Origin of the sequence: Stenotrophomonas sp. SRS1, assembly GCF_026130205.1 — a bacterium.
Classification (GTDB): domain Bacteria; phylum Pseudomonadota; class Gammaproteobacteria; order Xanthomonadales; family Xanthomonadaceae; genus Stenotrophomonas; species Stenotrophomonas rhizophila_B.
Genome location: NZ_JAINFD010000001.1, coordinates 1,149,540 through 1,206,926, shown reverse-complemented (window position 1 = coordinate 1,206,926; position 57,387 = coordinate 1,149,540). Strand labels below are relative to the sequence as shown.

The window sequence follows — 57,387 nt, the reverse complement described above, 5'->3', positions numbered from 1 at the left end:
ATCGAGGCAACAAGGTGGCCCGCGCCCTGCGCCGGTCTAGCGTGTGACATGAGCACTACCACCGCCCACCGCTGAACGCCCCCGACGGCCCCTGACGCAGGCGCCCTCGTGGCGCTTTTTTATTGCCTCGTCCCCGGATTCTCCAGGCCCCCTTGCGGGCCACCAGACCAAAGCACTCTCATGATCGCGATCACGCTCCCCGACGGCAGCCGCCGTGAATTCGAAAACCCCGTCAGTGTCATGGACGTCGCCCAGTCCATCGGTGCCGGCCTGGCCAAGGCCACCATCGCCGGTTCGGTGGATGGCGTGCTGGTCGATGCCAGTGACGTTATCGACCACGATGCCAGCCTGCGCATCATCACCGCCAAGGACGAGGAGGGCGTGGAGATCATCCGCCACTCCGCCGCCCATCTGGTCGGTCATGCGGTCAAGCAGCTGTACCCGGACGTCAAGATGGTGATCGGCCCGGTCATCGCCGAAGGCTTCTATTACGACATCTACTCCGAGCGTCCGTTCACGCCTGACGACATGGCCGCCATCGAAAAGCGCATGGGCGAGCTGATCGCGCAGGACTACGACGTCATCAAGAAGGTCACCCCGCGTGCGGAGGTCATCGAGATCTTCAAGGCGCGTGGCGAAGACTACAAGCTGCGCCTGATCGACGACATGTCGCCGGATATCCAGGCCATGGGCATGTACTACCACCAGGAATACGTGGACATGTGCCGCGGCCCGCACGTGCCCAACACGCGCTTCCTGAAGGCCTTCAAGCTGACCCGCATTTCCGGCGCCTACTGGCGCGGCGATGCCAAGAACGAGCAGCTGCAGCGCATCTACGGCACCGCCTGGGCCGACAAGAAGCAGCTTGAGGCCTACATCAAGCGCATCGAAGAAGCCGAAATGCGCGATCACCGCCGCATCGGCAAGCAACAGGAGCTGTTCCACCTGCAGGAAGAGGCCCCGGGTCTGGTGTTCTGGCACCCCAAGGGCTGGGCGCTGTGGCAGGTGGTCGAGCAGCACATGCGCCGTGTGTACCGCGACAGCGGCTACGGCGAAGTGCGCTGCCCGCAGATCCTGGATGTGTCGCTGTGGCAGAAGTCGGGCCACTGGGACAACTACCAGGAAAACATGTTCTTCACCGAATCGGAGAAGCGCACCTACGCGGTCAAGCCGATGAACTGCCCGGGCCACATCCAGGTGTTCAACCAGGGCCTGCACAGCTACCGCGATCTGCCGATCCGCTACGGTGAGTTCGGTTCGTGCCACCGCAACGAGCCCTCCGGCGCGCTGCACGGCATCCTGCGCGTGCGTGGCTTCACCCAGGACGACGGCCACGTGTTCTGCACCGAGTCGCAGATCGAAGCCGAAGTGACGGCCTTCCACCAGCAGGCGCTGGCGGTGTACACGACCTTCGGTTTCGACGAGATCCAGATCAAGATCGCGCTGCGCCCGGAAAAGCGCCTCGGCGATGACGCCACCTGGGACAAGGCCGAAGCCGCGCTGCGTTCGGCGCTGGGCAACTGTGGCGTGGAGTGGCAGGAGCTGCCGGGCGAGGGCGCCTTCTACGGCCCGAAGATCGAGTACCACCTCAAGGACGCCATCGGCCGTACCTGGCAGCTGGGCACGATGCAGGTCGATTTCATGATGCCCGGCCGCCTCGGCGCCGAGTACGTGGACGAAAACAGCCAGAAAAAGCACCCGGTCATGCTGCACCGGGCGATCGTCGGCTCGATGGAGCGGTTCATCGGCATCCTGATCGAACACCACGCCGGGTCCTTCCCGTCCTGGCTGGCTCCGACCCAGGTGGTGGTGGCCAATATCACCGATGCGCAGGCTGAATACGTCAGCGAAGTACGGAAAACCCTTGCAGATCAAGGCTTCCGCGTGAACGCCGATTTGCGCAACGAGAAGATCGGATATAAGATTCGCGAGCATACGCTGCAGCGGGTCCCGTACCTGCTGGTGGTTGGCGACCGTGAGAAGGAAAATGGCGCCGTGGCCGTGCGTACGCGCTCTGGCGAAGATCTGGGCAGCATGTCCGTCCAGGCCTTCATCGAGCGGTTGCAGGCAGAACAGTCCGTGTAAGAAAGTCCCGGCCCTGCGGATGTTCCGCGATGGGCCGGTTTGATTCCTCTGGGAGATTGCAATATCAGTACCCCTGACAACAAACAGAACCGCAAGAATCAGGAAATCCGGGTGCCGCGCGTCCGCGTGATCGGCAGCGACGGAGAAATGATTGGTGTGTTGACGCGTGACGAAGCGCTGTCGATGGCCGAAGACGAAGGTCTGGACCTGGTCGAGATTCAGCCGCAGGCTGATCCGCCGGTGTGCAAGATCATGGACTTCGGCAAGTTCAAGTTCGAAGCGCAGAAGAAGGCCAACGAGGCCAAGAAGAAGACCAAGCAGGTCGAGATCAAGGAAGTGAAGTTCCGCCCGGTCACCGATGAAGGTGATTACCAGATCAAGCTGCGCAAGATGCGCGGTTTCCTGGAAGAGGGCGACAAGATCAAGGTCAACATCCGCTTCCGTGGCCGTGAAATGAGCCATCAGGAACTGGGTCGCGAGATGGCCAGCCGGATCGAAGGTGATCTGGGCGAGGACATCGTGATCGAGTCCCGTCCGCGCCTTGAAGGCCGGCAGATGGTGATGATGATCGCGCCGAAGAAGAAGTAACCGGCCATCGGCCCCAGCCCGGACGGGCGGGGCGTAGAGCCGGGCCATGCCCGGCTGCCGGCGCCGCCGGTGTCGAGTGCTTCAGATTCGCGTTACAAGGCACGGGCGCCTTTTCAGGCGCCTGCTGCCGTTTGCCGTGGCCGCAGCCTCTGCGGCCCGTCCGGCGTACGTTCCACGTCTGCCGGCACCGGTAAACACCCGCCCAATCAAGCGTTTGCAACTGCCTGGATTCACGGGCATAATGGGCGGCCCCGTTTTGCGGGGGTGCTGTTTTGAACGGTTTCCCGCCCCATAAAGGCACGCTGTTTCAACGGCAAACAGGACCGGCCTGGTTCCCATAGGGGATCCCGGGCTTACAAGCAGGCAAGGGCACGGACGGAAAGTGTGGCAATGCCACCGCCCTGGTCAGTGACAAAACATCATCAAGGACATAGCAATGCCCAAGATCAAGACCAACCGGGCGGCGGCCAAGCGCTTCCGCAAGACCGCGTCCGGCAAGTTCAAGGCTGGCCACGCCAACCGTAGCCACATCCTCACGAAGAAGTCGACCAAGCGGAAGCGCAATCTGCGTCAGACGAACCATGTTCGTGCAGAAGACGCAGGCCGTTTGAACCGTATGCTTCCCTACCTCTGAGGACTGACCCATGGCACGAGTAAAGCGTGGCGTACAGGCGCGTCGCCGCCACAAGAAAATTCTGACCCTGGCGAAGGGTTACTACAACGCTCGCCGCAAGGTCTTCCGCGTTGCCAAGCAGGCCGTGATCAAGGCACAGCAGTACGCCTACATCGGTCGTAAGCAGAAGAAGCGCAACTTCCGTTCGCTGTGGATCACCCGCATCAACGCGGCTGCCCGCATCAACGGCCTGAGCTACAGCCGTTTCATGAACGGCCTGCTCAAGTCCGGCATCACCCTGGACCGTAAGGTTCTGGCTGACATCGCCGTGCACGACGCAGCTGGTTTTGCTGCACTGGCCGAAAAGGCCAAGGGCGCACTGGCGGCATAAGTCCATTCCCCTGCCGTTGCCGTTCACGCGCAACGGCTGTGGGTAAGGCAAATGCATGGGGAAGGGCGCAAGTCCTTCCCCATTCTTTTTTGTGTTGGCGGTGGCCCTCCCGGTGCCATCGATCGACAGCGGTGGCGACGGGGGTCGGCCCGACGCGCATCGCGATGGCATACCGACGCGAGGCTCCGGCTATCCATGAGTGACATCCAATCCCTGACCACGCAGGCACTGGCCGACGTGGCCGCTGCCCAGAGCCCCGATGCGCTGGAAGCCCTGCGCGTGGCCCTGCTGGGCAAGAACGGCAGCATCACCGCCCAGCTCAAGCAGCTCGGTGGCTTGCCAGCCGATGAGCGCAAAGCCGCCGGCGAAGCCATCAACCGTGCCCGTGACGCGCTGAGCAGCGCGCTGGGTGATCGCAAGGCCGTGCTGGAAGACGCTGCGCTGGACGCGCGCCTGGCCGCCGAAGCGATCGACATCACCCTGCCGGGCCGTCGCGAAGAGCGCGGTGGCCTGCACCCGGTGACCCGTACCCTGGAGCGCATCACCGAGATCTTCGGCCGCCTCGGTTACGAGCTCTCCGAAGGCCCGGAAATCGAAGACGACTGGCACAACTTCGAAGCGCTGAACTTCCCGCCGCACCACCCGGCGCGCGCGATGCACGACACCTTCTATTTCGGCGATGGCCGCCTGCTGCGCACGCATACCTCCGGTGTGCAGGTGCGCTACATGGGCGAGCACGCACCGCCGCTGCGCATGATCGCGGCCGGCAAGGTGTACCGCAGCGACAGCGACCAGACCCATTCGCCGATGTTCCACCAGGTCGAAGGCCTGCTGGTCGACGAACACTCCACGTTCGCCGATCTCAAGGGCACGCTGTCCGAGTTCGTGCGCGCGTTCTTCGAGCGCGATTTCGAGATGCGTTTCCGTCCCAGCTACTTCCCCTTCGTGGAACCCGGCGCGGAAGTGGACATCGCCTGGCAGCAGCCCGACGGCAGCACCCGCTGGCTGGAAGTGCTCGGCTGCGGCATGGTCCACCCGAACGTGCTGCGCAGCGTCGGCATTGATCCGGAGCGCTACACCGGCTTCGCCTTCGGTTTGGGCGTGGAGCGCTTCGCGATGCTGCGTTACGGCGTCAACGACCTGCGCGCATTCTTCGAAAACGACGTGCGGTTCCTGAAGCAGTTCGCGTAAGCGCGTCAGCGTAGCGCCGGGCCATGCCCGGCTGGACAGGATTCAAGACCATCACGGCCCAGGCGCCTGCGCCGGGTCCACCAGGGTGACACCATGAAATTCTCTGAAAACTGGCTGCGCAGCCACGTCCCGACCACCGTCTCGCGCGATGAACTCAGCGCGGTGCTGACCGCGATCGGTCTGGAAGTGGAAGAGGTCGATGCGCTGGGCGATGGCCTGCAGCATGTGGTCGTGGCGAAGATCATTTCCGCCGAACGCCATCCCGAAGCCGACCGCCTGCAGATCTGCCAGGTCGATGCGGGGCAGGGCGAGCACCTGCAGATCGTCTGTGGCGCGCCGAACGCGCGCCCGGGTCTGGTCGCGCCGCTGGCGATGGTCGGCGCGCAGATCGGCGATCTGAAGATCAAGCCGGCCAAGCTGCGTGGCGTGGACTCCAACGGCATGCTGTGTTCGGCCAAGGAACTGGGCCTGGACACCGATGCCTCCGGCCTGTTCGAACTGCCGGACGATGCGCCGGTCGGCCAGACCCTGGTGGAGTACCTCGGCCTGCCCGACGCCAGTATCGAGATCAAGCTGACCCCCAACCGCGCCGACTGCTTCAGCATCCGCGGCATCGCCTTCGACGTGGCCGCCGCATGCGCCAGTGAAGTGGTGCCGTTCGATGCCGCGCCGGTCGCCGCCGTGGGCACGCGCGAGCTGACGGTCCAGCTGGACGCCGGTGCCGAAGCCCCGCGTTACGTCGGCCGCGTGATCGAGGGCGTCAACGCCCGCGCCGCCACCCCGTTGTGGATGGCCGAGCGCCTGCGTCGCAGTGGCGTGCGCCCGGTCTCGCTGCTGGTGGACGTCACCCAGTACGTGATGCTGGAACTCGGCCAGCCGATGCATGCTTTCGATCTGGGCACCCTGCAGGGCAGCATCGGCGTGCGCCGTTCGCGCGCCGGTGAAACCCTGAAACTGCTCGACGGTCGCGATGCCGCGCTGGACGACAGCTTCCTGCTCGTCACCGATGCGGACCGCCCGATTGCGCTGGCCGGCCTGATGGGCGGCTTCGATACGCGCGTCACCGACGACACCACGAACGTATTCCTGGAGGCCGCGCACTTCGCGCCCGCCGCGATCATGGGCCGTGGCCGCAAGCTGGGCCTGCACACCGATGCCGGCCACCGCTTCGAACGCGGCGTCGACCCGGCGCTGCCGCGCGCGGCGATCGAGTACGCCACCCGCTTGATTCTGGACCTGGCCGGCGGCACCCCCGCGCCGGTCACCGAGGCCGTGCGTGAGGCTGACCTTCCCGCGACCGCCACCATCAGCCTGCGCCGCGCCCGTATCGCGCGCGTGCTAGGCATCCAGATCGCCGAAGCCGATGTGGAGCGCATCCTGCGCGCGCTGGGCATGGAGGTGGTCGCGACCGCCGATGGTTGGCAGGTCACCGCGCCCAGCCGCCGCTTCGACATCGCCATCGAAGAAGACTTGATCGAAGAGCTGGCCCGTATCCACGGCTACGAGCAGATTCCGACCACGCTCCCGGGCGGTGCCTCGCGCGTGGCGATGCCGACCGAGACCCGCCTGGACGACCTGAGCGTCCGTCGCCAGCTGGTCGCCCGTGACCTGCAGGAAACCATCAACTACGCCTTCGTCGATGCCGCGCTGCTCGCGCAGTGGCAGCTGGACGAGGGTCTGGTCGTGCTGGCCAATCCGCTGTCGGCCGAACTGGCGGTGATGCGCCCGTCGCTGCTGCCGGGCCTGGTCGCGACCCTCGGCCGCAATGCCGCGCGCCAGCTGGGCCGCGTGCGCCTGTTCGAACTGGGCCGCGTATTCCATCAGCAGGCCGGCGAAGGCCAGCCCGCGCCGCTGGAAACCCAGCGCGTGGCCGCCGCGATCTGTGGCGATGCCGACACCCAGCAGTGGGGTCTGCCGACCCGCAAGGTCGATTTCCACGACCTCAAGGGCGACCTGGAATCGCTGGCCGCGGCCAGTGGCGCCGCGCTGGTGTTCACGCCGTCGCAGCGTCCGTATGGCCACCCCGCACGGTCGGCCGAGGTCTCCCGTGACGGCGTCAGCCTGGGCTGGATCGGGCAGATCCACCCGCGCCTGGCCAAGGCCATGGATATCGACGTGGACGTGTTCGCCTTCGAGCTGGACCTGGCGCCGTTGGCCGCCCGCGCGCTGCCGCGCGCGACCGAGCTGTCGCGCTTCCCCTCGATGCGCCGCGATCTGGCCTTCCTGGTGCCCGAGGCCGCGGCCTGGGCCGACCTGGAAGCCACCCTGCGCCGCGCCGTCGGGCCGCTCCTGCGCGAGGTCACCCTGTTCGACCGTTACGTCGGCCAGGGGGTCGAGCCGGGGTTCAAGAGTCTCGCTATGGGCTTGATTTTGCAGGACAAGTCGCGCACTCTGACGGACCGCGACGTGGATGCGGTGGTGGCCGAGGCGGTCTCTGCCATGGAGCGTGAACATCACGCCCGGATCCGCGGTTGAGCGGGAAGCATGGGGGATAGCAGGCAATGGCATTGACCAAGGCGGAGATGGCCGAGAAGCTGTTCGACGAAGTCGGTCTGAACAAGCGCGAAGCCAAGGAATTTGTCGACGCGTTCTTCGATGTGCTGCGTGAAGCATTGGAACAGGGACGTCAGGTGAAGCTGTCCGGCTTCGGGAATTTCGACCTGCGGCGCAAGAACCAGCGCCCGGGTCGCAACCCCAAGACCGGTGAGGAAATTCCGATTTCCGCCCGTACGGTGGTCACCTTCCGTCCGGGCCAGAAGCTCAAGGAAAGGGTAGAGGCATATGCTGGATCCGGGCAGTAACCGAGAACTTCCGCCGATACCGGCCAAGCGCTACTTCACCATCGGTGAGGTCAGCGAACTGTGCGACGTCAAGCCGCACGTGCTGCGTTACTGGGAAACCGAGTTCCCCAGTCTCGAGCCGGCCAAGCGCCGCGGCAACCGCCGCTACTACCAGCGCCACGATGTGCTGATGGTGCGCCAGATCCGCGGCCTGCTCTATGAGCAGGGCTACACCATCGGCGGCGCTCGCCTGCGCCTGGAAGGTGCCGATGCGCGCGAGGAATCGGCGCTGAGCAACCAGATCATCAAGCAGACGCGGATGGAACTGGAAGAAGTGCTGCAATTGCTGCGCCGCTGAACCATTTTTCACGCAAACCCGTTATACTCGTCGGCCCGCTGAGAGGCGGGGACATTGCCAGCATCATCGGGGCGTAGCGCAGCCTGGTAGCGCATCTGCCTGGGGGGCAGAGGGTCGTCGGTTCAAATCCGGCCGTCCCGACCAATGTTGGTGATTCGATCAAAGGCTTGTGCAGCGATGCGCAGGCCTTTTTTCTTTTGGGCTGCCGTCGGTTGCCCGTAATACCGCCGCTGGATCAACGTGGCGATCGCTTTTGCTTTGTCCGGTTGCGCGGGTGCCGCCAGCGCGTAGTACGGCGGTCGCACATCTCTTCCGACAGGTCATTCAACGTTGGATGCAGGCAGCGGTCAGAAGGTCTAAGGCCATTCCCTCATTGACCGCGCGCGGCCCACCCGTCGGGTGGTTGTCCGACGGTGCGACGATCGTGATCACCTTCTTGTAGCGGCGCGGAGCCGGCACACTCTGATCCCACGTTGTTCTCCACCAGGATGCTTCGCATGACCGAACAGCTCCATCCCTAAGCGTCCCCGGGCAGCGCCCCGGTCCCGGCACCGCGCGTGCGCATCCCGCATCTGCAGCAGATGAAAGAGCGCGGCGAGAAGTGGGCCATGCTCACCGCCTACGACATGTACACCGCGGCGATCTTCGAAGATGCTGGCATTCCGGTGCTGCTGATCGGCGATTCGGCCTCCAACAACGTCTTCGGCAACGACTCGCTGCTGCCGGTCACAGTCGATGAATTGATGCCGCTGGTACGCGCGGTGAGCCGCTGCACGCGGCGGCCGCTGGTGATCGCCGATCTGCCGTTCGGTTCCTATCAGGCCTCGCCGGAGCAGTGCTTCCACACGGCGGTGCGTTTCATGAAGGAAGGCGGGGCCCACGCGGTCAAGCTGGAGGGCGGCATCGAGATGGTGCCGCAGGTGCGAAAGCTGGTCAGCTGCGGCATCCCGGTGATGGCGCACATCGGCTTCACCCCGCAATCGGAGCACCAGCTCGGTGGCTTCCGCGTGCAGGGGCGGGGCGAGGATGGCGCACGGCTGATCGAGGAAGCGCGCGCGCTGGAGGCCGCTGGTGCCTTCGCGGTGCTGATGGAGATGGTGCCGGGCGCGGTTGCCGCACAGATCACCGCCGCGCTGAAGATTCCGACGGTGGGCATCGGGGCCGGCAGCGACTGCGATGCACAGGTGCTGGTCTGGCAGGACATGGCGGGGCTGCGCACCGGCAAGCTGCCGCGCTTCGTGAAGCAGTACGCGGACATGCACGGCTTGCTGCAGAAGGCCGCGCGTGAGTTCGCGGAAGAGGTGGGGGCAGGCACGTTCCCCGGCCCGGAACACACGTTCTGATCGACGCACGTACCGCCTGAGGCGCGTGTCCACGGTATCGCCGCGCGGCGGTACCGTGTCGCCTGCGTCATCGCATCGTCATGCGGGCCACGTACCTTCGCCGCACCTGGGGGTGAGGTGGGATCGTGGCCGGACACGCAAAACGGCGTTTGGCGCGCATGTTTCAAGAACAGGGGCCGGTGTTGAGGGGATTCTTCACCCGCCGCGGTGCGCGTCAGGATGCCGAAGACATGGTGCAGGAGACCTATCTGCGCCTGCTGCGCGCACATGAGGATCAAGGCGAGGCGATCGCCAATCCGGAGGCATACCTGTTCACCGTCGCGCAGAATCTCGCACGTGAACAGGCCGCGCGCCGGCGCTGGTCGATGCTGCCCATCGATGATCTTGAGAACCTCACCACGCTGTTGACCGGCGAGGAAACCGTGGAGGACGCGGCCGAGCGTGAACAACGCCGCACGCACCTGCAGACGCTGCTGGGCACCTTGCCCGAGCACACCCGCGCTGTGCTGGTGATGCAGTATCGCGATGGGCTCAGCTATAAGGAGATCGCCGAGCGGCTCGGCGTGTCCTCGCACATGGTCAAGAAGCATGTGGTGCGCGGGCTGTCCGTGTGTCGCCGTGCGCTGGCCGGTCATGCGGAGGCGTGGTGAGCGAGATGCCCGCCCCACGCCCGTCCCTCGCCAACGAGGCCGCGCACTGGCATGCGCTGCAGCGCCAGGGCGGGGTGACTCCCGAGCAGCAACGCCAGTTCATGAAGTGGCTGGTGACCTCACCGGCGCATCTGCGCGAGTACATCACGGTCAGCCGGGTTGCTAGCGAGCTCAGCGATGCGCTGCGCGGCATGGCAGTGGATCTGGATGCGCTGATCGCTGCGGGGCCACCGGCAGCCGACGACAACGTGGTGGCGCTGCCGGTGCGGCGGCGACCTCCGCCGCCCGTGGCATCGCGCGCATCACGCCGCCACCTGCCGGGTATCGCCGCCGCTGCCGCGTTGCTGCTGGGTATAGGGGTTGTCGGCCACCTGGCCTGGCCACAGACACGTCACTACGTGGCGGCGCACGGCGCGCCGCGCAGCTTCGCGCTGCCCGATCACACCGTGGTGCATCTGAACGCGGAAAGTGAACTGTCGATCCGCTTCACCTTGTTGAGCCGCCGCGTGGAGCTGTCGCGCGGGCAGGCGAGCTTTGTGGTGGCCGAGGAACGCCGTCCCTTTGCCGTGCATGCGGCCGGTCTGGAGGTGCGCGATATCGGCACGACGTTCGACGTGTCGCTGCGGCGCGAGCAGGCGCGGATCGAGGTGGCCGAGGGCAGCGTGCAGATCCGCGGCGACTCGGGCCAGGGCCGGCTGCTCGCCGATCTTCGCGCAGGCCAGAGTGCCCACATCGACTACCGCGATCAGACCGTCAGCCTCCGCCAGCAGCACACCGACACGATGACCGCGTGGTGGCGACGACGCGTCGTGTTCCAGGACGAACCGCTGCGCGAGGTGGCCGAGCAGTTCAACCGGCTCAACCGCGTGCGCCTTAAGGTGGATGACGATGTCGCCGGGGCACTGCGACTGACCGGCAACCTGCGTGGCGACGATCTTGCATCGCTTCGCACCTTCCTCGATGAGCAGCCATCGCTGCGCACACGCGTGGTCGACAAGCAGATCCACGTGAGCAGCCGATCGGCGGCGGAAACCAGCGCGGAACAGCCGTAAACAAGCCATCCACGCGTCATCGCGCGGCGCACATCGAGCGGCTGTCAAAAAAAATTCATCGAAATACCGGTGCCCGATCCTCGCCCTGCGCCCTCGTAGTCCAGGCAAGCGCGAACGATTCCGTCTCGCGACGCTCATACCACCCCACTGGACTTCTACGATGCGCCGCATTCTTTTCCTTTCGATCGCTCTTGCCCTGCAGAGCGCCGCCGTCACTGCCACCGCGCAGGAGACCCGCGTGGCCAGCGAGGCGATTCCCGCCCAGCCGCTGGACCGTGCACTCAACGATCTGTCACGCCAGACCGGCCTGCAGTTCGTCTACAACGCGCAGCAGGCCGGCAACCCGCGCACCCGCGCGATGCCGGCCGGGCTCGCCCCGCAGCAGGCACTGGAGCAGCTGCTGGACGGCACCGGCCTGCGCTATCGCTATCTCAACGACACCACGGTCACCATCGAAGCGCGCAGCGATGCCGCACCCTCGGGCACGTCCGCCGTGCCGGTCGCCACATCCGCCGTGGCATTTGAAGCGGCCCCCGCGGGCGCCGGCGATGCCGGCCTGCAGCAGCTGGAGCGTATCGACGTGGTGGGCAGCTACAGCCGCAGCCTGGAGCAGGCGGTGGACATCAAGCGCGCCACCGTCGGTTTCTCCGACTCGATCGTGGCCACCGACGTGGCCGACTTTCCCGAGCAGAACCTGGCCGAAGCCCTGCAGCGCATGCCGGGCGTGACCATCGAACGTGACAAAGGTCTGGGCAGCCGCGTCAATGTGCGTGGTCTGCCGTCGGAGTACACGCATGTCTCGATCAACAACCTGGCCACGGCATCGGGCAGCGGTGGTCGCGATATCGAGTTCGACATCTTCGCCTCGGAGATCATCCAGCAGGTGACGGTGCTGAAGTCGCCGACCGCCGCGGATGAGGAGGGCGGCATCGCCGGCTCGGTGCAGATCTCCACCGCGCGCCCGTTCGACTACACCGGCCGCAAGCTGGTGGCGTCGGTGGAAGGGGCACACAACTCGATCTCCGAAGAGGTGGACCCGAAATTCTCTTTCCTGGCCAGTGACACCTGGGGCGACTGGGGCGGCCTGGTGTCCTTCGCCACGGCCAAGCGCAGCAACCGCACGGACGCGACCTCGGGCATCAACTTCCGCCCCATGTCGCGCTTCCTCGGTGCCTCGGGCACGCGCGGCACGCAGGCTGCGGCCGTGCTGGCGCGCGATGCGGGCGTGGTGGTCAAGAACCGCAACAACACCGATGAAAGCAACCTGATCGTGTTCCAGGACAAAGTGGGCGACCGCGTTTTCGTCAACGACCAGGACAAGTGGGGTGCCACCGCCTCGCTGCAGTACAAGCCGAGCAGCCGCTTCAGCCTGACTTTCGATGCGATGCGCGGCGGCTACGACACCACCGAAGACGAGTACGACGCGGCGGCATATTCGGCGTCCAGCCGCAGCACGCTGGAGACCATCCACGATTACGACGCCAGCACGCTGTCGCAGTACGGCATCGTAGTGCTGCGCGATGTCTCCTACACCGCCACCCAGCACGAAATGCTGAGCAAGGAGCGGATCAACAAGACCGATTTCAGCCAGTACAGCGTGGCGATGGATTGGCAGGGCGACACCTGGGGCGTGGATGCGATGGTCGGTTACTCCGGCGCCGACAAGACGCTGGATGCCAGCAACCTCAAGCATGTGGCCTACGCGCCCTCGCGGACCCGCTGGACCGGCAAGAGTGGCGAGACGATTGCCAGCGCCAACCCGGCCAGCATCGACATGTACAACGCCTCGGACAAGTACCTGTTCGAAGCGTATGAGACGACGCTGGAGAAGGTCAGCGATGACAAGTACGCCGCCCAGGTGGATGTGACCAAGGCGCTGGAACTGGCCTTCCTGCCGGCGCTGCGCAGCGTGCAGTTCGGCGCGCGCTACACCGACAAGTCCAAGCAGCGCGAGTATGGCGAAGCCAAGATCTACGGGCCGGCTGCGGGTGACAACAGCTGGGTGAACAAACGCACCTTGGCCGACAGTCCGCTGCAGTCGATCGGCGATATCGTGCCGGGCGGTGGCTACTCGGTGAAGGACCTGGACTGGAAGATGGTCTCCAACGACTACGCACGCAGTGCGTTCCGCTATCCGGGCTTCGCAACGCCGTTTGATCCGGGCCAGTACTACCGGGTCGACGAGAACGTGACCAGTCTGTACGCAATGACCGACATCGGCTTCGATGTGGGCCGCGTGCCGGTCTCGATCAACGCCGGCGTGCGCTATGTGGACACCTCGGTACAGTCCTCCGGCTTCCACCCGATCCAGCGGGCAGACGGCACCACCGGCTATACCGACACCCCCGTCTCGCGCAAAGGCAGCTACAACGATCTGCTGCCGAGCCTGAATGCCACTGCCGAACTGGCCGAGGGCCTGGTGCTGCGAGGGGCCGCCTCAAAGACGTTCATCCGCCCGGCATTGACCGACATCGCCTACAAGCGCACCGCCAGCTGGAGTTCGTTCCGCTTCACCGATGGCAACCCGGACCTGCAGCCCACCTACGCCAAGCAATGGGAGTTGGGGCTGGAGAAGTACCTGGACAACGGTGGCCTGCTGGCGGCCTCGTACTTCCACAAGAAGATCGACGGCGTGGTGATCAATGCGCTGACCGGCGTGGTGCCGGATGTGGCGGTCTACAACGCCAACGGCTCGCTCAACGGCACCTATGATTTCGACGTGTACCAGCCGATCAATGCCGATGGCACCTACGTGGTGAAAGGCGTCGAGTTGATCGCGCAGCTGCCGCTGAGCATGCTGCACCGTTCGCTGGAAGGCTTCGGCATCAATGCCAACTACACGATGCTGGACAGCTCGCTGGCAGGTGAATCCGATCTGGGCGTGAGTACGCCGATGCCGGGGCTCTCCGAGAAGTCATACAACATGACCGTCTACTACGAGAACGACCGCTTCGACGCGCGCGTGTCGTACAACCACAAGGGTGAGTACGTCGAATCGATCGGCTACAACATGTACCCGATCTGGCGCGATGACTACGGCCAGGTGGACGTGTCGATCGGCTACCGCCTGACCGACAGCATCAAGCTCAGCCTGAAGGGCATCAACCTGACCAACCAGGCGACCACCGGCTACACGATGGATCCCGCGTTCCCGACGATGTACGAGCGTTCCGGCCGCCGGATCAGCCTCGGCGTGCGCGCGGACTTCTGAGCCACCCTCGCGGTGCATCCGGAGGCACGTGCGCGTGCCCCGGATGCGGCTGCCCGTTTGTGAGGAACATCAAATGCGACATGTTTTCTTCCTGCCGCTTGTGGCCATGCTGGCGTGGCCGGCGGTCTCGCACGCTGCCGATGACGATGCCGGTCGTAGCTGGCAGGCTGGCGACCACCATGTCCACAGCGAGTGGAGCGTGGATTGGGATCGCAGCACCATGCCGCCCACGCCGATCCGTGGCGGCGACTCGTCCTACACCCGCACCCATAATGCCCAGCAGGCGCTCGCCAACGGACTGACCTGGATGGTGCATACCGATCATGGCGGGCCGGGGCATTCGGCGGTCACCCGGGACCATGCGTGGCCGGCGCTGCTGGATGCCCGGCGCGAGGTGCCCGGACTGATCCAGTTCAACGGCATGGAATTCGATGTGCCGGCCGGCGAGCACGCCTCGCTGATCATCGCCCCAGGCCCGGATGAGCGCGACCAGCTGATCACGATCGAACGCGATTACGGCCGCAGCGAGCCGCTGCAGGGAAGCCGCGATGACGGGCAGACCATGCTCGATGCACTGGCCCACATGCGGTCGCTGCCGGCACCGCCGTTGATGTTCATCAATCACCCCGCGCGCACTGCCACCGCCATGGGCCGGTGGGGCGACGTCGAGCCCGATGAGCTGCGTGCCTGGCATGTGACCGCACCGCAGGTGCTGGTTGGCATGGAAGGCGCGCCGGGCCATCAGGCCACCCGTGTCCATCGCGGCCTGTATCGCAATGCAGACGCACCCACGATGGGCGGCTTTGACCAGATGACCGCAACGGTCGGCGGCATCTGGGACACGCTGCTCTCGGAAGGCCATCGCTTCTGGATCACGGCCAGCTCCGATTCGCACGCCAACCAGCGCGATGGCGGCAGTGACTTCGATCCCGGCCAGTACAGCAAGACCCATGTCTGGGCGCGGCGGGATGCCGATGACATTCTTGATGGCCTTCGCCACGGGCGCATGTTCGCGGTGACCGGCGATCTGATCGATGCACTTGAGCTGCGTGTGACGGCGAACGACGATGATGCATCCAGTGCAACGATGGGCGGCACGCTGTCGCTGTCTACGGGTACACGCATGCGCGTGGAACTGCGGGTGCGTGTGCCGGCTTCAGCCAATCACGCTGGCCAGCACCCGGTGCTGGATCACGTCGAGCTGATAGTGGGCATCCCCGGCAGCGGCAATGGCCCCGTCATGCAGACGCGTGTATTCCGCGCCAGTGACTGGCAGGTGGACGGCGCATGGCGAACGGTATCCTGGTTCTTGCCGGTGCCTGCACAGGGCGGATTCGTCCGTGCACGCGGCAGCAGCACCCCTGAAGTGTCGCCGCTGCCCGATGTGCCAGGCGAAGATCCCTGGCAGGACCTGTGGTTCTACTCCAATCCCGTCTTTGTCGAGGCCGTGCGATGAGTTGGCGTTGATCCTGTGGTGAGTCGTGCGCGGCTGCAGATCATCGAGGTAGAGTGATCGCTTATCTCATGGACGCGGAAGGAGATGCAGATGGCGGTACGAGCGTTGTTGGAAGCCGATCTCGAACAGGCCAGCCGTGTGTGCATGGCCGCCTTCATGGGGGCGGTGGCGGAATCACTGCCCCCCCTTGGCATCGAGACGTTTTCCCGCATCGCCTCGGTGGAGGGGTTGCGTGCGCGCATGGCACAGGACAATGTGATGCTGGGGTACGTGCAGGACGATCGCATCGTCGGTGTCGCCGAGCTCAAGCAAGGGCGACATGTCGCCATGCTGTTCGTCAATCCGGCCGCCCAGCAGCAGGGCATCGGCAAGGCACTCATGGCGGCCATGATCGAGCAGGCGCGTGTGGAGGTCCTGACCGTCAGCGCGTCGCTCTCGTCGGTGCCTGCGTATGAGCGGTACGGCTTTGCCTGCACAGGCGATGCCGCGGAGTCCTCCGGGCTGCGCTACCAGCCGATGGAAATGCGCGTGGCGTCGCGCGCCTGACTTCACGCCGTTCAGTCGGCGCGTTCACGAAGGTGAGACAGCCGGCTGGCTACCGTGGAGGCCTGTCATTCAACCCGATTCGGGGAAAGGATCATCATGATCAAGTGGGCCATCATTTTTGCAGTCATCGGCCTGATCGCCGGCGCCCTCGGTTTCGCGGGCATCGGTGGCGCCGCGATCGGTATCGCCAAGTTCCTGTTCTGGGCGGGCATCATCATCGCTGTGGTGCTGTTCGTGCTGGGCATGACCATCGCCAAGAAGGTGACCTGACCCGCGGCATAAAGACGCTGCGGTTCCAGACAAAGGCCTGCGCGGTTTCGCGCAGGCCTTTTCGTTGGCGACGCCGCAGGTGCCTCGCAAGGCTTACTCGAAATACACCGATACCCCCAGCCCAGCCTGGATGTCCGGGCTGTCATCGTTCAATCCCACGTCGAACGACGCGTCCAGCTGCACGCGGGGCTTTACCATCCAGGTGACGCCGGCACCCGCAATCCGGGTCGAGGGCTCGCCGTGGGTATCGGTGAAACCGACCTCCAGATAGGTGCTCACGGTTTCGGTGGCAGCGAAGCTCACGCTTGGCGTCCACGTGACGCTGTCCTCGCTGCCACCGCGGGTCACATTGGCGTACAGCGCGCCGGTCCAGCGATCATCGACATCGTACTCATAGCTCGCACCCAGTGCGTACTGTGTCGCGCCCACGCTGAAGTCGCGCGAGCCGGTGGCGAAGGTGGTGCTGGCCAGCAGCGCGACGGCGTGCTTTTCCGATGACAAGGGCAGGGCGACCTTCAGCCCGACGCCCACATCGCCGGCACCGCTGCTGCGCTCGGCTGGCGTATCACGCGGTGCCACCCGCAGGTGGTTCCAGGGCGAGGTGAAGGCCTGCAGTTCGAGATGTTCAGCCAATCCGATCCGGAGCGTGATGTCGGCGTTGTACTGCGTGCTCAGCACGCCGGCGTCGTCGCGGTCGCGGCTGAAGCTGGGCAGTCCCGCCTCCAGCGCGATGCCGCCGCGGGGCAGTGTCGAGGCGGCGAAACCGATGCCGGGGCGGTCGAACGCTATGTCCGGCGGCGCGTCCTGTTGGGCGTGCACAGCTCCACAGAACAGCAGGGACAGCAGCAGGGCCGAACACCGCATGGGCATGCTCCGGGCCGGTCGATACCGGCATCAAAGAGCAGTCAGCCTGCCCGTTGGCCGGAATGTAGCACGCCGTTTCAAGCGGTCACGTGCAGGTCTCGACGCCGCTCAGTGTGCTGGCAAGGTCATCGCGATCAGCGCATCGCGCATGCGCGCGCCCGCTGCGTCCTGCATGGCATCACAGCCCAGCCGGCAGGCCTCCAGGACAACACCATCGGCCGCGTGGCGTGCGGCCGTCAACCGCGCATCGCGACGCTCGTCGGCATGGTCATCCAGCACGGTATCCAGCCATGCACGTCGCGCGGCGATCCATTCCGCGTCGACCTGGTAGGGACGGCAGTCGGAACCGATGGTCCGCGCGACCTCGAACATCTCGGCGATGTAGGCCCGGGAGAACCGGCCGTGGGCCTGGCCGTCGCGGTCCATGCGATGCTGGATCGCGCGGTGGAGATTGGCCACGATCGCGTGCGCGGCGAGGTCATCGTTGGCTGCTTGCAGCAGACAGGTATCGGTTGCGTTGTTCATGCGCGCCTCCAGGACACCGGTGGGGGAAACAAGGGAACGTCAGATGCGGGGCAGGGCCGGATCACCCTGCCGCAGCAGGGTGCCCAACAGCACGACGACGCGTTCGCCCTGGCCATCGCAGGCCAGTTCGAACGTGGTCTGCCCGTCGAGCGCGGGCAGTGGGGAATGCAGGATCCAGTCAAGAACGGCAGCGCGGTCCGGCTCGATCTGCAGGGCCAGATCCGCGACACGACGTACGATTCCCTGACCCATGATCAGAATCCGTAACTGAGAGAGAGGGCGGCGGTATCCATGTGGTCGCCACGGGTCATCGGGCTGTCGCGCACGGCATCGGCCAGCGAGGTGCGGCGGATCGACGCGGTCGCGGTCCAGCGCGGTCCCAGCGGCATCACCGCGGCGATGTCCATGTAGGGCGACACACCACTGCCGGCCGAATAGTGTGCCAAGCCGCTGCGTGCCGCTTCGCGTTCACTGACGCCGAAGTAGTAGTCGTTGAGATCGGCGCTGGTGTAGGTCACGCCCACCGCTGGCATGAAGGTCACACGGCCGGCCGGTAGCGGGTACGCGTATCGGGCGTCGGCCGAGAAGCCGCCCCCGTGCCCGGTGACTTCGGCCTGCGCGTTGGCCTGCAGCACGCCCCACTCGGCCTGGTGCCGCCAGGAGACGCCGAGCATGCCGGACAGACTGCGGTTGTCGAGCTGGCGCAGCTGCGGATCGTGGCTGTCGCGGCGCTTGAAGCGCATCACGTACGGCGAGGCGGTCAAGGCGAGTTCGGACTGCGCCGTCTGGTGCAGGCGATAGCCCACGCTGCCACCGCGGAAGAAGAACGAACGGCCCTCCCAGCTGACGATCGGGGCGGCAAGGCGATCGGTATCGTAGCCGGCGTAGGGCGCCTTGAGAGCGACGACGGCGATGCCGATGCTGCCTTTTTTGCCCCCCTCGGGGGCATCGGCGGCCTGGGCGCTGGCGGCGGCCATCGTACTGGCCAGGGCCAGGCCAAACAGAGCGGAAAGCGGACGCGGAGAACGGAAACGGACGTGCATGGACCTGCCGAGGGGGAACAACCGGAGTGTCATGGTGGGCGCACTACATTGTCGGAACGTTACGTCTGGCGGCGCGGTACCATCGCCTCTTTCGTACCCGCAGGCACCACTTCATGCGCCTTCTTCTGCTGGAAGATGATCCGGAAATGGCCAGCGCGATCCAGGTCAGCCTGGCGCGCCACGGCATGGTGGTCGACGTGGTCGGCACGATGGCGCAGGCCGATGAAGCGCTGAAGGCCGGTGTCCATCAGATCCTGCTGCTGGACCGGCAGCTGCCGGATGGCGATGGCGCCAGCTTCGTCAAGGTGGCGCGCGAACACGTGCCCAACCTGCCAGTGATCATGCTGACCGCGCGCGCTTCGGTGGCCGACCGGGTCACCGGGCTGGACGTGGGTGCGGACGACTATCTGACCAAGCCCTTCGCCGTCGAAGAACTGCTCGCCCGGATCCGCGCGATCTCGCGGCGGCCGTCGCAGATCGCGTTGCCGCTGCTGTCACTGGGCCGCCTGCAATTCGATTTCGTCGCGCGCGAGGCACGGGTATCCGAGGTACTGCTCGCGCTGCCACGACGCCAACTGCTGGTGCTTGAGGCACTGGCCCTGCGGCAGGGGCGCACGGTCGGGCGCGCCTCGCTGCTGGAGGCCGTGTACGGCTTCGACGATGCCATCCAGTCCAACGCGCTGGATGCGCATGTCTCCAAGCTGCGTAAAGCGCTGCTGGAAGCCGATGCAGGCGTGGAAATCCACGTCATGCGCGGGATCGGCTATCTGCTCAAGGATGCGCCGTGAGATTGCTCAAACCCGGCTCGCTCGCGTTCAACCTGGCCTGGAAGGTCGGCCTGATCCAGGTGGCCACGATCGCGCTCGCCTTGAGTGCAATGGTCCTGACCTACGGCAACGGTCGCTCGGCCTACATCGACTGGAGGACCGGTGATCAGATCGCGGCGGCCATCACATCGGGCGGTGACGGGTTGGAGGTGGATCGGAACAAGATCGCCGCCGCCGTGCCCCGTGCACCGAGCACCTTCTGGTTCGCCGCCGCTGATGAGCGCGGTCGTCGCCTGGTGCACGGTGAGATCCCGGCGCAGTATCGCCCGTTGGTGGCACAGCTGGAACATATCGAGCAGTCCGACATCCGGACCCGCCTCCACGCCGATGCGCTTGCCGCGCGCGTGGTGGTCGTCGATCGGCCGCAAGGACGGCTGCACGTGGCGATGGGGGGCATTCCCGAGCGCAGCGTGGCGCGGCAGCTGATGCTGATCTTCCGCTATCTGGGCGGCTGGATCGCGCTGCCGGTGCTGGTGATCACCTTGGTGGTGTCGCCGTGGGTCATCCACCGGGCACTGCGCGGCGTCAACCGTGTGGCCGCGCAGGCTGCGGCGATCCAGGTCAACGAGCGTGGCAGCGGCCTGGACACGCATGCCGTGCCGCTGGAGATCTATCCGCTGGTGGATGCCTTCAATGCCGCGGTGCGGCGTATCGGCGAAAGCTACGACGCGCAGGATCGCTTCCTCGCCGGTGCGGCGCACGAGCTGCGGATGCCGATTGCGATCCTGGCCACGCGACTGGCCGATCTGCCGCCCGGCGATGCACGTTCACGCCTGCAGCTGGACCTGAGTCGCCTGAGCAACATCGCCGAACAGTTGCTGGATCTGCAGCGGTTGGATCGACATGGCAGCCAGTCGCAGCGGATCGATCTGTCCGCGCTGACCCGCGACGTGGCTGCCGATGTAGCCCCGCTGGTGGTGGACGCCGGTTACGGCTTTTCGGTGGACGCACCTGATCAGCCGATCTGGGTGCGCGGTGATCCGCATGCGCTGCACAGGGTCATCGCCAGCCTGCTGCAGAACGCCATCGCCCACGGCGGCGGCCGCGGCATGATCGCGGTGGCGCTGTGCGATGACGGGGGCCTGTCGGTCAGCGATGAAGGCCCTGGCGTGCCGGAGGCGGAGCGATTGTCCGTATTCGAGCCGTTCCACCGGTTGCGGCCCAGTGGCAGTGGCAGCGGGCTGGGCCTCCATCTGGCGCGCGAAATCGTGTTGCGCCATGCGGGCACCATCGCGGTGGACAGTGCCCCCGGCGGCGGCGCGCGGTTCCTGGTGGTGTTGCCGGTGGACCCGCGTCCGTTACCCGGCACGGCCCTGGCATGACCAGGAGTGGCTGATCAGCCCGGCGGCGGGTCCGCCGGTGCCGCGCAGTACGTATCGATCGCCTTGGCGGTGTTCTCCACGCCCTTGGCGCTGGCCAGCTCCCAAGGCCGTTCGCAGCGCTGGGTGCGGCCGCACCATCGGTAACCGGCAGAGCCGATGCAGCCGTGCTCGTCGCGGTCGGCACCCGGCATGCGGGAGGTGGTGGGGGCGGCGGGCGGCGCATGGGGCGCGCAGGCCGTAAGCGTGATCACCGCAAGCGCGGCGCTCAGGGAAAACAGCACAGGTCGGGTGGACATGCAGGCTCCGGACCGCGGATGCGATGAGCGACAGTCTCGCGCTGGCTCGGTCGATGGTGCGTGCACGCTGGTGCCTGCCAGCAAGCGCCGCAAGGGCCGTTCAACCGGAGAGTTTTCACCCCTCCATCACCGTGCGTGGGCTGTGATGAAGCTCTGCACGGCCTGCGTTGTTCTAGGGCGTGGCCACCATCAGCAGGGAACGATGATACGTTGGAAAGGGGGGCTCTTGCTCGGCGTGTGTGGGGTCTCACCGGCCGTGGCGGCGGAGTCAGCCTGGCAGGGCAGGGGTGTGTTGTGGACGTGCTGGATCCGGTACTCGGCATACGGCTGGGCTGGACGCTGGCCGAGCGCCACGCAATGACGGTGTGGATGATGGGCAGCGACAGCGACGATGTCACCGTCGATGCGATGGCGAGCTATGGGTACCGCGTTACCTTGCATGCGTGGCTGCGAGTGGGCTACCGCTACATGACATTGCGCCAGGTCGGACGCCGTTTCGACGTGGATATCGCCGTCTCCAGTCCGGGCATCGGGCTGGAAGCACGGTTCTGATCGACACCGCCAGGAGGCACTGCATGAAGACCGTGTTGTCGTTGCGTCACGTTGCGCTCGCCGTTGCATTGACCTGTGTCTCCGCCCAGGCCGATGCCTGCACGCGTGTGGTGTACCTGGGCGACAACCAGGATGTCATCACCGCGCGGTCGATGGACTGGAAGACCGATGTGGCCACCAACCTCTGGGTACTGCCCAAAGGCATTGCACGCGACGGTCTGGCCGGGCCGCGTTCGATCCGCTGGACGTCGCGATACGGCAGTGTGGTCGCGACCGGCTACGACATCTCCACTACCGATGGTCTCAACGAGGCGGGACTGTCGGCCAACCTGCTGTGGCTCGCCGAATCGGAGTATCCGCATCAGCGCGGCGCCAGGCCGGGACTTTCGATGTCGTTGTGGGCGCAGTATGTGCTCGACAATTTCGCTACCGTCGCCGAGGCGGTGGCCGCGCTGGAACGTGAGCCGTTTACGATCGTGACCGACAAGGTTCCTGGTGAGTCGCGGCTGGCCACCTTGCACCTGTCGATGTCCGATGCGACCGGCGACAGCGCGATCGTGGAGTACATCAACGGCAAGCAGGTGATCCACCACGATCGCGCCTACCAAGTAATGACCAACTCGCCGGTGTTCGATCAACAGCTGGCGCTCAACACCTACTGGCAGGACATCGGCGGCACGGTGATGCTGCCGGGGACGAACCGTTCGGCCGATCGCTTCGCGCGCGCGAAGTTCTACATCAACGCGATTCCCAAAAGCGAAGATCCGGTGGTGGCACTGGCCAGTGTGTTCAGCGTGATCCGCAATGTGTCCGTGCCGTATGGCATCACCACGCCGGGCGAACCGAACATCTCCTCCACGCGCTGGCGGACCGTGGCGGATCACAAGCGGAAACTGTACTTCTTCGAATCGGCGATGACGCCCAACACCTTCTGGGTGGACCTCAACAAGGCCGACTTCACGCGCGGCGCGCCGGTGCTCAAGCTCGACCTGGGGCCGGATCAGCGCAATGTGTTCGCCGGCGATGCGCTGCCCCGGTTCCAGCCGGCCGAGCCGTTCCGTTTCCTGGGGATCGAAGGGTAAGCCGCCCGCAAAATCAGACTAATCCGATATCAAAGGGCTGTGGCCTGCTCTATCGTTCCTGCCGAGGGATGGATCCCTCCCGTCGTGAGCTTCGCCTCGACGCGCCTGCGCCTGCAGTCGCGCCGTTCGTCATCTCGCCCAGGCATGCCGCAAAGGAACGATCCGCATGGTGATCAAACTGCAACACATCGAACGCCGCTGGCACGTCGTGCACCCGGCCAAATCCGCACCGATTGCCTTCCGCAGCGGCGCGACCGCCTTCGATTTCGCCGATGCCCTGGCGCGCGAGCACTTCGCCGAAACCGGTGACAGCAGCGCGGTGCGGGTCCAGGTGCTGGAAACCTATGTGGATGCGGTCCGCTACGGCTGAGCGTGCTCTGATCCGGTTGTCCGCCTCGATGTCACCACGCATCTTTGACTCAGTCAGCTTCGCGTCGGGTACCTAAATAGGGGATGAAATCAGCGACTTATGGCCTATGTCGCCCGGAAGGGGGATCACCGATCCTGTGCGCCTCCCCCAACACGTAACGAGGACCCCATGTCGAACAACAGCCCCTCCCAGGCAGCCAGACGATTGCGCTGGGCCGTGGTGCCCGCGCTGATGGCGCTGGCCGGCGCGGCCCAGGCGCAGAACTACGACCGCTATTACGACGACGGTTACAACGGTGGCCCGGTCCGCTGCGAATCGATCAAGAACCGCACGCAGCAGTGCGCGCTGCCGGGTCGCGCCCGTCTGGTGCGGCAGATCTCCGGCTCGCCGTGCGTTGAAGGTCAGACGTGGGGCCAGGCACGCGGCGGCGTGTGGGTGACGCAGGGCTGCCGTGCCGAGTTCGTTGCCGAAGGTGGCCGCGGTGGCGGTCGCTGGAATGGCGGCGGCAATGGCTGGGGGCACAACGGCGGCGGCAACAGCGGCCGTGGGCAGATCCTGACCTGCGATTCCAATGACCATCGCCGTCAGCGCTGCGTCGCCAATGTCCGCCGCGAGGCGCGGCTGATCCGCCAGACCTCGCGCAACGCCTGTATCGAAGGTCGCACCTGGGGCTGGGACCGCACGGGCGTCTGGGTGGACGGCGGCTGCCGCGCCCAGTTCCAGATCTACTGAGTACCGGCGCACGGCGCCTGGGCGCTTCCTGAGCGCTCAAACGAACGAGGCCGCGTCAATGGGACGCGGCCTCGGTGCTTTTCCTGAGCGCTGAACTAGTGGGGCGGGCCGTGATTCAGCCTGCCGCGCTGAGCGTCTGGCCGCTCTTGACCAGCATCGGCCAACGCTTGAGCACGGCCTGGCGGATGCCATCGGCATCGATGCCGGCTTCGGCCAGCAGGTCTTCGCGGCTGGCATGGTGCTGGAAGCTGTCCGGCAGGCCCAGGTGCAGGAACGGCTTGAGCACGTTCTCGGCATTGAGCAGCTCGGCCACGCCGGAGCCGGCACCGCCGGCGACCACGTTGTCTTCGATGGTCACAAAGCCTTCGTGGCGCTGCGCGAGTTCCAGCAGCAGGGCACGGTCCAGCGGCTTGATGAAACGCATGTTGACCACGGTCAGGCCCAACTCGCGGCCGACCTGTTCGGCGGCCGTCAGGGTGCTGCCGAAGGCGAGCAGGGCGATGCGGTTGCCCTGCAGACGCAGCTCGGCCTTGCCGATCTCCAGCGTCGACAGATCCGTGCCGGCGGCAATGCCGGTGCCGCTGCCACGCGGATAACGCACCGCAGCCGGGCCGGCGTAGCGCAGGCCGGTGGTCAGCATCTGGCGGCACTCGGCCTCATCGGAGGGCGCCATCACCACCATGTGCGGGACACAGCGCAGGAAGCTCAGGTCCAGATTGCCGGCATGGGTCGCGCCATCCGGGCCGACCACGCCGGCGCGGTCGATCGCGAACAGCACATCCAGCTCCTGCACGGCCACGTCGTGGACCAGCTGGTCGTAGGCGCGCTGCAGGAAGGTCGAGTAGATCGCCACCACCGGCTTGGCGCCCTGGGTGGCCATGCCGGCCGCCAGAGTCACCGCGTGCTGTTCGGCGATGGCCACATCGAAGTAGCGCTCCGGGTATTCCTTGCTGAAACGCACCAGGCCCGAGCCTTCGCGCATCGCCGGGGTGATGCCCATCACCTTCGGTTCGGCCGCGGCGGCATCGCACAGCCAGTCACTGAAGACGTCGGTATAGGTCGGCTTCTTGGCCCCGCCCTTGGAAACCAGGCCCTTGTCCGGATCGAACGGGCCGACCGCGTGGTACCCGATCTGATCACCTTCGGCGCGCTCGTAGCCCTTGCCCTTGGTGGTCATCACGTGCAGCAGCTTCAGTCCCTTCAGGCTCTTGAGCGTCTTCATCGTGGCGACCAGCGCCGGCACGTCGTGGCCGTCGATCGGGCCGGTGTAATGGAAGCCCATTTCCTCGAAGAACGTGGACGGCACGAACATGCCCTTCCAGTGCTCTTCCCAGCGCTTGACGAAGCGCGCGGTGGGGTTGTGCTTCTTGTCGCCGAGGATCTTCTTGCCGCCTTCGCGCAGCGCATTGAGCGTGCGGCTGCCGGTGGCGCGACCGAGCATCTTGGTCAGCCCGCCCACGGCCTCGGAGATCGACATGTTGTTGTCGTTGAGGATCACCAGCAGGTTCGGTTCCTGCTCCATGCCGCCGGCGTGGTTCAAGGCTTCATAGGACATGCCGGCGGTCATCGCGCCATCGCCGATCACGGCCACGACCTTGCGGTCATCGCCTTCGGCCTGGCGTGCGATCGCCATGCCCAGCGCCGCCGAGATGGAGGTGGAGGAATGGCCGACGCCGAAGGTGTCGTACTCGCTTTCCTCGCGCTTGGGGAACGGCGCCACGCCGTCCTTCTGCTTGACCGTGTGAATCTCGTCGCGGCGTCCGGTCAGGATCTTGTGCGGGTAGGTCTGATGACCCACATCCCAGACCAGCTGATCGACGGGCGTCTGATACAGGTAGTGCAGGGCGACGGTCAGTTCGATCACGCCCAGGCCGGCGCCGAAATGGCCGCCGCTCTTGCCCACCGACTCAATCAGGTAGGCACGCAGTTCATCCGCGATCGCGGGCAGTTCGGATTCTTCGAACCTGCGCAAGTCATCCGGTGACTGGATGCGCGCAAGGCGGGGATAGCGGGCGGAATCGATCATGTTTATCGCGCTTCTTCTGAGCGCCTATTTTCCCCCCCAAATGAGGGTGGGGCAAGCAAACCGCCTTTTCAGTGAGTAAACGGTGACGGAGGCTGCGACAGAACGTCGCAGCGCGCTCACGCGCAGAGCTTGGAACGCTTGGGCAGCTGCGCTTTCAGGAATGCCATCTGATCGGCCAGGATGTTGCGGTTGGACAGGATCATGTGCTCGATCCAGCTCGGCCGATAGGGCACGGCGAGCAGCGGCATGCCGGCCTGCTGCGGGGTGCGGTTGCTCTTGCGCGAGTTGCAGTGGAAGCAGGCGCTGACCACGTTCTCCCACACGTCCAGGCCCCCCTTGGAGAGCGGCATGACGTGGTCGCGGGTCAGTTGCGGGCGGTTGAACTGTTGCCCGCAGTACAGGCACAGGTGCGAATCGCGCGCGAACAATGCGGGATTGGACAGATTCGGGGTCGGGTCGATCGCGCGGGAGCGGGCGTGGCCGCGGGCAGCGATGATCGGGTGCAGGTCCAGACCACTCTGCAGGCCGGTGGTACGGCAGATGCCGCCGTGGATGTGCAGGCAGGGGTCGCCGAGCGTCCAGGCCACCGCGCCACGCGCGTAGAGGCAGGAGGCATCCTGCCAGTTGATCCAGTCGAGTACGCGCCCGTGGGCGTCCAGGGCCAATAACCGCACCGAGCCGGGCCGATGCAGCGTAACGATCGGCGACACCTCAGCGACCGGGGCGGACGAGGCTCCGGTATCGATCAGACCCAAGCGTGTAGTGTCTGTCTCCATCGGGAAAACAGCTTATACCCGAATCATTACCAAATGGGTATAGGCGGCAAGCGCCTACCCATTTGGTAACAATTCGGACAGGCATTCCACCTAAGCCCCGCGCCTGTCGGCGCGCCCCCTTGAACATCAAGGGGGCTTTTCTCCAGAAGGTGTATCGGGGTGCCGACCAACGGTCGGCACCTACCCGGGGCGACCGACCGGTAACCACCGACCGTTGGTCGGTGGGCCGGTCAACGATCAAGCTTAGCCGAAATGCGCGTCGGTCATGGCCATCAGCGGCTCGGCGCCGGACTGGATCGCGGCGGCGTGGCTGAGCGTGCGCGGCAGCACGCGGGCGAAGTAGAAGCGGGCCGTCTCGCGCTTGGCCTGCTTGAAGGCGTCGCTCTGCGCGGAGGCATCGGCGGCGGCGACGCTGCGGGCCCACCAGTACGCCAGCACCACGTAGCCGGAGTAGAACAGGTAGTCGAAGCTGGCTGCGCCAAGTTCGTCCGGGTTGGTGGCCGCGCGCTGCAGGGTCGCCATGGTCAGCGTGGCCCATTCGTTGGCCTTGGCGCGCAGCGGGGCGATGAACTCGGCCAGCGTCTCGCTACCTTCATTGGCCTTGGCGAAGGCCTCGATCTCGGCCAGCATCAGCTTCAGCCCGGCGCCCTGGCTGGAGGCGGTCTTGCGGCCGATCAGGTCCAGCGCCTGGATGCCGGTGGTGCCTTCATACAGCGTGGTGATGCGCGCATCGCGGGCCAGCTGCTCCATGCCGTGCTCGCGGATGTAGCCGTGGCCACCGAAGCACTGCAGCGCGTTGTAGGTGTTCTCGATGCCCCATTCGGTCTGGCAGGCCTTGGAGATCGGGGTCAGGAAGCTCACCAGCGTGTCCGCGCGTTCGCGCTCGCCGGCATCCTCGGCGTGGTGGGCGACGTCGATCAGGGTGGCCGCGTGCAGCGCCAGCAGGCGGCTGCCTTCGACCAGCGATTTGATGGTCAGCAGCATGCGCCGCACATCCGGGTGGACCAGGATCGGGTCGGCCGGCTTTTCCGGGTTCTTCGGGCCGCTCAGCGAACGCGACTGCAGGCGCTCGCGGGCGTACTTCAGTGCGTTCTGGTAGGCACGTTCGGACAGGCCGATGCCCTGCAGGCCGACGCCCAGGCGCGCGGTGTTCATCATGGTGAACATCGCCTGCAGGCCCTTGTGCGGCTGGCCGACCAGATACCCTTCGGCACCGTCGAAGTTCATCACGCAGGTGACCGAGCCCTTGATGCCCATCTTGTGTTCGATCGAGCCGCAGCGCAGCGCATTGCGCTCACCCACCTTGCCCTCGCGGTCGACCTTGAACTTCGGGGTGACGAACAGCGAAATGCCTTTGGCCCCGGCCGGTGCGTCGGGCAGCTTGGCCAGCACCAGGTGCACGATGTTGTCGGTGAGATCGTGCTCGCCGGCGGTGATGAAGATCTTGGTGCCGGTGATGGCATAGCTGCCGTCCGCGTTCGGCTCGGCCTTGGTCTTGAGCAGGCCAAGATCAGTGCCGCAATGCGGCTCGGTCAGGCACATGGTGCCGGTCCAGCGGCCTTCGATCAGCGGCTTGAGGAAGGCCTCCTGCTGCCAGGCCTCGCCATGCTGCTTGAGCGCTTCGATTGCACCGTGCGAGAGCAGCGGGAAGTTGCCCCAGGCCAGGTTGGCGGCGTTGATCATTTCGTTGAGCGGCACGCCCAGCGTATGCGGCAGGCCCTGGCCACCGAGTTCCGGTGCGGCAGTCAGACCGGTCCAGCCGCCGTCCACGAACTGGGCGTAGGCCTGCTTGAAGCCCGGCGGGGTGGTGACCTCGCCGGTGGCCTGGTCGAGGACGCAGCCGATCTCATCGCCCACGCTGTTCAACGGCGCCAGCACGCTGGCGCTGAAACGGCCGGCTTCTTCCAGCACGGCATCCACCACATCGGCGGTGGCATCGCTCAGGCCAAGGCGCGCGAACAGCGGCTCGACCTTGAGCACGTCATGCAGGGCGAAACGGATATCGGAAAGCGGGGCGGTGTAGCTGCTCATCGGGGACAGTCTCGATCAGTGGCGAAGGGTGGCGGACAGCCCGCCGGTCAGCGCAGGACGCCGGGCAGGCCGGGAGCCTGGTTGAGCGTGCTGCGGCTATCAATCTCGAACGTGCGTTGCTTCTTTTCCTGCGGGGTGGCGCTCACCGTGCCCTTGAGCGCATAGCCCAGGGTGCGGTTGCCGGCCAGTGCGTCGGCCATCACCAGGCGTGCGCCCGAGCTCGGCTTGAGCTCCACGTTGACCACATCGGCCGACACGCCACCGATCGACAGCGCCGGCTGCAGCTGCAGCTGGCCAGCGTCCTGATCGCTGACCTTCAACTGGAGCGAGACGCTGTCGAAGGTCATGGGCATGGAGCTGAAGTTCTGCAGGCGCAGCGCGATCGTCCAGCTGCCATCGGCACGCACCGTCAGCTCCTGCACGCTGGCGGCCGGCTCGGAGACGCGTTTGACCGTCTTGTTGCAGGCGGTCAGGGTCAGCGAAGCGATGACGATCAGGGCTAGGGCTAGGGCGAGGCGGGGACGGAAGCGGTGGGACATGGCGCGATCCTCAGGCGGGTGTTGCATGGGTATGAGCATACTACGGCGTATGGTGTTCGCGCTGCCCGGGGCGGCGTGACGCAAGGGTAGGGCACCGTGATGACGGCGCCACGTGCTTTTAGTCGTGGGGAGGTGCAGGCGGGCGTGGGCCCGTGGGGCGGCCCGGCCGTGTCAGTCCAGCGGTGCCATCACCCGCAGCGGAGCGAGGTCGTAGCCCATCGCCTCGGCGCGGTCTTTGAGCTGCTCGAACAGGGCCGTGTCCATGCTCGGCGAGCGCGACAGGATCCACAGGTACTTGCGATCCGGCTCGCCCACCACCGCCCACTGGTAGCCGGGGTCCAGTGCAATCACCCAGTAGTCGGCCCATACCAGCGGCACCCAGGACAGCCAGTCGGGGACGAAACGTACCTGCAGGCGGCCGGGGTGTCCTTCGACGGCCCGCGCTACGCCATCGGCGGCGACGCGATCGCCATCGGCCTGCCGGCAGGCGTTGTGCACGCTGATCCGGTGGTCAGCCCGCAGACTGTAGGTGGCGGTGATGTCGCCCACGCACTTCTTCTGGAATGACACCGGCAGGTGTGCGATTTCATGCCACTGGCCCGCATAGCGGTCCATGTCCAGCACCTCCACCGAGGTCACCGGCGCGGCGGCCCAGGCCGGGGCACTGGCGGCTAAGGCAAGCAGGGCACTGAACAGATGGCGGCTGCGCATGGTCGACACTCCAGACAAGACGCAGCGAGCTTAGGCACAGGCCGACCGGAAATTGTGAATATTCCGTCATCCAGTGGCACTGTCACGGCGTTGAGGTGTGCGTGGAACGCGCGCGCCGCTGCTGCCGGCCGTCCGACACCCGCGCTATGGGCTGTCGGCAGAGAGTTCGCGCGTCGCTTTTCCGTTCTCATCAAGGAAGCGCACGCTGGCATCTCCTGATGGCGTGACCACCAGTTCCAGCCGCGGCTTTCCTCGCCCGTCGCGCAACGTGAGCATGGCTTCGCGGGCATCGGATTTGCCAAGGAACACGCGTTCGGTGATCGCAGGAACGCCCTCCCGATGAAGTGACTCGTCGCGCTCGGAAAAGAATGGGCGGGACAGACCATCGGCGACGTCGTTGAAGCTCAGGCCTGCGTAGTGTGTCCCTGCATCATCCACGCCCAGCAGTTGCATCTGCTGGTCCTGCTGATAGCGATCGAAGGTCAGGCTCATGCCGCTGGAGGGTTTGCCGTTCTTGTCGAGCGAACCGTTGTAGATCAGCCCGCCGTTTTCCGTTCCTTCATCATTGAAGAACAGCATGCCTGCCATCGGGCGCGGATGAGGCTGCTCCTTGTTGTGAATGACCACGCCAGGAAACAGCGTGCGATTGGATATCGCCAATCGCAGCGTTCCGTCGGGTTCCTTGATGTTGATGCGCTGTGCATCGATGACGTCAAAGCTTGCGCTGCGCTGTGACGTCGCCCCCATCATCAAGGCGGTCATGGTCAGCAGACCGGCCGCTGCGCAGCCCAGCGTGAGTCGTCGTTGGTTTTGCTGCAGATGCGCGATCTGCGCCTGCAGCGCTTCGATGCCGTCCGACATTCACCTCTCCCTGTGTGCGCGGCCTTGGGGACGAACAAGCGCGGCCGCAGACGATCCTGTCCGCCGGGTGAGCATGCCAGCGCGTTGCAATGCAGGGCAAGGAACGGTTGCGCGATGGGCGGCGCCGTCGGCGCGAATGCACTGCCAATGAAGTGAGTCATGGAGCACGAACCAGCTGCGGAAATGCCTTCGTTGAACACGGTGCGATGTGGCGCGACCGAACAACAGGCAAAAAAAATGACCTGCATTTCTGCAGGTCATCTGAAAGTGTGGTGGCCGGGGACGGAATCGAACCGCCGACACGGGGATTTTCAATCCCCTGCTCTACCAACTGAGCTACCCGGCCACTTCATCGCTGCGTTGCCGCTGGCGAGGACGCGAATAATACGGAGGTATGAGGGGTTCGGCAAGCGTTTCGAGAAAAAAGTTTCACATTTGTTTCCGACCCCCTGTCCGCAGACACGCAAGTGCTTGATACAGCGGGTTCGCGGACAGCAGGGCGAGGCATGAACCCCGGTTCAGACGCGGGCCCGGCGCAAAGGGCACTGCTCACGCATCACGGGCGTGGGCCTCATCCGGCATGCACCACAGCAGCGCGATGCCGATCGCCATCATGACCGCCGCCAATACCAGCGCGCCTTGGTAGGAGCCGCTGTCGCGTGCCAGGGTGCCGGCAATCGCGGGCGCGATGATCTGGGCGACGCCATAACTCAGCGTCAGCGTGGCCATCGCTTTGGCCGGGTTGTGCGGGTAGTGACGCCCGACCACGGTCAGGGTCAGGCTGACGATGCCGGCGAAGGTGATGCCGAACAGCACGGCGCTGGTGCCGCCGGCCCACAAGCCGTCGTCCAGGAGCGGCAGCACGAATGACACGGTCTGCAATGCATAGGCAAGCATCAACGCGCGGATCAGGCCCAGCCGCGCCGCGATACGGTCCCAGGCGAACGTGGAGGGGATGGCGGTGATCCCGACCAGCACCCACACCCAACTGCCGCGACCGGCGAAGGCAGGGGTCTGCACGAGAATGGCGACGATGAATGTCGCGCTGACCACGAAGCCGAACCCCGCACAGAAGTAGGACGCGATCAGCAGCCAGCGCCAACGCTGCCCAGGGGGCGAGGGCGCCGTGGTGCCACTCGCCCTGGAAATCGGCACCGGTGCCGGCATCCAGGCCCACGCCGGCATCAAAAAAACGAGCGCAAGCGCACCGAGGGCGAGCCACTGCTGCGAGGACAGCAGATGATCGGCCATCGCCGACGCAGCCAGGCCGGAGACGGCGATGCCCATCCCGAGCCCGGCAAAGTGCAGGCCGAGCCGGGGGCGGTGCTGATGCGCGAGCAGCCAGTTGAGCACCAGCCCCGAGGCGAGCAACAGGCCGGCCGTGCTGGACAGGCCGGCCACGAAGCGCAGCACGCTCCATGCCGTCATGTCTGCGGTGGCACCCATGAGGGCAGTGGAGATCACCGCCAGCACCAGCCCGACGCGGTAAAAGCGGAATTTCAACTGCATCTCACCGACCCGGGCAACCAACAGCGTGCCGGTGAGATAGCCGAGGTAATTGAAGGTCGCCAGCCATCCGCCGTTGGCCGCTGACAGCCCGGCGTCCTCCCGCATGAGCGGCAGCAACGGGGTATAGGCAAAGCGGGCCAGGCCCACGGTCAGCACCAGGGCGCAGATGCCGGCAGTGATGACCTGCCAGGGGGCGCGGGAAGGCGGCGCAGTCGATGAGGACATCATGGTGGCTCGCGCCTGCGTCAGCGCGCGTCGGGACATTGCAGGCGGGTCAGGCGCTCGCCATCGAAGTCGGCCACGATGCTGCCATCGCTTGCCTTGTGCGCCGGCCAGCGTGCCTGCTCCGCAGCGCCCGGCAGCGGATTGCCGAGGTGGAAGTACACCTTGCCGCGTGAATCCCCGGGTTGCAGCCCGGCGCAGCCGGCGACCGGCGCGGCGCGCTCACCGCAGTCGCCCTGCAGCAGGCACAGCCGCGTATGGCACTGGCCGCTGCCGGACGACCAGTGGCCCTGTGCGGCGAGGCACCCTGGTTCGGTGGCAAGGATCGCCCAGCACGCCAGGCCGAACACGGTCGTGGCCGACATCAGCACAGGCAGCAGGTAGCGGCGTGGACGCGAGGGGGAGTTGCTCATGGCTCGATCATGCGCCTGGCATCGCTGCCGGGGCAATCCGTCCACCTCGCGAGGCACGGATGGAACGCTGTGACGCCATGGGGCGCGGCGGTCGCCGCTGCACAAGGCCTGCCGGGCCTGGCAGCGTGCTGCACAGATGGAACGCTGTTTTACCCACCGCCCGTGCACATGTGGAACCCGTAGTGTCGGGATTCCTTTTTGCTTCGCTTGGAGTCACGCCACGATGAATGCCCTGACCAACACCCGCATCGTGCTTGCATCGCGTCCCCACGGTGAGCCGGTCGCCGCCAATTTCCGCCTTGAGCAGGTGCCGGTTCCCACGCCGGGTCCCGGTGAAGTGCTGCTGCGTAATCGCTACCTGTCGCTGGATCCCTACATGCGCGGTCGCATGGAAGAGGGGCCGTCCTATGCCGCGCCGGTTGCGCTGGATGCGGTGATGGAAGGCCGCACGGTGTCCGAGGTGGTGGCCTCCAACCATCCGGACATCGCGGTGGGCACCCAGGTGGTGGCCTCGGGCAACTGGCAGACGCATGCAGTAGTGCCCGGCGACGCGCTGACCCGCACGCTGGAGGACAATGGCCTTCCGCTCAGTACCGCACTGGGTGTGTACGGCATGCCCGGATTCACCGCCTACGTGGGTCTTCAGGAAATCGGCAAGCCGCAGCCGGGCGAGACGCTGGTGGTGGCTGCCGCCAGTGGTCCGGTCGGGGCGACCGTGGGCCAGATCGCCAGGCTGCAGGGCGCGCGCACGGTGGGGATCGCCGGTGGCGAGCAGAAGCGCCGCTACCTGGAAACCCTGGGGTTCGATGTGGCGCTGGATCATCGCGCCGACGATTTCGCCGAACAGTTGCGCGCGGAGGTTCCCAACGGGATCGATGTCTACTTCGAAAACGTGGGCGGGCATGTGTTCGACGCCGTGGCACCGTTGCTCAACGATTTTGCGCGTATCCCGGTGTGCGGCACGATCGCGACCTACAACGCCCGTGGCGCGGTGCTGCCCGGCCCGGATCGTCTGCCCGGCTTCATGAGCCAGGTGCTGCGTCAGCGCCTGACCGTGCGCGGCTTCATCCAGTCCGATCTGCATGCCTTCTTCCCGGCGTTCCTGCGCGACATGGGCCAGTGGCTGAAGGACGGCAAAGTGCAGTATCGCGAAGACATCGTCGACGGTCTTGAGCAGGCGCCGGAGGCCTTCTTCGGGCTGCTCAAGGGCCGCAACTTCGGCAAGCTGGTGGTCAAGCTCGACTGAGCACTGGGCCACGTGTGAGTGCGCCGTGTGCAAGGCCGTCCCGATCGTGATTCGTGCATCACGATCGGCCGGTTAGCCTGCGGATGAAGGCCCCGTACCGGGAACCGCACAAGTGAGTAGACCCATGGCAGACACCAAGCCCAGCGAACACGGCAAGCAGGAAGGCATCGAAGAGAGTCAGCAGGACCGCAAGCAGGATGAAACCGCCAAGCAGCGGCCGGCGCAGACCGATCAGGCGATCCATGACGCGGGGACGCGCCGGCCGGAGCGCAAGGATAATCCTGACTGACGCCGCACCGGGCTGAACCATCCCGGAGACGAGACGAACCTGCCCGGTGTGCCAGGTTCGTCTCCTTCGGCGTCGTTCTCCCGCGCATGGGGGCGAAAAAGCTAGGGCGTATCGCCCTGATAGCCGAAGTCAACACCGCGCAGGACATGCACGCGCACCGCCTCGGACAGTGGATACCCCAGCGTCTGTCCGTGGATGGTGCCACGCACCACCCATGTTGACGGAAGGCGCATGCTGGATTCGAGCGTGGCGTACAGCGGCGTACGTGTCGTCGGACTGATCGGCAGCCAACTGCACACCACGATGGTAACGACGGGAAAGACGAGGGCGGTCGCGGCGAAGATGCCCCGGCGTTTGAACAAGGGGTATCCACGGAACAGGCTTGCCGTCAGCATCGTAAATTTTGCCATGTGGGCCAACGCGCCAAACAGCGACAGGCTCAACGCGATGCGGGGACCAGCAAGGCGCGTCGTGCCTCTCGCCCGGGATCCAATTCCCCTACCTCGGCCAGTTGCCTGTCCACTTGGCATTGCAGTTCCGGGAGATGGATGTGGCGGTTGAAGGCAGCCGCATCGGGAATGTCGGCAGTGAATGACTGCACGCACGTGTAGCCCAGTGCTGCCAGGATTCTCAGCTGAACCCTTGGATCCGTCAAAAATCCGCGAAGAGAGTCGGGCGCTGACACCCCGCGGAATGCGGGTACCTGATTGCCCAATGCCTCGTTGAACTGTCGTGAGGCATCAGCACGCGCACTGCGCGTAGCGGCCTCGATGAACCGCCTGCGGTCGCCCGGTCGCCAATCCGACGGTACTGGTACTCCGTCCCGCTGCACTTGGCTGCGGACCCTGCCGTGGTGACGTCGCGGCACGCCGTCCGGCGAAAAGCCGCGCTGGCGGAGTTTGCGAACGTAGCGCGACCAGGCATCCGCGCCAGATGCGTCGATCCTGCTCAGCGCCTTCCGATAGTCGCCATAGCTGATCTGCAACTCCCGCAGCAGCGCGGCGTAGGCGTTCAGACGCACATTCGGATCGCCCATTGCCCCGGAGACGAGATGATGGGTTACGGTGCGACGTTGCTCAGGCCCGAACTGCTCGCCAATGACGTCACCCAACCCCGACGCCATCATCGGAAACATCGCCTGAAACGCTTTCCCGTCTGGCGCGTCGAGTTCACGGGTCGTCAAGGGCAGGCCGGTCAGCTCGACAGCGCCTGCATGAAGTCCGCTGCGCAGGAGCACCAGATGCTGTGCCTGGCGCAGTTGCTCTGTGCTCGAACGATGCACCAGCACCCGCAGCAGTGCTTCCTGTCCGAGGTACATGCAGAGCATCGCCAGGAGGGAGCGCGCGGCCAGTGACCGCGCCCGACGAAGCCGGCCAGGGTAGCGCTCGATCGCACGCTGGATCCAGCTCGGCCAGAACACGAGCGCAAGCGCAAATCCGGAGATCATGCGGCCCCACAGTTCGATCCGGTCGATTTCGTGCAGGGTGGCGCTTCCGCCCACCACATCGAGCAGGCGGGCATTGAACGACAGTTCGACAACGAGATAGAGCGCGGTGGCTGCACAAACCGGCAACAGCCAGCGCGGTCGGGTCGGGACATGGTGACGTACCGATGCGACGGCCGGTGGCTGGGTGTCTGGAAGCGCCGGGGGCAGGGTCGACACTAGTCCCCCTTCTCAAGGGTGACCCGAGTCGGTGGCAGCTTGACCACATCGATGCTGCCACTCGGAATGGCGACTGCGTCGCTGACGCGGGCCGGTGGTGACGTGGGGCGGGGGGACGGTGCGCTCGGCCGGGGACGGGGCTGCACGGGGAGGCGCAGGGGTGGACCTCCGCGGCGCCGGGCTGGCGGTACGGGATGCGGGAGCCTGAGGGGGAACTTGCAGGCGGCCTCGTTTCAGGCCCTCAGGCGACCACGCCCAGACCATCGGGCGCTGCTCAACGGAACGCAGAACAAGCTGGTCGTTCTCCACGTTGACGGACACCGGCTGACCGCAGCCAGGCTGGATCAGGTTGCGCGCGACGTTGCCGCGGGTGATGGTCAGCAGTTCAAAGTCGACACACTGGCGATTGCGGCGCTCGAACAAAGCGGCCGTGGTGCCGCCCACCGTAAGGGTCCGCACGAGGGAGACCTGGTCATGTCGTCCTATGCGGTACACACTGAGAGTGTCGGGGAAGCGTATCCCCCATGTGCCATCCATGTGCCTGCGCAGCCGTGCTTTTCCATTCGCCGTCTGAAACTCGGCCACGGAGGTGCCAGGATCGATGAAGCCAAACTGATAGCTGCCATTGCGGGTCTGGCTGACCACGCAGCCGGACAACATTGCCGCGGTGACCAGTGCACACAGCATCCAACGCCAGGAATGTCTCGACACTGCCACTGCTCCTTCAAGTCGGCCTGAAACTCCATGGAAGATGCGATGCGGCTGGCCGCATCACTCCAGTGGGCGATATCGGCAGCGGGCTGGCAAACTTGAGTGACGATGCGGCGGTTCTCGGGCCGACTAAACAAAAAGCCCCGAAAACCGTGTTTTCGGGGCTTTTTGTTGAATAGTGGTGGGCCAAGGTCTCCAAAATAATAGCCGCAACCACCTGTAATGCAAGGGGTTGTGTAGATATCGACTTGGCTGTTACCGCCATAGTTACCGCCAACGTCAGGCGGCTAGGCTATGTCCGGCATCGCGCGCGGTGACCGCTGCGCCCATCCATGCCGCCACTTCAGTGGACACCCAGGCAGCGATGTTGCCGCCCGGGAATTGTACTGGCTTTGGGAATTTGCCCGCAGCCGCCCAGGCATAGAGCGTGGACTTGCTCACGCCAACGGTCGCGATGACCTCGGGCAAGCGCATGAAGTGATATGGCAGCGTCGTCTCTGATTGAGTCGTCATGGCTTCCTTGAAATGAGAAAGGCCCGCTGCACAAGTGCGCAGCGAGCCTTGGGTGGGGTGGCGCCTATCGCCGGGCCGCCCCATTGGATGGAGGGGCACGGGGGGCGATGGGGCCTTTAGTTGTTGGAGTGAGGGCCGCGCAATTGCGCAGCAAAATCTGGTTCGTATTCCAGCCGGCGAGACGGTAATCCCCCCGCTTTTAGCGGTCGCCAAAAGTGGAACTACGCTGCCAGTGCAAGCTTCTGCATTGGCGTGATGCCGCCGAGCGCCATGTTTGGGCGCTCGTGGTTGTAAGTCCATAGCCAACGAGTGGCGATGTCATGGACCTGTTCGATGTCATTGAACAGATTGCTGGCAAGCCAAGCGTAACGCACGGTCCGGTTGTAGTGCTCGATGTAGGCGTTCTGCTGAGGATTGCCTGGCTGGATTTAGAGCAGTGCAATGTCTTGCCGCTCGGCCCATGCTTGCAGCGCTCCGCTGATGTACTCGGGCCCGTTGTCGCAGCGTATGGCGCGGGGCTTTCCGCGCCATTGAATGACCTGTTCCAAGCTGCGGATGACGCGCGCCGCAGGCAAGGAGATGTCGACCTCCATCGCCAGTCCCTGACGGTTGAAGTCATCCAGTACGTTGAGCATCCGGAAGCTGCGTCCATCAGCCAACTGGTCGTGCATGAAATCCATCGACCATGTCTGGTTGACCGCCTCAGGCACCGTCAAAGGCTCCGGCGCTTCCGGGACGATGCGCTTGCGCGGCTTGATGCGCAGATTCAGCTCCAAATCGCGATAGATCCGATACACGCGCTTGTGGTTCCAAGCGAAGCCCTTCACGTTGCGCAGGTGCAGCAAGCACAGCCCAAAGCCCCAATCGCGGTAGGCGCTGGTCAGCCTGAGCAACCAGTCGGCGATGATCGCATTTTCTTGGCAGGCCTTGGCCTGATAGCGGTAGCAGGTCTGACTCACCTCGAACGTCCCGCACGCATGAACGATGCTGGTGATGCCTGCCTGGACCGCCCGTCTGGCCATCTCGCGACGCTGAGATGGCCTCACCATTTTTTTGAGAGCGCTTCCTTCAGTAGCTCGGCACTGAGCTGCGCATCGGCGTACATCTTCTTCAGCCGCCGGTTCTCGTCCTGCAGTTCTTTTAGCTGGGACGCCATGGACGCATCCATGGCGCCGAACTTGCTGCGCCACTTGTAGAACGCCGCTGAGCTGATCCCATGCTGCCGGCAAAGGTCAGGGACAGGCGTGCCGGCCTCGGCCTGCTTGAGTACGGCGATGATCTGGCTGTCGGTGAATCGTGATTTCTTCATGGGATCTCCTCGGGTTAGGTTGCGAGAAAATTCCACTTCTGGCTGCGGCTAACCTGCGGGGGGATTACCATTGCCTCGTCCGGGCTGAGTGCGCGTGCCCGAGAGTCAATGCTCTATGAGGAGCTTAATCTCGTGAGTGCGGGGTTTTTAGACAATGCAAGACTTAATTTGGCTATGGATTAATTTGAGCCTCCTCAGGTCTAAATTACATCACTAAGCCCAGTCAAACGTGATGCATGTCTATTAAGCCCTGCGCAATTGACCCCGCTCCCAATTCGTGCCCTGAGGCACGAACTGAGCGAGATTGACTCTACTTGCCGAATCTCAATCTTAGTTTTTTATATAGGCCGTAGTGCACGATCAGGTCGGAACCTGACTTTCTGGTGAGGTCATCATCCTTGTGTTTGAATATCCATCTTCTTCCTTCGTGATATCCAAGTATACCAAAATCGAAGAGTAGGTTGATTATATGTTTTGCACTCTTTGAGTTCGACGTCATCCACGTAAAAATTGCCTCGTCCTGCGACAATTCGTCAACCAGGGAGTCTTCGGAGATTTTCCCTAATCCTAGGCGCGATATCGCCTGAAAGCATTCCTGCCATATCGGGAAGTAGCTGTGGATTTCGTCGCGGATTTCATTTCTGAACCAGTTCGAGTAATCCGCTTCCGCACTCTTGACCGTGCTGAAGCTAAGGCGTTCGTCTGGTTTTGAGTGCCTACTGCAGTACTTCAGGAATTTAATTAAATCTCGGGGGCGGTCGAAAGTCCTGCTGGTCATGTACTGCCACAGTGACTTGACCTCTCGTGGTAGCTCATTGTCCTGATTTATTGTTACTTCATTCCATGCATCAATGATTCCTGGGTATTGCAGTCGGATTCGCTCATCTGCTATTCGCATGAGGGAATGCTCGCTGCTTGTGTCGTCGGATGTCCAACGTAGCCGTACGACGAAATCATCGAGCTTATTTAAGTCATTGTCTTCGAGCGCGTCGAAGATGTCTGTTCTCAGTACGAGAAGTGGTCTAAATTTAAGGTTTGATCTCTTCATGGCTAACGAAGAGTCTTCGATTGCTCGGATTAGTGCCAGTAAAATGAGGCGGAGTGAGGGCGCTCCCGCTCGGTAACCCTCATCTAGTTCGTCCACGAAGAGCCAGTATTCACTTTCGGATTGGACTTGCCTTAACAGCCCCTCAAGTGACGAAACAATCTTGCGAAAATGTACGCTAAGCCTAGTCGTTTGGGTGTTACCATTTTCAACTTCGCCGCCTGCCCATTTGGGTAGTACGGAGACTTTAGATTTTTTACTTTTTAGTTTCTCAACTGTGGAAATGAAGCCGAGTGTACTATCAAGATCATTGAATGATAGAAACTCTTTTAATTCCATCACGGCCTGTGATGGGCCTGCACCATTGTCCTTCGATATAATCTTGGCCAACTCTACATAAATTATGAACATCCACGCGGACACATATCGCCCCTTGTCGGAGTGGCTCTTGTCCGCAAGTTCTTGCATGTCGTTAAGTGGGAAGTCGCGCAAGGTTATATCGGCATTGAATTTCAATGCATCCGAGTCTTGTTCAAGTCGAAGTTTTTCGATAACGGCTGTTTTGCCTGCTCCCTTCCTGCCAATAACGTATCGCTTGCTGCCATCTACTACTTCGCTGAACTCCGGGAAATGCACGAAGTAGTCTCTCAGCTTCGTGTCGCCTTTCGCGAAATCTTGCCCCCAATCTATCGGTTTGAATGATGTCGTCACTTTAGTCCCTTCCTTGTCGTGTAATTTGCGGGCAACGCTTTGATTTTGCCTGGCTCCTACTTGTAGGAGTCGCGGGGGCTTGGGCCGCTCGGCGTTGATTGGGAGGGTGCCGAATTGGATTATCTCACCTCGACGGCTTTCAGTGATTCCAAAAAGTCGCCCAATTTCTGCATCATTATGCGTCGCTCCTCCAGGTATTGGGCTTGATTGTAAATTCCTCGCACTCCCGGCATCTTGTGTGTTAGCGCTGCTTCGATGGCATCGGGGCTCCAGCCTCCCATTTCATTAAGGAGGGTGCTTGCCATGTGCCGGAATCCATGAATGGTGCTTTCGTCCTTTTCAATGCCGCAGCGTCGTGCAGCTACGAGGATGGCATTGCCTGACATATGCCTGAGAGGATTACGCCACCTGGGAAAACGAACTCGCCGCGCCCGGTTAGGGGGCGCAGGTCGCGCAGAATCTCCACTGCCTGAGAGGAAAGAGCGGCGATGTGGGTGCGCTTTGTCTTCGTTACGAAGTAGCGCCATTGGCCCGCATCCAAGTCCAACTCGCCCCACCTCATGCGAACAAGTTCTCCAGGGCGAGCGAAGAGCAGTGGGGCTAGGTGCAGCGCACTCCGAACAATCGGCCTGCTTGTGCTGCTGTCGATCTTCCTAAGCAGAGCGGCTGCCGCAGCCGAAGTCGTCGCAGCAGCGAATGGCATGGAGCGCCAAGGGGTCAGTGCGCCCCTTAAGGCTCCAGTCGGATCGCCATCGGCTCGTCCAGTCCTTACTGCGTAACGGAAGACTGCTCCGCAAGTCTGTAGGGCGCGGTGGGCGGTCTCAATGGCCCCACGCTGCTCGATCCGCTCCAGATGCTTTAGTAGCTCCGGCGAAGTGATGGCCCCAACCGAGCGGCTACCGATCCACGGGAAGATGTCACTTTCCAAGCGGCGGATGATCTTGTCCGCGTACTGGATGCTCCATTCCTTCTGCTGCTTGGCAATCCATTCGCGGGCAACGACCTCGAAGCTGTTGGCGGCTGCGGCCTCGCCGGCGGCCTTGACGGCCTTCCTTTGTTCGCCGGGGTCGATCTTGGCCGCAAGCTGTCGGCGCGGTTCCGCAAGCCTCTCGCGCGCGTCTCCGAGGCTTACCTCAGGATAGGTGCCGAATGAGAGCGTGTTGCGCTTGCCAGTGATGGGGCGGCGGTAGTCATAGCGCCACCAGCGGGCGCCATCCGGTCGTAGCAATAGGTACAGGCCATTGCCATCGCGCAGCTTTTGCGGTGTGGCGGCAGGCTTGGCCTTGCGGATGGCGGTATCGGTGAGAGACATCGGGCAACTCCTTGACGGTAACAGGCTAAGGGAATGCCCTGGCTACCGCCAAACTTACCGCCTCTTACCGCCGGATTCCGCAAGTCTGGGGTGGACTGCGCTGGATACGAAAAAGGCCGGAAAGCCTGTATTCTCAGGACTTCCCAGCCTTAGTCGCACCGTCTCGGACGGAAATATGGTGGAGCCAAGGAGGATCGAACTCCTGACCTCGTCGATGCGAACGACGCGCTCTCCCAGCTGAGCTATGGCCCCACGGATACCGCACTTGCCTCGCGTGTCGCGTCTTGGAGCGCCGTGCGATGGATCTAGTGTAGCCCCGGCCAGTGGCGGCTGCCAAGAGGGGGGGAATGGATGCGGCGCTCCGCCCGCCTGGTCTGCGGACGTCCTCGAACTGAACGGAAGAGTGGGTTTTGTGAGGGTCGGCGCGCCGCAAACCCTTGCAGCACAACGGGTTGGATTTCTTGAGTAGCGAAATGTAACTAGACGCCATCGCGTAAAGAGGACCAAAACGGTGCCGATATGAAAGGGAGCCAATCCCTCATACCCAATCCCTTCGAGTCCCGACGATGACGACCCGTGCCGCCACCGTTTTCTCCTCCTCCATCGGCGCGCGTCTGGCGTTGCTGATGGGCCTGATCACTACCGTGGCCTTTATTGGTCTGGCATTGCTGGTCTATCAGCAATCGGCGACAAGCTACCAGCAGCGCGTCGAGGCCGGGCTGCAGTCGGCCACCGTGCTGATGCGCGACTCGGTCCAACTCTATGACCGCAGCCTCAGCGACAGCACCGAGCGCATGGCCGGCACCTTCCGCGCCATGCTGCCGGCCGGCGATGCCACCCTGGACCCCGCAAAGACGATCCTGATCGGTGAGCGGTCCACGCCGACGCTTCGTCTGGGCAGCGACGTCGTCAATCTGCAGGAGGCCGCCGTCGATCGCTTCGCCGAGGCGACGGGCGGCGTGGCCACCGTGTTCGCGCGCGACGGGCAGGAGTTCATCCGTGTATCGACCTCGCTGCGCAACGCCGAGGGCGCCCGCGCCATGGGCACCGTGCTGGACCACGCCAATCCGGCCTACCAGAAGCTGCTGGCCGGCGAGCGCTACACCGGTCCGGCCCGGCTGTTCGGTGTGGACTACATGACCCACTACATGCCGATCACCGATGCGGCGGGCGAGGTCGTGGGCATCGCCTTCGTCGGTCAGAACTATTCCGATGGCCTGGCGGCGCTGAAGACCCGCCTGCGCGCCTCGCAGCTAGGCAAGGACGGCTACTTCATCGCCGTCGATACCCGGCCTGGCGAGAACTTCGGGACGATCATCGCCGGGCCGGACGGTGAGGGTGGCAAGCTTCAGGCCAAGGTGCCCGAATCCGACCACGCTGCGCTGCAGGCCCTGCTGGACGGCACGGTCACGCAGGGCCAGGTGCAGCTGCGCAGCGGTGATCAGGACACGGCCCATACGTACTTCGTGTCGACCCAGGCCTATGGTCCGTGGCACTGGGTGGTGCTGGGCATGGAGCCGGTCTCGGTGGTGCACGCCGTGCTAGGCAAGCTGATGCTGCACATCGCGTTGGTCTCGGCGCTGGCACTGCTGGCGGTGATCGTGGCGATGGTGCTGGTGGTCCGACGGGTGCTGAGCCGGCCGTTGGCCGAAGCGGGGCAGGTGGCCCGGGACGTTGCGGCCGGTCGTCTTGAAGGCAGCATCCAGGTGCGCGGGCAGGATGAGGTGGGCCGCCTGATGGCGGCGCTGCAGCAGATGCAGGGCAAGCTCCGCGCGATCATTGCCGCACAGAACGACATGAGCCGCCAGCATGCCGAGGGTACGATCAGCTACCGCATCGATGCCGACGCATTTGAAGGGGAGTTCCGCACCATGGTGACCGGCACCAATGCACTGGTGGAGGCGCACATATCCACCAAGCTGCGCATGGTGGAGCTGGTGCAGTGCTACGCCGATGGTGACCTGTCGCCCTCGATGGAGGCGTTGCCGGGGGAGAAGGCCAAGATCACCGACGCCGTGAACGGTGTGCGCGATCGCCTTCAGGCCATCAATGGGGAAATCAAACACCTGGTCGCCGCTGCGGCAGCGGGTGATTTCAGCGTGCGCGGCAATGCGGGCGCCTTCAACCACGATTTCCGGGTGATGGTGGAAGGACTCAATACCCTGATGGTCACCGCCGACCGCAATCTGTCCTCGCTGTCGGGATTGCTGCGCGCGCTGGCCGCCGGCGACCTGCGCGGACGCATCGAGGGCGAGTTCCAGGGTGTGTTCGCCACCATGCGTGACGATGCCAATGCCACCGTCAGCCAGCTGACCACGATTGTCGCCGGCATCCAGCAGGCGGCCGTCTCGGTGGCCACTGCATCGTCGGAAATCGCGGCGGGCAACGAGGACCTTTCGCGGCGTACCGAACAGCAGGCGGCCAGTCTGGAAGAGTCCGCCGCCTCGCTGGAAGAACTGACCGCAGCCGTGAAGCAGAATGCCGATCACGCCCGGCGCGCCGATCAGCTGGCGGCGCAGACGGCGGCCGTGGCCGCGCAGGGCGGCGCGGCGGTCGCGCAGGTGGTGCAGACCATGGGCGATATCCAGGCGTCGTCGCACCGTATCGCCGACATCACCACGGTGATCGACGGCATTGCCTTCCAGACCAACATTCTGGCGCTCAATGCCGCGGTCGAAGCGGCACGTGCGGGTGAAGAAGGCCGTGGCTTCGCCGTGGTCGCCTCCGAAGTGCGCGCCCTGGCACAGCGCTCGGCGCAGGCGGCCCGGGAGATCAAGAGCCTGATCGGGGATTCGGTCACCAAGGTCACCGATGGCAGTGCGCTGGCCGATGAAGCGGGGCAGACACTGCAGCGGATGGTGCAGGCCGTGGGCGAGTTGGGCGGGCTGATCGAGGAGATCGCCAGCGCCAGCCAGGAGCAGGCAGCGGGTATCGATCAGGTCAGCCAGAGCATCGTGCAGATGGATGGCGTGACCCAGCAGAACGCCGCCTTGGTGGAAGAAGCCTCGGCCGCTGCGCGCGCGCTGAACGCGCAGTCGAGCGAGTTGCAGCAGTCGGTGGGGCGTTTCCGTCTGGCCGGGCACACGCCGGCCAGACGCCAGGCCGTTCCCGCCTGAGCCCCACAGGGGCAGGGGTCGCCGCCCCTGCCCATCCTCGCCGATCGGCCGATCGGCCGATCTGCAGGGCTGATCGCGCCGCGCGCCCTTTCGGGCGACGCGCCAGGCGGGCATAATCCGCGCCAGAAAACGCGGCCGCATAGCCAGTGGACCAGGGGGGCCGGACAGCCGTCGCCCACAACGCCCTGACACCAATCTGAAACATCCAGCCAATACCGTGCCGCATCGCTGTCTCCACAGCGATGCCGTTTCCTATGGTGCCCGGCCATCTCGCCGGCTGCCCCGATCTGTACTACCCGAGACCTCTGCATGCCCGCTCTACGCCACGCCCCTGTGTCGACGCGTCTTCTCTCCCGTTCACTCCCCGCCGCCGTGCTGCCGCGCCGCCGCGCGCTGGCGCTGGCCTGCGCCTCCGCTGCGCTGATGCTGTCCGCTGCCGCCTCGGCGCAGGACGCGCAGTCCGCCAGCGCCACCTCGCTGGACACCATCACCGTCACCGCCGACCACCGCGAGCGCAACCTGCAGGAAGTGCCGGTGTCGGTCGGCGTGGTGCAGGGCGAGAAGATCCGTGATTACACCGCGGGCGGCGATGACACCCTGCTGGCCCTGTCGGGCAAGGTGCCGAGCTTCTACGCCGAAACCACCACCGGCCGCATCTTCCCGCGCTTCTACATCCGCGGCCTGGGCAACATCGACTTCTACCTCGGTGCCTCGCAGCCGGTGTCGATCATCCAGGACGACGTGGTGCTTGAGCACGTGGTGCTGAAGTCCAACCCGGTCTACGACGTGGACCAGATCGAGGTGCTGCGTGGCCCGCAGGGCACGCTGTTCGGCCGCAACACCACCGCCGGCATCGTCAAGTTCGACACGATCAAGCCGAGCCAGGATTACAGCGGCCGCGTGCAGGCCAGCTACGGCTCCTACGGCAGCGTGGCGATCGATGGCGGCTTCGGTGGCCCGATCAACGATATCGCCTCGTTCCGCGTGTCGGCGCTGTACCAGCACCGCGATGATTACGTCGACAACACCTACAGCGGCCCGAGTGCCGATGGCACGGTCTCGCCGAAGAAGAACGCCATGGGCGGCTTCGACGACCGCAACGTGCGCGCGCAGCTGCTGCTGCAGCCGAGCGACAACTTCTCGCTGCTGGCCTCGGCCCATGCGCGCGATTACGACGGTACCTCGACCCTGTTCCTGCGCAACGCGGTGACCAAGGGCTCCAACAAGACCGACGTGCCGCGCGACAGGGTCGCCTACGACGAAGCCGACAACAACCCGCAGGCTTACAAGACCTACGGCGGCTCGGTGAAGGCGATCTACGATTTCGGCAACGTCTCGCTGACCTCGATCACCGCCTACGAAACCACCTCCGGCTACAGCCGCGGTGACACCGACGGCGGTGCCGCCGTGAACTACCCGGTCAACGGCGTGCCGAACGGCTACGGCCAGTCGATGGGCCAGATCCGCGATCTGGACCAGTGGACCCAGGAATTCCGCCTGGCCAACGGCGATGACAATCGCCTGAAGTGGCAGGTCGGCGCGTTCTATTTCGACGGCCGCGACACCACCGATTTCTACCAGCGTGCCTGGTTCCTGAACACCGCTGCCCGCAACCCGAACAACTGGGTGCGCCTGCGCAACGTCAATACCTCCTGGGCGGGTTTCGGCCAGGTCAGCTACGACGTGACCGACAAGTTCACCCTGACCGCCGGCCTGCGCCAGACCAAGGATGAGAAGAAGACCCGTCTGCTCAAGACCGCCGATACCGCCGCCGGTGCCGTGACCTACAAGGGCCGCACCTACGTGGAGATGTCCGACACCACCCCGAGCTGGGACCTGAGCGCGATGTATGCGTTCAACCCGCAGTTGAGCGTGTATGCGCGCGTGGCACGCGGCTTCCGCGGCCCGACCATCCAGGGCCGTTCGGCCGTGTTCAATGCCGATTTCACCACGGCGAACTCGGAAACCATCCTGTCCTGGGAAGCCGGCATCAAGAGCAGCCTGTGGGACAACCGCCTGCGCGTGAACGCCGCCGCGTTCACCTACGTGGTCAACGACATCCAGCTCAACGGCAACGATTCGGACGGCAACGGCGTGCTGTTCAACGCCGACAAGGCCAAGGCCTATGGTCTGGAAGCGGACATGGAACTGCGCCCGATCCCGAACCTGGCCCTGAGCGCCGGTGTCAGCCTGCTGCACAGCAAGATCCAGGACGACCGCGTGTACGCGCAGGTCTGCGCGCTGAACGGCGCCGTGGTCTGCACCGTGAATGACCCGACCATCAAGGTCGGTGCCAACACGTTTGCACAGATCAACGGCAACCCGTTGCCCAACGCACCGAAGTACAACATCAACCTGGCTGCCCGTTACGACATGCCGGTCAATGACAGCGATGTGTTCTTCGTCTCCACCGACTGGAACAAGCAGGGCTACACCAGCTTCGTGCTGTATGACTCGGCCGAGTTCAACTCCAAGGGCAGCTTCGAAGGCGGCCTGAAGCTGGGCTACTCCGCCAACTACGGTGCCTGGGAAGTGGCGCTGTTCGCCCGCAACATCACCAATGAGAAGAACCTCAAGGGTGTGATCGAGAACTACATGGCCGCGGTCTACAACGAGCCGCGCACCGTGGGCGTTTCGCTCAACATGAATTGGTAAGTCACGCGATCACCGGTGCCGCATTGCTGCGGCGCCGGTGAGCCGGATCGATGAAAAACGCCCCGCTGATGCGGGGCGTTGTCGTTTCAGGCAGGGGGCAACAGTGCCGAGAGGATCGGCTCCAGCTGCGCTTGGCGCCAGCCTGCGAGCACGGTCGGCCATTGGCGGCTTTCCAGATAGCTTTCCAGATGCTTGCGCGAGGCGAGCACGCCATCGGGCAGGCCGAGTTCGGCACTGCGCGCGCTGACGGCATCCTGCAACCGCTTCAGCGCCTGCTTGTTGGCATCGTTGGCCGGCAGCGCCAGCGGTGCCTCGGCTTCGTCGGCGAGCGGGGTGGTCAGCGCGTGCCACACCTGGGCGGCCAGTTTGCGCGGGGCCTTGGGGAAGCCTTCCATCAGTTTGGACAACGCCTCCACATCGGCCGGCGGGGTGCGTGCGAGCACTGCGGCCAGTTCGTTGTCGAGCACCCAGCTGCGCGGCTTGTCACTCGCGCGGGCCTGCACATCGCGCCAGCGCAGCAGCCGCAGCAGGCGCAGCTGCGCAGCGGTGTCCATGAACTGTGCCGAGCGCATCGCCACGTGCGGCCAACGCTCTTCATCGTGTTCGACACTGGCGAGCAGGCGCTCGGCGTCGTCCTGCAGCCATTGGCGGCGGCCCAGTTCTTCCAGGCGGGCCTCGATGGTGTCGTGGATCTGGAACAGGTATTCCACGTCGTCGGCGGCGTACTCCAGCTGCGCGTCCGAGAGCGGCCGGCGCATCCAGTCCGAGCGGGTCTCGCCCTTGGTGAGGGTGACGCCAGTGACCGCGGTGACCAGTTTCTGGTAGCCCAGGCCACCGCCGATGCCCGCCAGCGATGCACCGATCTGGGTGTCGAACAGCGGACGCGGCAGCACGCCGCAGGCGACCTTGAAAGTGACCAGGTCTTCGCTGGCGCTGTGCATGATCTTGAGGATGGAGGTGTCGGCCAGCCACGGGGCCAGGGCCTCGTTCATGCCGGGGATCAGCGGGTCGATCAGCAGGATTTCATCACCGACGGCCATCTGCACCAGCGCCAGCTGCGGCCAATAGGTGCGTTCGCGGATGAACTCGGTGTCCAGGCCGATGCGGGTGGGGCGCTGGCGGTAGCGCTCGTCCAGTTCCGCCGGGGTTTTGATCCAGTAAGCCACGTGGGATTCCATGTACTGCAAAGGGGTGCTCAGGTCGGGGAGGATAGCCTAACCCCGTGCCACGGCCGGCATACCGCCGTGCGGTGATGAACGCCCGGGCCGTGGACGGTCGCCGCCCGGGACGGTGGCGATTATGATGACCCCCTGTCCGCGCCTGCGGCATGCCACCTGGACCGTCATCGCGTCACGATGACACGCCCCAAGGAACCCCATTTGCGACCCTCAGGCACATTGCCGCTGCTGTTCACCGGTCTGTTGGGCCTGCTGGCCGCGTGTTCTCCCGCCCCGGCCCCCGCGCCGTCGGCAACGCCGGTCGCCAAGCCCGCCGCTGCACCGGCGAAGACCAGCGCACCGGTTGCCCAGGTCACCATCGGGGGCGAGGACGCCGCTGAAACCGTGGAGCGCTGGCAGGCGCCGGCAGTGACCCTTGGCGACGGCGACGTGACCCAGGCGCGACGTGACGCGGCACGTGCCTTCGAGGAAGGCCGCCTGTACCGCACTGCCGAGGATGCGATTCCGATCTGGCTCGCGCTGCTTCAGCACGACCCCGAGGACCGCGTGGCCGAGACCGGCCTGAGACGTGCCCGGCAGCGCCTGCTGGAGGAGGCAGGCGCGTTGTTGGACCGCCCGCTCAAGCAGCGTGAGGCACTGGCCCAGGCCAGTGAGATGGCCTTGGTGCTGCTCACGCTGGCACCGGATGATGCCAAGGTGCGTGAGCTGCAGTCGCGGGTGGAGATCGCCCAGCGTGTGGTGGCCTACAACCGCGCCGGCGAAGACGATCTGCGCGCGGACCGCATCGGCGAGGATGGCGATGGCGCGATCCCCAATTTCCGCGAGGCACTGGCGCTGGATGCGGACAACCCGCGCGCCCGGCAGGGCCTGGCCGCCGCCGAGAGCGCGCTGATCCGCCGTGCCGAGACCGCCGCGCGGGCCACCGATTTCGCCGCAGCCGGGACCTGGCTGGCCGAAGCAGCGAAGGTCCGCGATTCATCGATCACCATCGCCGATGCCTTCGAACGCATCGAGAAAATCCGCTCTGACATCCTGGCGCGGCTGCGCAACGAAGGCCTGCGCGATCTGGCCACGCCGCAGGGGCTCAAGCCGGCCCGGCAGAAGCTGGAAGATGCGCTGCGCATCGCGTTGCCCGGCGATCCTGTCGTCGGCCAGCTGCGTGAGCGGATCGAACTGGTGACACATTACGGCAGCTTCCGGCCGCGGCAGGTGTTCAGCGATGCGTTGCGCGATGGCGGCCGCGGGCCACAGATGATCGTGGTGCCGCACGGCGGTTTCCAGATGGGCGCGGCCGAGAATGAGCTCGGCGCGACCGATGCGGAAAAGCCCTCGCATTACGTGCGTTTCGAACGTGGCTTCGCGATGTCGATCACGGAAGTGACCGTCGCCGATTTCCGCCGTTACGTGCAGGCCACCAAGACCCGCCCACGCGCCACGCGGCGCGGTCACTCGATCGTGTATGACGAGCGCAGCGGCAACTTCGTACGGCGCAGCGGGGTGGACTGGCAGTCCGATTACAACGGTGCCGAGGCGATCGCCAACCTGCCGGTGATGCACGTGAGCGTGCGCGATGCCGAGAATTACGCGACCTGGCTGTCCGAGCAGACCGGGCGCTCCTACCGGCTGCCCAGCGAGGCCGAATTTGAATACGCGCTGCGCGCCGGCAGCAGCGGCCGTTACCCGTGGGGCGATGCGGGCACGCCGCCCGCGCGCGCCGGCAACTTCACCGGGGCCGAGGATGTCTCGCCCTCCGGACGGCGCTGGTACAACGCCTTCGTCGGCTACGGCGATGGATACTGGGGGCCGGCCCCGGTGGCCAGCTTCGATCCCAACCCGTGGGGCCTGCACGACATCGCTGGCAACCTCAGCGAATGGGTCGCCGACTGCTGGCATGCCAGCTACCGGCGTGCGCCGTCCGATGGCGTGGCGTGGTTCAACCCTGGCTGCCGGCAGCGCGTGATCCGCGGTGGCAACTGGGCCAATGCGCCGGCACAGACCCGCGCGGCCTGGCGGCAATCGCAGGATTCGGACACCACCAGCGCACGGATCGGCTTCCGGCTGGTCCGAGGCATCTGAGGGATCTTCCCGTCGTGGGGTGACGGGATTTCACCCGGCCCCCCGGCGCGCGTTCTAGGATTGGCACAGTGTCGGGCAGGGTGCCGCGGCCATCTCAGGAACCACGCGCATGCGCAACGATCCATTCGGCGGTCAGCAGCAGGGCCGCGCCCGGCGGCCAGGCCTGTTCGGCAACATCCGCTGGTGGGTGCTGCTGGCGTTCGCCGGCTATGCCGCGTTCTACTGGTTCTCCAACCGCGCCGTGGATCCCTACACCGGCGAAAGCGTGCTGATCGACAGCTCGCTCGACGCGACCCAGGAAAAGGCGCTGGGCCTGCAGGCCTACCAGGAGATCCTGGCGCAGGAGCGACCGCTGGATCCCAGTGCGCCACAGTCACGCGAAATCCAGGCGATCGCCCAGCGCCTGATCGCCAAGGTGGACGTCGTGGAAACCGCGCTCGCCGAAGAGCATGGACTGAAGCCTGCGCACTTCGCGCGGGATTTCGAATGGGAAGTCAACGTGATTCCGTCCGACCAGGCCAATGCGTTCTGCCTGCCGGGCGGCAAGATGGCGGTCTACACCGGGTTGATCCCGGTGGCGCGTACGGTGGATGCGATGGCCGTGGTGATGGGCCATGAAATCGCGCACGCCTTGCTGCGGCACGGTGCCCAGCGCATGGCCCAGCAGAAGATGACCCAGATCGGGCAGATGGCCGGTGCCGCCAGCGGCATGGACCCGCAACAGCAGCAGATGATGATGTCGGCGATGGGCTACGGCTACCTGCTGCCGTACGCGCGCAGCCATGAAACCCAGGCCGATGAAGTAGGCCTGATGCTGGCCGCGGCGGCCTGTTTCGATCCGCAGGAAGCGATTCCGCTGTGGGAGCGGATGGGGCAGGCCAGTGGTGGGCAATCGACCTCGGAATTCGCGTCCACGCATCCCAACCCGGGCACGCGCATCCAGAACCTGCTGGCGTTGATGCCCAAGGCGATGGAGTACCGGCAGAAGTTCTGCGAAAGCGCAGGGCGTTGAAGGCGAACCGCAGCGGCCTGGGCGCGCCGGATCAGCGCGACGGCTCGTTGACCGTTACGTCGATCACGCCGTCCTGCACGCGTGCCTTGAGCGTGTCGCCCGGGCGCACCTGCAACGGCGAACGCACCAGACTGCCATCGTCCTCGCGGGTCAGGATCGCGTAACCACGCGCGACGGTGGCCAGCGGGCTGACCGCTTCCATCGAACGGGCGAGCGCACGCAGGCGCAGGGCGTCGCGCTGCAGCTGGCGACCGATCGCACTGTCCGCACGCGGCTGCAGGCGTTGCAGGCGCTCACGCAGGGCATCCAGCCGGCGCTGCGGATGACCGCTGCGCAGCACGGCGGCCGCGTGGCGCAGGTGGGCCAGACGGCCCTGATGCTGTGTCGTCCACGCCGCGTGCAGACGGCGCGCGACGTCCTGCTGGCGACGCTGCAGCAGCTGCAGGCGTGATTGCGGGCTCTGCGCGTTGAGGCGGAGCAGGGCACGGTCCGCGCGCTGCATGGCCTGCCCCAGGCTGTGCCGCTGCAACTGCGCCAGACGCGCATCCAGGCGACGCACACGCAGCAGCAGGTCACGCTGATCAGGCACCAGCAGTTCGGCCGCGACCGACGGCGTCGGCGCGCGCAGATCGGCGGCGAAGTCGGCCAGGCTGAAGTCGGTTTCGTGACCCACGGCAGATACCACCGGGGTCTGGCTGGCCGCGATCGCGCGGGTCAACTGCTCATCGTTGAAGGCCCAGAGATCCTCCATCGAGCCGCCACCGCGGGTCAGCAGGATCACGTCATAGCGGCCGCTGGCATCGGCACCACGCAACAGCGAGGTGATCTGCGCGGCAGCGCTGTCGCCCTGCACCAGGCTGGGCAGCAGATCGACCTCGAGCATCGGGAAACGCCGTTCAAGCACGCTGAGCACGTCGCGCACCGCCGCGCCGGTGGGCGAGGTGATCACCGCCAGACGACGCACATGCGCGGGCAGCGGTCGCTTGCGCTCCGTCGCGAACAGGCCCTCGGCCTCCAGGCGCGCCTTGAGCTGCTCGAAGGCGCGGCGCAGAGCGCCTTCGCCGGCTTCTTCCATGTGGTCGAGCACCATCTGGTACTCACCGCGTGCTTCGTACAGCGTCAACCGGCCACGGGCGAGCACGCGCATGCCTTCGCGCGGCACGAACGTCAGCCACTGGCTCTTGGGCTTGAACAACGCGGCTCGGATCTGCGAGCGCGCGTCCTTCAGCGTGAAATAGAGATGGCCCGAGGCAGGGCGCGTCACGCTGCCCAGTTCGGCCTCCACCCAGATCAGCGGAAACGCGCCTTCCAGCAGGTCGCGGGCCAGGATGTTGAGCTGGCTGGGCGTGAGAATCTGCGGGCTGCGGTCCATGGAGGGATCAGGCCAAACGGTACGAACGGGGGGCCATGGTCGCACGTCGGCGGCGATGCTTCATCCCGCAGCAGTGCGGTCGGCGTGCTGCTGCAGGGCCCAGGCCACATGCTCGCGCACGATCGCCGAAGGATGCTCGCGTCGTGCCTGCAGCGCGGCCAGCGTCTCGGCGTGGGTGGGGGCATTGCCCAACGCCACGGCGATGTTGCGCAGCCAGCGTTCATGCCCGCTGCGGCGGATCGGGCTGCCCTCGGTGCGGCGCAGGAACTCGTCTTCTTCCCAGGCGAACAGCTGGGCGAGCGAGGCGGTGTCCAGATCGTTGCGCGCGCGGAAATCCGGCTCGTCGGTGCGCTTGGCGAACTTGTTCCAGGGGCAGACCAGCTGGCAGTCGTCGCAGCCGTAGATGCGGTTGCCCATCGCCGTGCGCATGTCCTCGGGAATCGCACCGTCGTGTTCGATGGTGAGGTAGGAGATGCAGCGGCGTGCATCCAGGCGGTGCGGGGCGATGATCGCCTGGGTCGGGCAGACATCGATGCAGCGCGTGCAGGTGCCGCAGTGTGCGGTGGCCGGTGTATCCACCGGCAGTGGCAGGTCGACGTAGATTTCGCCGATGAAGAACCACGAGCCGCCCTGTCTGTCGATCAGGCAGGTGTGCTTGCCGATCCAGCCCAGCCCGGCATTACGGGCGAGCGCGCGCTCCAGCACCGGGGCCGAATCAACGAACACGCGGTAGCCGAACGGCCCGATCTCGGCGGCGATGCTGTCGGCGAACTTCTGCAGCCGGTTGCGCATCAGCTTGTGGTAATCGCGGCCCAGCGCATAGCGCGCCACGTAGGCGCGGTCGCCATCGTGCAGGGTGGCCCAGGCTTCGGCGTCGTCCTTGTGGCCGTAATCCATGCCGACCGAGATCACCCGCACCGTGCCCGGCAGCAGTTCATCCGGCCGCGCACGCAGCGTGCCGTGGCGCGCCATCCACTCCATCGTGCCGTACAGGCCCTTGCCCAGCCAATCGGCCAGGTGCGCCTCGTCTTCGCGCAGATCGATGCCGGACACCCCGCAGCGCTGGAAGCCGTGCACGCCCGCGATCGCACGGATGCGTTCGGCGGCACGGGCCAGATGGACGGGGGCGGGCAGGGGGACGGCGGACATGGCCTGGGCGGAAACGGAGCCTGGGAAGGGCGCGGCAAGGCTGCGCCTGGGCGACAAGTATAGAATCCCGGCATGCCCGAGCTTGCTGAACTGTTCGATATCACCGCTGCGCGCCGCCTGGATGCGCAGGCCAGCACCCTGCTGGGCGATGGCGGTGCCTCGCTGATGGAACAGGCCGGCCAGGCCGCCTGGCATTGCCTGCTGGAGCGCTGGCCGCAGGCGCAGCGCATCGGCGTGGTGGTGGGAGCCGGCAACAACGGCGGCGATGGCTACGTGCTGGCCCGTCTGGCCCGTGAAGCCGGCCGCCGGGTGACGGTGCTGCGGCTGGACACCGATGCGCCGGCCACAACGTTGGCGCAGCGGGCAGAGCAGGCGTTCATCGCCGCCGGCGGTGTGGTGGCGCGCTACGATGGCGTTCTGCCGCCGGGAGACCTGCTGGTGGACGCGCTGTTCGGCATCGGCCTGAACCGCGCGCCGGCCGGTGCCGCGGTGGATCTGATCACGGCCATCAACGGCGCTGGGGTGCCGGTGCTGGCGCTGGACGTGCCCAGCGGCGTGGATGCACGCACCGGTCACGTGCCGGGCGTTGCCATCCGTGCCACGGTCACCCTGCAGTTCATCGTGCGCCACCAGGGGCTGTATACCGGCGCAGCGCTGGAGCATGTCGGCGGTCGCCGCCTGGCCACGCTGGATCTGCCTGCAGACGCTGGCGAAGGCGTGCAGCACAGCGCCGAGTGCTGGCAGCAGCCGCGCCTGCGCGCGCAGCTGCCGGCGCGACGCGCCAACACCCACAAGGGCGAATCCGGCCACGTGCTGTGCGTGGGCGGCAACCTCGGCAGCGGCGGCGCGGTGATGCTGGCCAGTGAATCGGCGTTGCGCGCGGGCGCAGGGCTGGTCAGTGTGGCGACCCAGTCGCCGCATGTCGCACCGCTGCTGGCGCGCCTGCCCGAAGCGATGGTGCATGCCGTGCAGGACGCGCAGGAGCTGCAGGCCCTGCTGCCGCGTGCCGGTGTCATTGCGATCGGGCCTGGCCTGGGCCAGGACGACTGGGCGCACGAACTGTGGCGGCAGGTGCTGGCCAGCGGCAAGCCGCTGGTGATCGATGCCGACGCCCTGAACCTGCTGGCCAAGGCGCCGCAGCCGCTCCATGACGCGATCCTGACCCCGCACCCGGGCGAGGCCGCGCGCCTGCTCGGGCTGAGCACCGCGCAGGTGCAGGCCGACCGCTTCACGGCGGCCAAAGCGCTGGCCGAGCGTTTCCACGCGGTGGTGGTGCTCAAGGGCGCCGGCACCGTGGTCGCTGCGCCCGATGCGCTGCCGCGGGTGATCGCCGCCGGCAATCCCGGCATGGCCGTGGGTGGCATGGGCGATCTGCTCACCGGCATCATTGCCGCCCTGCGTGCGCAGGGCCTGGGCGCCTTCGATGCCGCCAGCACCGGCGCATTGCTGCACAGCCTGGCCGGCGATGCCGCCGCCAGTGACGGCCAGCGGGGCCTGCTTCCCACCGATCTGCTGGCGCCGCTGCGCCGGCTGGTCAATCCGGACGTTTGAACATGATCGAGTTTTTCCTCGCGCAGACTGAAGACACTGACCTGCTCGGGCAATGGCTGGCCGCGACCCGGCCGCCGCAGGCGGTGATGCAGCTGCAGGGCGACCTGGGTGCCGGTAAATCCACACTGGCCCGCGCACTGCTGCGCGCGCTGGGCGTGCAGGGGGCGATCCGCAGCCCGACCTACACCCTGGTGGAGCGCTACCCGCTGGCCGACGGCCACGAGGCCTGGCACCTGGATCTGTACCGGATCGGCAACGCGCAGGAGCTGGATTTCCTCGGGCTGGACGAAGGCAGCGCCTCGTTGTGGCTGGTCGAATGGCCCGAGCGCGGTGCCGGTGCATTGCCACCGACCGACCTCGAAGTGGCGCTGGATATCCAGGGCCAGGGGCGTCGCGCCCGGCTCACCGCCACCAGTCCGGCCGGTCGTGAATGGCTCGCGCGGCTGCCCCAAGGGGGTGACTTGCAGGCTCTTTCTGTCGGCTGACACTAGGAAACACCGGCAGGTTACGGATTATTAAGGGAAAAGGAGTTGCATTTCATTCAGCGCGGTGATTGAATCCAGACCCATGCCAATGGGGAAATCACTCACCGCCCTCTGCACTGCCGTCGGACTCTGTCTGGCGAGCGCGCTGTCGTGGGCGGGGGAAGTCCGCCAGGTGGCCGTGGAGACTGGTGCGACCGGGACCCGTGCGGAGATTTCGCTGGCCGGCAGCGGGGGCTACAAGACCCTGTCGCTGGCCGGTCCGAACCGCCTGGTGGTGGATTTCCCGGATTCCAGCGCGATCCGCAACCTCAAACTGCCTGCGCCAAAGGGCGTGGTCACCGCTGTCCGTACCGGGCAGCCGGTGCCAGGTACGTTCCGCGTGGTGTTCGATCTGGCCGAATCGGTCGCGCCGTTCCGCCCGCAGATGATCAAGCAGGGCGATGCGTCGCGCTTGGTGATCGAGTGGCCAGGCGATGCGCCGGCTGCGGCCACCGTTGCCAGTGCGCCCGCGCCCACCCCGGCCGCAGCACCTTCGCCCACGCCAGCGGCTTCGACGCCGGCCGCCGCGCCGGCACCGACCCCTGCACCCACCGCCGCCCAGACGGCACAGGCACGCAGCGATGCCGCGCGCGCCACCGCGTTGCTGACCGCGTCGGTGCGCCAGCAGGCCAGCGCCACGGTCGCCACCTCGGCGCCGGGCCAGGCTGCCGCGACGGCCACCACGGTCAACGTCGCTGCCGCAGGGACCGCCAACGCGGC

General features: G+C 65.4%; 51 protein-coding genes, 3 tRNA genes and 2 pseudogenes (1 of these 56 cut by a window edge). 31 read left to right on the top strand and 25 right to left on the bottom strand.

Annotated elements, in window-relative coordinates; translation table 11 throughout:
- Positions 1-180: 180 nt before the first annotated feature.
- The 9 genes from thrS (at position 181) to K4043_RS05285 (ending at position 8,150) form a co-directional block, all read left to right on the top strand.
- Positions 181-2,085 (top strand): threonine--tRNA ligase, encoded by a 1,905-nt coding sequence (thrS, locus tag K4043_RS05325; protein WP_265308447.1) that lies wholly within the window; start codon positions 181-183, stop codon positions 2,083-2,085.
- Between the two features lie 48 nt (positions 2,086-2,133).
- Positions 2,134-2,673 carry a translation initiation factor IF-3 gene (gene infC / locus K4043_RS05320; RefSeq protein ID WP_172838068.1) on the top strand — a complete coding sequence of 180 codons (540 nt, stop codon included), beginning with the start codon at positions 2,134-2,136 and terminating at the stop codon, positions 2,671-2,673.
- Between the two features lie 436 nt (positions 2,674-3,109).
- Positions 3,110-3,307, top strand: coding sequence for a 50S ribosomal protein L35 (gene rpmI / locus K4043_RS05315; protein WP_017355265.1), 198 nt, complete (start codon positions 3,110-3,112; stop codon positions 3,305-3,307).
- A gap of 10 nt (positions 3,308-3,317) precedes the next feature.
- A complete protein-coding gene (rplT, locus tag K4043_RS05310) occupies positions 3,318-3,677 on the top strand; it encodes a 50S ribosomal protein L20 (RefSeq protein WP_017355264.1) in 360 nt (119 codons plus the stop codon).
- Between the two features lie 195 nt (positions 3,678-3,872).
- A complete protein-coding gene (locus K4043_RS05305; protein WP_265308446.1) occupies positions 3,873-4,868 on the top strand; it encodes a phenylalanine--tRNA ligase subunit alpha in 996 nt (331 codons plus the stop codon).
- A gap of 93 nt (positions 4,869-4,961) precedes the next feature.
- Positions 4,962-7,343: a phenylalanine--tRNA ligase subunit beta gene (pheT, locus tag K4043_RS05300; RefSeq protein ID WP_265308445.1), complete on the top strand. Its 2,382-nt coding sequence runs from the start codon at positions 4,962-4,964 to the stop codon at positions 7,341-7,343.
- A gap of 26 nt (positions 7,344-7,369) precedes the next feature.
- Positions 7,370-7,669 (top strand): integration host factor subunit alpha, encoded by a 300-nt coding sequence (locus tag K4043_RS05295; protein WP_005410432.1) that lies wholly within the window; start codon positions 7,370-7,372, stop codon positions 7,667-7,669.
- The gene (locus tag K4043_RS05290; protein WP_019182707.1) at positions 7,650-8,006 is read left to right on the top strand and encodes a MerR family transcriptional regulator; all 357 of its coding nucleotides are present in this window, start codon (positions 7,650-7,652) and stop codon (positions 8,004-8,006) included. Before K4043_RS05295 ends, K4043_RS05290 begins: the two co-directional genes overlap by 20 nt.
- Positions 8,007-8,073: 67 nt before the next feature.
- Positions 8,074-8,150: transfer RNA gene (locus K4043_RS05285), tRNA-Pro, on the top strand.
- Here the strand turns inward: K4043_RS05285 and K4043_RS05280 are convergent.
- Positions 8,129-8,311: a hypothetical protein gene (locus K4043_RS05280; protein ID WP_265308444.1), complete on the bottom strand. Its 183-nt coding sequence runs from the start codon at positions 8,309-8,311 to the stop codon at positions 8,129-8,131. The two genes, K4043_RS05285 and K4043_RS05280, sit on opposite strands and share 22 nt — an antisense overlap.
- Positions 8,312-8,563: 252 nt before the next feature.
- On the opposite strand from K4043_RS05280, the gene panB reads away from it, so the two are divergent.
- The 7 genes from panB to K4043_RS05245 all read left to right on the top strand — a co-directional run bounded on the left by panB (position 8,564) and on the right by K4043_RS05245 (position 16,534).
- Positions 8,564-9,349, top strand: a complete 786-nt coding sequence (panB, locus tag K4043_RS05275; protein ID WP_265308443.1) for a 3-methyl-2-oxobutanoate hydroxymethyltransferase — start codon at positions 8,564-8,566, stop codon at positions 9,347-9,349.
- A 125-nt stretch (positions 9,350-9,474) separates the two neighbouring features.
- Positions 9,475-9,999, top strand: a complete 525-nt coding sequence (locus K4043_RS05270) for a sigma-70 family RNA polymerase sigma factor (protein ID WP_265308441.1) — start codon at positions 9,475-9,477, stop codon at positions 9,997-9,999.
- A 5-nt stretch (positions 10,000-10,004) separates the two neighbouring features.
- Positions 10,005-11,051, top strand: a complete 1,047-nt coding sequence (locus K4043_RS05265; protein ID WP_265308440.1) for a FecR domain-containing protein — start codon at positions 10,005-10,007, stop codon at positions 11,049-11,051.
- Between the two features lie 160 nt (positions 11,052-11,211).
- Positions 11,212-14,262 (top strand): TonB-dependent receptor, encoded by a 3,051-nt coding sequence (locus K4043_RS05260; RefSeq protein WP_265308439.1) that lies wholly within the window; start codon positions 11,212-11,214, stop codon positions 14,260-14,262.
- A 73-nt stretch (positions 14,263-14,335) separates the two neighbouring features.
- Positions 14,336-15,718 carry a hypothetical protein gene (locus K4043_RS05255; protein ID WP_265308437.1) on the top strand — a complete coding sequence of 461 codons (1,383 nt, stop codon included), beginning with the start codon at positions 14,336-14,338 and terminating at the stop codon, positions 15,716-15,718.
- 90 nt (positions 15,719-15,808) lie between these two features.
- Positions 15,809-16,264 (top strand): GNAT family N-acetyltransferase, encoded by a 456-nt coding sequence (locus tag K4043_RS05250; RefSeq protein ID WP_265308436.1) that lies wholly within the window; start codon positions 15,809-15,811, stop codon positions 16,262-16,264.
- A 96-nt stretch (positions 16,265-16,360) separates the two neighbouring features.
- The gene (locus K4043_RS05245; protein ID WP_019182774.1) at positions 16,361-16,534 is read left to right on the top strand and encodes a DUF1328 family protein; all 174 of its coding nucleotides are present in this window, start codon (positions 16,361-16,363) and stop codon (positions 16,532-16,534) included.
- 93 nt (positions 16,535-16,627) lie between these two features.
- On the opposite strand, the gene K4043_RS05240 is transcribed toward K4043_RS05245, so the two are convergent.
- The 4 genes from K4043_RS05240 to K4043_RS05225 form a co-directional block, all read right to left on the bottom strand.
- Positions 16,628-17,398, bottom strand: coding sequence for a transporter (locus tag K4043_RS05240; RefSeq protein ID WP_265308435.1), 771 nt, complete (start codon positions 17,396-17,398; stop codon positions 16,628-16,630).
- Positions 17,399-17,506: 108 nt separating this feature from the next.
- The gene (locus tag K4043_RS05235; RefSeq protein WP_265308434.1) at positions 17,507-17,923 is read right to left on the bottom strand and encodes a hypothetical protein; all 417 of its coding nucleotides are present in this window, start codon (positions 17,921-17,923) and stop codon (positions 17,507-17,509) included.
- Between the two features lie 39 nt (positions 17,924-17,962).
- Positions 17,963-18,175 (bottom strand): hypothetical protein, encoded by a 213-nt coding sequence (locus K4043_RS05230; protein ID WP_265308432.1) that lies wholly within the window; start codon positions 18,173-18,175, stop codon positions 17,963-17,965.
- A gap of 2 nt (positions 18,176-18,177) precedes the next feature.
- Positions 18,178-18,966 (bottom strand): MipA/OmpV family protein, encoded by a 789-nt coding sequence (locus tag K4043_RS05225; protein ID WP_265308431.1) that lies wholly within the window; start codon positions 18,964-18,966, stop codon positions 18,178-18,180.
- Positions 18,967-19,079: 113 nt separating this feature from the next.
- Between K4043_RS05225 and K4043_RS05220 the strand changes: the two genes are divergently transcribed.
- Together K4043_RS05220 and K4043_RS05215 are read left to right on the top strand one after the other, a co-directional pair.
- Positions 19,080-19,754 (top strand): response regulator transcription factor, encoded by a 675-nt coding sequence (locus K4043_RS05220; RefSeq protein ID WP_123730675.1) that lies wholly within the window; start codon positions 19,080-19,082, stop codon positions 19,752-19,754.
- On the top strand, positions 19,751-21,115 hold the full coding sequence (locus tag K4043_RS05215) for a HAMP domain-containing sensor histidine kinase (RefSeq protein ID WP_265308429.1): 1,365 nt from the start codon (positions 19,751-19,753) through the stop codon (positions 21,113-21,115). The genes K4043_RS05220 and K4043_RS05215 overlap by 4 nt, the downstream gene beginning before the upstream one ends.
- Before the next feature lie 14 nt (positions 21,116-21,129).
- On the opposite strand, the gene K4043_RS05210 is transcribed toward K4043_RS05215, so the two are convergent.
- Entirely contained in the window at positions 21,130-21,411 is a 282-nt protein-coding gene (locus K4043_RS05210) for a peptidase (protein ID WP_123730677.1), read from the bottom strand.
- 294 nt (positions 21,412-21,705) lie between these two features.
- On the opposite strand from K4043_RS05210, the gene K4043_RS05205 reads away from it, so the two are divergent.
- From K4043_RS05205 to K4043_RS05190, 4 genes are all read left to right on the top strand, one after another.
- Positions 21,706-21,963, top strand: a complete 258-nt coding sequence (locus K4043_RS05205) for a hypothetical protein (RefSeq protein ID WP_265308428.1) — start codon at positions 21,706-21,708, stop codon at positions 21,961-21,963.
- A 23-nt stretch (positions 21,964-21,986) separates the two neighbouring features.
- The gene (locus tag K4043_RS05200; RefSeq protein WP_265308427.1) at positions 21,987-23,045 is read left to right on the top strand and encodes a linear amide C-N hydrolase; all 1,059 of its coding nucleotides are present in this window, start codon (positions 21,987-21,989) and stop codon (positions 23,043-23,045) included.
- A 166-nt stretch (positions 23,046-23,211) separates the two neighbouring features.
- A complete protein-coding gene (locus tag K4043_RS05195) occupies positions 23,212-23,415 on the top strand; it encodes a hypothetical protein (RefSeq protein WP_123730680.1) in 204 nt (67 codons plus the stop codon).
- 168 nt (positions 23,416-23,583) lie between these two features.
- Positions 23,584-24,147 carry a DUF3011 domain-containing protein gene (locus tag K4043_RS05190; RefSeq protein WP_265308426.1) on the top strand — a complete coding sequence of 188 codons (564 nt, stop codon included), beginning with the start codon at positions 23,584-23,586 and terminating at the stop codon, positions 24,145-24,147.
- 115 nt (positions 24,148-24,262) lie between these two features.
- Here the strand turns inward: K4043_RS05190 and dxs are convergent, their stop codons facing one another.
- From dxs to K4043_RS05145, 9 genes are all read right to left on the bottom strand, one after another.
- Positions 24,263-26,173 (bottom strand): 1-deoxy-D-xylulose-5-phosphate synthase, encoded by a 1,911-nt coding sequence (gene dxs, locus K4043_RS05185; RefSeq protein ID WP_265308425.1) that lies wholly within the window; start codon positions 26,171-26,173, stop codon positions 24,263-24,265.
- A gap of 116 nt (positions 26,174-26,289) precedes the next feature.
- Positions 26,290-26,949, bottom strand: a complete 660-nt coding sequence (locus tag K4043_RS05180; RefSeq protein WP_265308424.1) for an HNH endonuclease — start codon at positions 26,947-26,949, stop codon at positions 26,290-26,292.
- Positions 26,950-27,192: 243 nt separating this feature from the next.
- Positions 27,193-28,980 (bottom strand): acyl-CoA dehydrogenase C-terminal domain-containing protein, encoded by a 1,788-nt coding sequence (locus K4043_RS05175; protein ID WP_265308423.1) that lies wholly within the window; start codon positions 28,978-28,980, stop codon positions 27,193-27,195.
- A gap of 47 nt (positions 28,981-29,027) precedes the next feature.
- Entirely contained in the window at positions 29,028-29,519 is a 492-nt protein-coding gene (locus tag K4043_RS05170; RefSeq protein WP_265308422.1) for an LEA type 2 family protein, read from the bottom strand.
- Between the two features lie 171 nt (positions 29,520-29,690).
- Entirely contained in the window at positions 29,691-30,230 is a 540-nt protein-coding gene (locus K4043_RS05165) for a lipocalin family protein (RefSeq protein ID WP_265308421.1), read from the bottom strand.
- Positions 30,231-30,374: 144 nt separating this feature from the next.
- On the bottom strand, positions 30,375-31,091 hold the full coding sequence (locus K4043_RS05160; protein WP_265308419.1) for a hypothetical protein: 717 nt from the start codon (positions 31,089-31,091) through the stop codon (positions 30,375-30,377).
- A 270-nt stretch (positions 31,092-31,361) separates the two neighbouring features.
- A tRNA-Phe gene (locus K4043_RS05155) sits at positions 31,362-31,437 on the bottom strand.
- Between the two features lie 203 nt (positions 31,438-31,640).
- Positions 31,641-32,825 (bottom strand): YbfB/YjiJ family MFS transporter, encoded by a 1,185-nt coding sequence (locus tag K4043_RS05150; RefSeq protein WP_265308418.1) that lies wholly within the window; start codon positions 32,823-32,825, stop codon positions 31,641-31,643.
- Between the two features lie 20 nt (positions 32,826-32,845).
- Positions 32,846-33,235: a hypothetical protein gene (locus K4043_RS05145; RefSeq protein ID WP_265308416.1), complete on the bottom strand. Its 390-nt coding sequence runs from the start codon at positions 33,233-33,235 to the stop codon at positions 32,846-32,848.
- A 223-nt stretch (positions 33,236-33,458) separates the two neighbouring features.
- Between K4043_RS05145 and K4043_RS05140 the strand changes: the two genes are divergently transcribed.
- Positions 33,459-34,481: an NADP-dependent oxidoreductase gene (locus tag K4043_RS05140; protein WP_265308414.1), complete on the top strand. Its 1,023-nt coding sequence runs from the start codon at positions 33,459-33,461 to the stop codon at positions 34,479-34,481.
- A gap of 124 nt (positions 34,482-34,605) precedes the next feature.
- Complete coding sequence (locus K4043_RS05135; protein WP_259261475.1) at positions 34,606-34,770, top strand: hypothetical protein; 165 nt, start codon at positions 34,606-34,608, stop codon at positions 34,768-34,770.
- A 101-nt stretch (positions 34,771-34,871) separates the two neighbouring features.
- Here the strand turns inward: K4043_RS05135 and K4043_RS05130 are convergent, their stop codons facing one another.
- The 7 genes and pseudogenes from K4043_RS05130 to K4043_RS05100 all read right to left on the bottom strand — a co-directional run bounded on the left by K4043_RS05130 (position 34,872) and on the right by K4043_RS05100 (position 42,286).
- Positions 34,872-35,213 (bottom strand): hypothetical protein, encoded by a 342-nt coding sequence (locus tag K4043_RS05130; protein ID WP_265308413.1) that lies wholly within the window; start codon positions 35,211-35,213, stop codon positions 34,872-34,874.
- The gene (locus K4043_RS05125; RefSeq protein WP_265308412.1) at positions 35,210-36,433 is read right to left on the bottom strand and encodes a hypothetical protein; all 1,224 of its coding nucleotides are present in this window, start codon (positions 36,431-36,433) and stop codon (positions 35,210-35,212) included. The genes K4043_RS05130 and K4043_RS05125 overlap by 4 nt, the downstream gene beginning before the upstream one ends.
- A gap of 990 nt (positions 36,434-37,423) precedes the next feature.
- Entirely contained in the window at positions 37,424-37,657 is a 234-nt protein-coding gene (locus K4043_RS05120) for an AlpA family phage regulatory protein (protein ID WP_265308411.1), read from the bottom strand.
- Positions 37,658-37,878: 221 nt separating this feature from the next.
- Positions 37,879-38,966 (bottom strand): annotated as a pseudogene (locus K4043_RS05115) (IS3 family transposase).
- A gap of 310 nt (positions 38,967-39,276) precedes the next feature.
- Positions 39,277-40,722 carry a hypothetical protein gene (locus K4043_RS05110; RefSeq protein ID WP_265308409.1) on the bottom strand — a complete coding sequence of 482 codons (1,446 nt, stop codon included), beginning with the start codon at positions 40,720-40,722 and terminating at the stop codon, positions 39,277-39,279.
- Positions 40,723-40,841: 119 nt separating this feature from the next.
- Positions 40,842-42,034, bottom strand: a pseudogene (locus K4043_RS05105) (integrase arm-type DNA-binding domain-containing protein).
- 176 nt (positions 42,035-42,210) lie between these two features.
- Positions 42,211-42,286: transfer RNA gene (locus K4043_RS05100), tRNA-Ala, on the bottom strand.
- Positions 42,287-42,600: 314 nt separating this feature from the next.
- Here K4043_RS05100 and K4043_RS05095 point away from each other — a divergent pair.
- Together K4043_RS05095 and K4043_RS05090 are read left to right on the top strand one after the other, a co-directional pair.
- Positions 42,601-45,150 (top strand): Cache 3/Cache 2 fusion domain-containing protein, encoded by a 2,550-nt coding sequence (locus K4043_RS05095; RefSeq protein ID WP_265308408.1) that lies wholly within the window; start codon positions 42,601-42,603, stop codon positions 45,148-45,150.
- A 309-nt stretch (positions 45,151-45,459) separates the two neighbouring features.
- A complete protein-coding gene (locus K4043_RS05090) occupies positions 45,460-47,805 on the top strand; it encodes a TonB-dependent receptor (RefSeq protein WP_265308407.1) in 2,346 nt (781 codons plus the stop codon).
- A gap of 86 nt (positions 47,806-47,891) precedes the next feature.
- Here K4043_RS05090 and rnd read toward each other — a convergent pair whose 3' ends face one another.
- On the bottom strand, positions 47,892-48,971 hold the full coding sequence (rnd, locus tag K4043_RS05085) for a ribonuclease D (RefSeq protein WP_265308405.1): 1,080 nt from the start codon (positions 48,969-48,971) through the stop codon (positions 47,892-47,894).
- A gap of 213 nt (positions 48,972-49,184) precedes the next feature.
- Between rnd and K4043_RS05080 the strand changes: the two genes are divergently transcribed.
- Both K4043_RS05080 and K4043_RS05075 read left to right on the top strand, forming a co-directional pair.
- Positions 49,185-51,059 (top strand): formylglycine-generating enzyme family protein, encoded by a 1,875-nt coding sequence (locus K4043_RS05080; protein WP_265308404.1) that lies wholly within the window; start codon positions 49,185-49,187, stop codon positions 51,057-51,059.
- 109 nt (positions 51,060-51,168) lie between these two features.
- Positions 51,169-52,071 (top strand): M48 family metallopeptidase, encoded by a 903-nt coding sequence (locus K4043_RS05075; protein WP_265308403.1) that lies wholly within the window; start codon positions 51,169-51,171, stop codon positions 52,069-52,071.
- Positions 52,072-52,102: 31 nt separating this feature from the next.
- Here K4043_RS05075 and xseA read toward each other — a convergent pair whose 3' ends face one another.
- A complete protein-coding gene (xseA, locus tag K4043_RS05070) occupies positions 52,103-53,443 on the bottom strand; it encodes an exodeoxyribonuclease VII large subunit (RefSeq protein WP_265308401.1) in 1,341 nt (446 codons plus the stop codon).
- A 60-nt stretch (positions 53,444-53,503) separates the two neighbouring features.
- A complete protein-coding gene (queG, locus tag K4043_RS05065) occupies positions 53,504-54,592 on the bottom strand; it encodes a tRNA epoxyqueuosine(34) reductase QueG (RefSeq protein ID WP_123730696.1) in 1,089 nt (362 codons plus the stop codon).
- A 72-nt stretch (positions 54,593-54,664) separates the two neighbouring features.
- Between queG and K4043_RS05060 the strand changes: the two genes are divergently transcribed.
- The 3 genes from K4043_RS05060 to K4043_RS05050 all read left to right on the top strand — a co-directional run.
- On the top strand, positions 54,665-56,143 hold the full coding sequence (locus K4043_RS05060; protein WP_265308400.1) for an NAD(P)H-hydrate dehydratase: 1,479 nt from the start codon (positions 54,665-54,667) through the stop codon (positions 56,141-56,143).
- Positions 56,144-56,145: 2 nt separating this feature from the next.
- Complete coding sequence (gene tsaE / locus K4043_RS05055) at positions 56,146-56,628, top strand: tRNA (adenosine(37)-N6)-threonylcarbamoyltransferase complex ATPase subunit type 1 TsaE (protein ID WP_259261485.1); 483 nt, start codon at positions 56,146-56,148, stop codon at positions 56,626-56,628.
- 88 nt (positions 56,629-56,716) lie between these two features.
- Positions 56,717-57,387 carry the start of an N-acetylmuramoyl-L-alanine amidase gene (locus K4043_RS05050; protein WP_265308553.1) on the top strand. 922 nt of this gene lie beyond the right edge of the window, so the window shows 671 of its 1,593 coding nt (coding positions 1-671); its start codon is at positions 56,717-56,719; its stop codon lies off the right edge, out of view.

Bases quoted from the DNA above. Each gene is read 5' to 3' on its own strand.
- thrS (WP_265308447.1), top strand. From the start codon at position 181: ATGATCGCGATCACGCTCCCCGACGGCAGCCGCCGTGAATTCGAAAAC.
- rpmI (WP_017355265.1), top strand. From the start codon at position 3,110: ATGCCCAAGATCAAGACCAACCGGGCGGCGGCCAAGCGCTTCCGCAAG.
- rplT (WP_017355264.1), top strand. From the start codon at position 3,318: ATGGCACGAGTAAAGCGTGGCGTACAGGCGCGTCGCCGCCACAAGAAA.
- K4043_RS05305 (WP_265308446.1), top strand. From the start codon at position 3,873: ATGAGTGACATCCAATCCCTGACCACGCAGGCACTGGCCGACGTGGCC.
- pheT (WP_265308445.1), top strand. From the start codon at position 4,962: ATGAAATTCTCTGAAAACTGGCTGCGCAGCCACGTCCCGACCACCGTC.
- K4043_RS05295 (WP_005410432.1), top strand. From the start codon at position 7,370: ATGGCATTGACCAAGGCGGAGATGGCCGAGAAGCTGTTCGACGAAGTC.
- K4043_RS05290 (WP_019182707.1), top strand. From the start codon at position 7,650: ATGCTGGATCCGGGCAGTAACCGAGAACTTCCGCCGATACCGGCCAAG.
- K4043_RS05265 (WP_265308440.1), top strand. From the start codon at position 10,005: ATGCCCGCCCCACGCCCGTCCCTCGCCAACGAGGCCGCGCACTGGCAT.
- K4043_RS05260 (WP_265308439.1), top strand. From the start codon at position 11,212: ATGCGCCGCATTCTTTTCCTTTCGATCGCTCTTGCCCTGCAGAGCGCC.
- K4043_RS05255 (WP_265308437.1), top strand. From the start codon at position 14,336: ATGCGACATGTTTTCTTCCTGCCGCTTGTGGCCATGCTGGCGTGGCCG.
- K4043_RS05250 (WP_265308436.1), top strand. From the start codon at position 15,809: ATGGCGGTACGAGCGTTGTTGGAAGCCGATCTCGAACAGGCCAGCCGT.
- K4043_RS05245 (WP_019182774.1), top strand. From the start codon at position 16,361: ATGATCAAGTGGGCCATCATTTTTGCAGTCATCGGCCTGATCGCCGGC.
- K4043_RS05240 (WP_265308435.1), bottom strand. From the start codon at position 17,398: ATGCGGTGTTCGGCCCTGCTGCTGTCCCTGCTGTTCTGTGGAGCTGTG.
- K4043_RS05235 (WP_265308434.1), bottom strand. From the start codon at position 17,923: ATGAACAACGCAACCGATACCTGTCTGCTGCAAGCAGCCAACGATGAC.
- K4043_RS05230 (WP_265308432.1), bottom strand. From the start codon at position 18,175: ATGGGTCAGGGAATCGTACGTCGTGTCGCGGATCTGGCCCTGCAGATC.
- K4043_RS05225 (WP_265308431.1), bottom strand. From the start codon at position 18,966: ATGCACGTCCGTTTCCGTTCTCCGCGTCCGCTTTCCGCTCTGTTTGGC.
- K4043_RS05220 (WP_123730675.1), top strand. From the start codon at position 19,080: ATGCGCCTTCTTCTGCTGGAAGATGATCCGGAAATGGCCAGCGCGATC.
- K4043_RS05210 (WP_123730677.1), bottom strand. From the start codon at position 21,411: ATGTCCACCCGACCTGTGCTGTTTTCCCTGAGCGCCGCGCTTGCGGTG.
- K4043_RS05200 (WP_265308427.1), top strand. From the start codon at position 21,987: ATGAAGACCGTGTTGTCGTTGCGTCACGTTGCGCTCGCCGTTGCATTG.
- K4043_RS05195 (WP_123730680.1), top strand. From the start codon at position 23,212: ATGGTGATCAAACTGCAACACATCGAACGCCGCTGGCACGTCGTGCAC.
- K4043_RS05190 (WP_265308426.1), top strand. From the start codon at position 23,584: ATGTCGAACAACAGCCCCTCCCAGGCAGCCAGACGATTGCGCTGGGCC.
- dxs (WP_265308425.1), bottom strand. From the start codon at position 26,173: ATGATCGATTCCGCCCGCTATCCCCGCCTTGCGCGCATCCAGTCACCG.
- K4043_RS05180 (WP_265308424.1), bottom strand. From the start codon at position 26,949: ATGGAGACAGACACTACACGCTTGGGTCTGATCGATACCGGAGCCTCG.
- K4043_RS05175 (WP_265308423.1), bottom strand. From the start codon at position 28,980: ATGAGCAGCTACACCGCCCCGCTTTCCGATATCCGTTTCGCCCTGCAT.
- K4043_RS05170 (WP_265308422.1), bottom strand. From the start codon at position 29,519: ATGTCCCACCGCTTCCGTCCCCGCCTCGCCCTAGCCCTAGCCCTGATC.
- K4043_RS05165 (WP_265308421.1), bottom strand. From the start codon at position 30,230: ATGCGCAGCCGCCATCTGTTCAGTGCCCTGCTTGCCTTAGCCGCCAGT.
- K4043_RS05160 (WP_265308419.1), bottom strand. From the start codon at position 31,091: ATGTCGGACGGCATCGAAGCGCTGCAGGCGCAGATCGCGCATCTGCAG.
- K4043_RS05150 (WP_265308418.1), bottom strand. From the start codon at position 32,825: ATGTCCTCATCGACTGCGCCGCCTTCCCGCGCCCCCTGGCAGGTCATC.
- K4043_RS05145 (WP_265308416.1), bottom strand. From the start codon at position 33,235: ATGAGCAACTCCCCCTCGCGTCCACGCCGCTACCTGCTGCCTGTGCTG.
- K4043_RS05140 (WP_265308414.1), top strand. From the start codon at position 33,459: ATGAATGCCCTGACCAACACCCGCATCGTGCTTGCATCGCGTCCCCAC.
- K4043_RS05135 (WP_259261475.1), top strand. From the start codon at position 34,606: ATGGCAGACACCAAGCCCAGCGAACACGGCAAGCAGGAAGGCATCGAA.
- K4043_RS05120 (WP_265308411.1), bottom strand. From the start codon at position 37,657: ATGACGACTCAATCAGAGACGACGCTGCCATATCACTTCATGCGCTTG.
- K4043_RS05095 (WP_265308408.1), top strand. From the start codon at position 42,601: ATGACGACCCGTGCCGCCACCGTTTTCTCCTCCTCCATCGGCGCGCGT.
- K4043_RS05090 (WP_265308407.1), top strand. From the start codon at position 45,460: ATGCCCGCTCTACGCCACGCCCCTGTGTCGACGCGTCTTCTCTCCCGT.
- K4043_RS05075 (WP_265308403.1), top strand. From the start codon at position 51,169: ATGCGCAACGATCCATTCGGCGGTCAGCAGCAGGGCCGCGCCCGGCGG.
- xseA (WP_265308401.1), bottom strand. From the start codon at position 53,443: ATGGACCGCAGCCCGCAGATTCTCACGCCCAGCCAGCTCAACATCCTG.
- queG (WP_123730696.1), bottom strand. From the start codon at position 54,592: ATGTCCGCCGTCCCCCTGCCCGCCCCCGTCCATCTGGCCCGTGCCGCC.
- K4043_RS05060 (WP_265308400.1), top strand. From the start codon at position 54,665: ATGCCCGAGCTTGCTGAACTGTTCGATATCACCGCTGCGCGCCGCCTG.
- tsaE (WP_259261485.1), top strand. From the start codon at position 56,146: ATGATCGAGTTTTTCCTCGCGCAGACTGAAGACACTGACCTGCTCGGG.